At 62.3% G+C, this 54958-nt stretch carries 56 protein-coding genes and 1 other RNA gene (1 of these 57 cut by a window edge); 28 read left to right on the forward strand and 29 right to left on the reverse strand.

Going from position 1 to position 54958, the window contains the following annotated elements; genetic code table 11:
* The first annotated feature begins 417 nt into the window (after positions 1-417).
* On the forward strand, positions 418-1083 hold the full coding sequence (locus tag OLZ32_RS28940) for an OmpA family lipoprotein (RefSeq protein ID WP_003541337.1): 666 nt from the start codon (positions 418-420) through the stop codon (positions 1081-1083).
* Between the two features lie 49 nt (positions 1084-1132).
* Here the strand turns inward: OLZ32_RS28940 and OLZ32_RS28945 are convergent, their stop codons facing one another.
* Entirely contained in the window at positions 1133-1540 is a 408-nt protein-coding gene (locus tag OLZ32_RS28945) for a DUF2000 family protein (RefSeq protein ID WP_003541335.1), read from the reverse strand.
* A 45-nt stretch (positions 1541-1585) separates the two neighbouring features.
* Here OLZ32_RS28945 and OLZ32_RS28950 point away from each other — a divergent pair, with 45 nt between their 5' ends.
* A complete protein-coding gene (locus tag OLZ32_RS28950) occupies positions 1586-2497 on the forward strand; it encodes an AraC family transcriptional regulator (protein WP_264399909.1) in 912 nt (303 codons plus the stop codon).
* Here OLZ32_RS28950 and OLZ32_RS28955 read toward each other — a convergent pair.
* Positions 2457-3551: an AbrB family transcriptional regulator gene (locus OLZ32_RS28955; RefSeq protein ID WP_264399910.1), complete on the reverse strand. Its 1095-nt coding sequence runs from the start codon at positions 3549-3551 to the stop codon at positions 2457-2459. The genes OLZ32_RS28950 and OLZ32_RS28955 overlap by 41 nt on opposite strands.
* Positions 3552-3807: 256 nt before the next feature.
* Positions 3808-4710, reverse strand: coding sequence for a LysR family transcriptional regulator (locus OLZ32_RS28960; protein WP_264399911.1), 903 nt, complete (start codon positions 4708-4710; stop codon positions 3808-3810).
* Between the two features lie 92 nt (positions 4711-4802).
* Between OLZ32_RS28960 and OLZ32_RS28965 the strand changes: the two genes are divergently transcribed.
* The 3 genes from OLZ32_RS28965 (at position 4803) to OLZ32_RS28975 (ending at position 11435) form a co-directional block, all read left to right on the forward strand.
* On the forward strand, positions 4803-5837 hold the full coding sequence (locus OLZ32_RS28965; protein ID WP_264399912.1) for an aldo/keto reductase: 1035 nt from the start codon (positions 4803-4805) through the stop codon (positions 5835-5837).
* Between the two features lie 266 nt (positions 5838-6103).
* Positions 6104-7516 (forward strand): FAD-binding oxidoreductase, encoded by a 1413-nt coding sequence (locus OLZ32_RS28970; protein WP_017988926.1) that lies wholly within the window; start codon positions 6104-6106, stop codon positions 7514-7516.
* Positions 7517-7718: 202 nt separating this feature from the next.
* Positions 7719-11435: an AsmA family protein gene (locus OLZ32_RS28975; RefSeq protein ID WP_264399913.1), complete on the forward strand. Its 3717-nt coding sequence runs from the start codon at positions 7719-7721 to the stop codon at positions 11433-11435.
* A 92-nt stretch (positions 11436-11527) separates the two neighbouring features.
* On the opposite strand, the gene OLZ32_RS28980 is transcribed toward OLZ32_RS28975, so the two are convergent.
* The 4 genes from OLZ32_RS28980 to ssrA form a co-directional block, all read right to left on the reverse strand.
* Entirely contained in the window at positions 11528-11752 is a 225-nt protein-coding gene (locus tag OLZ32_RS28980) for a ribbon-helix-helix domain-containing protein (RefSeq protein WP_003541322.1), read from the reverse strand.
* Positions 11753-11906: 154 nt separating this feature from the next.
* Positions 11907-12101, reverse strand: a complete 195-nt coding sequence (locus tag OLZ32_RS28985) for a DUF4169 family protein (RefSeq protein WP_264399914.1) — start codon at positions 12099-12101, stop codon at positions 11907-11909.
* Positions 12102-12150: 49 nt separating this feature from the next.
* Positions 12151-12666, reverse strand: coding sequence for an SspB family protein (locus tag OLZ32_RS28990; RefSeq protein WP_003541317.1), 516 nt, complete (start codon positions 12664-12666; stop codon positions 12151-12153).
* A gap of 127 nt (positions 12667-12793) precedes the next feature.
* Positions 12794-13156, reverse strand: a transfer-messenger RNA (tmRNA) gene (gene ssrA / locus OLZ32_RS28995).
* A gap of 111 nt (positions 13157-13267) precedes the next feature.
* On the opposite strand from ssrA, the gene OLZ32_RS29000 reads away from it, so the two are divergent.
* The 5 genes from OLZ32_RS29000 to OLZ32_RS29020 all read left to right on the forward strand — a co-directional run bounded on the left by OLZ32_RS29000 (position 13268) and on the right by OLZ32_RS29020 (position 18814).
* Complete coding sequence (locus OLZ32_RS29000; protein ID WP_026159957.1) at positions 13268-14062, forward strand: thymidylate synthase; 795 nt, start codon at positions 13268-13270, stop codon at positions 14060-14062.
* Between the two features lie 13 nt (positions 14063-14075).
* Positions 14076-14600, forward strand: a complete 525-nt coding sequence (locus OLZ32_RS29005) for a dihydrofolate reductase (RefSeq protein WP_003541313.1) — start codon at positions 14076-14078, stop codon at positions 14598-14600.
* 143 nt (positions 14601-14743) lie between these two features.
* A complete protein-coding gene (gene hflK, locus OLZ32_RS29010; RefSeq protein WP_003541310.1) occupies positions 14744-15838 on the forward strand; it encodes an FtsH protease activity modulator HflK in 1095 nt (364 codons plus the stop codon).
* Between the two features lie 2 nt (positions 15839-15840).
* Entirely contained in the window at positions 15841-16782 is a 942-nt protein-coding gene (gene hflC, locus OLZ32_RS29015; RefSeq protein ID WP_003541308.1) for a protease modulator HflC, read from the forward strand.
* Positions 16783-17074: 292 nt separating this feature from the next.
* Positions 17075-18814: a Do family serine endopeptidase gene (locus OLZ32_RS29020; RefSeq protein WP_264424188.1), complete on the forward strand. Its 1740-nt coding sequence runs from the start codon at positions 17075-17077 to the stop codon at positions 18812-18814.
* Positions 18815-19133: 319 nt separating this feature from the next.
* On the opposite strand, the gene serB is transcribed toward OLZ32_RS29020, so the two are convergent.
* Positions 19134-20024, reverse strand: a complete 891-nt coding sequence (serB, locus tag OLZ32_RS29025; RefSeq protein WP_264398797.1) for a phosphoserine phosphatase SerB — start codon at positions 20022-20024, stop codon at positions 19134-19136.
* On the opposite strand from serB, the gene miaA reads away from it, so the two are divergent.
* Entirely contained in the window at positions 20023-20919 is an 897-nt protein-coding gene (miaA, locus tag OLZ32_RS29030) for a tRNA (adenosine(37)-N6)-dimethylallyltransferase MiaA (RefSeq protein ID WP_264398799.1), read from the forward strand. The genes serB and miaA overlap by 2 nt on opposite strands.
* Here the strand turns inward: miaA and pdxR are convergent.
* A complete protein-coding gene (gene pdxR, locus OLZ32_RS29035; RefSeq protein ID WP_264398800.1) occupies positions 20916-22424 on the reverse strand; it encodes a MocR-like pyridoxine biosynthesis transcription factor PdxR in 1509 nt (502 codons plus the stop codon). The two genes, miaA and pdxR, sit on opposite strands and share 4 nt — an antisense overlap.
* Positions 22425-22569: 145 nt before the next feature.
* Between pdxR and OLZ32_RS29040 the strand changes: the two genes are divergently transcribed.
* Positions 22570-23184, forward strand: coding sequence for a LysE family translocator (locus OLZ32_RS29040; RefSeq protein ID WP_003541296.1), 615 nt, complete (start codon positions 22570-22572; stop codon positions 23182-23184).
* 21 nt (positions 23185-23205) lie between these two features.
* The gene (locus OLZ32_RS29045; protein ID WP_264398803.1) at positions 23206-24132 is read left to right on the forward strand and encodes a dihydrodipicolinate synthase family protein; all 927 of its coding nucleotides are present in this window, start codon (positions 23206-23208) and stop codon (positions 24130-24132) included.
* Here OLZ32_RS29045 and OLZ32_RS29050 read toward each other — a convergent pair.
* The gene (locus OLZ32_RS29050) at positions 24117-26156 is read right to left on the reverse strand and encodes an ATP-binding protein (protein ID WP_003541292.1); all 2040 of its coding nucleotides are present in this window, start codon (positions 26154-26156) and stop codon (positions 24117-24119) included. The genes OLZ32_RS29045 and OLZ32_RS29050 overlap by 16 nt on opposite strands.
* Positions 26157-26479: 323 nt before the next feature.
* On the opposite strand from OLZ32_RS29050, the gene OLZ32_RS29055 reads away from it, so the two are divergent.
* Positions 26480-28270 (forward strand): acetolactate synthase 3 large subunit, encoded by a 1791-nt coding sequence (locus OLZ32_RS29055; protein ID WP_264424191.1) that lies wholly within the window; start codon positions 26480-26482, stop codon positions 28268-28270.
* Positions 28271-28292: 22 nt separating this feature from the next.
* Complete coding sequence (gene ilvN, locus OLZ32_RS29060) at positions 28293-28865, forward strand: acetolactate synthase small subunit (protein ID WP_003541288.1); 573 nt, start codon at positions 28293-28295, stop codon at positions 28863-28865.
* Positions 28866-28901: 36 nt separating this feature from the next.
* On the opposite strand, the gene OLZ32_RS29065 is transcribed toward ilvN, so the two are convergent.
* Positions 28902-29750: an aldo/keto reductase gene (locus OLZ32_RS29065; protein ID WP_264424193.1), complete on the reverse strand. Its 849-nt coding sequence runs from the start codon at positions 29748-29750 to the stop codon at positions 28902-28904.
* A gap of 151 nt (positions 29751-29901) precedes the next feature.
* On the opposite strand from OLZ32_RS29065, the gene OLZ32_RS29070 reads away from it, so the two are divergent.
* On the forward strand, positions 29902-30495 hold the full coding sequence (locus OLZ32_RS29070; protein ID WP_003541284.1) for a LysE family translocator: 594 nt from the start codon (positions 29902-29904) through the stop codon (positions 30493-30495).
* Here the strand turns inward: OLZ32_RS29070 and OLZ32_RS29075 are convergent.
* Both OLZ32_RS29075 and OLZ32_RS29080 read right to left on the reverse strand, forming a co-directional pair.
* Entirely contained in the window at positions 30487-30963 is a 477-nt protein-coding gene (locus tag OLZ32_RS29075; protein ID WP_264398822.1) for a DUF2269 family protein, read from the reverse strand. The genes OLZ32_RS29070 and OLZ32_RS29075 overlap by 9 nt on opposite strands.
* Positions 30963-32237 carry an SDR family oxidoreductase gene (locus OLZ32_RS29080; RefSeq protein WP_264398823.1) on the reverse strand — a complete coding sequence of 425 codons (1275 nt, stop codon included), beginning with the start codon at positions 32235-32237 and terminating at the stop codon, positions 30963-30965. The genes OLZ32_RS29075 and OLZ32_RS29080 overlap by 1 nt, the downstream gene beginning before the upstream one ends.
* Before the next feature lie 97 nt (positions 32238-32334).
* Here OLZ32_RS29080 and nthA point away from each other — a divergent pair, with 97 nt between their 5' ends.
* From nthA to OLZ32_RS29095, 3 genes are read left to right on the forward strand one after another with little or no spacing between them, the layout of a single operon-like run.
* Positions 32335-32970, forward strand: coding sequence for a nitrile hydratase subunit alpha (nthA, locus tag OLZ32_RS29085; protein WP_017988912.1), 636 nt, complete (start codon positions 32335-32337; stop codon positions 32968-32970).
* Positions 32967-33626 carry a nitrile hydratase subunit beta gene (gene nthB / locus OLZ32_RS29090; RefSeq protein WP_017988911.1) on the forward strand — a complete coding sequence of 220 codons (660 nt, stop codon included), beginning with the start codon at positions 32967-32969 and terminating at the stop codon, positions 33624-33626. The genes nthA and nthB overlap by 4 nt, the downstream gene beginning before the upstream one ends.
* The gene (locus OLZ32_RS29095) at positions 33613-33981 is read left to right on the forward strand and encodes a nitrile hydratase accessory protein (RefSeq protein WP_264398826.1); all 369 of its coding nucleotides are present in this window, start codon (positions 33613-33615) and stop codon (positions 33979-33981) included. Before nthB ends, OLZ32_RS29095 begins: the two co-directional genes overlap by 14 nt.
* Before the next feature lie 3 nt (positions 33982-33984).
* Here the strand turns inward: OLZ32_RS29095 and OLZ32_RS29100 are convergent, their stop codons facing one another.
* The 5 genes from OLZ32_RS29100 to OLZ32_RS29120 form a co-directional block, all read right to left on the reverse strand.
* Positions 33985-34767 carry an anti-sigma factor family protein gene (locus OLZ32_RS29100; RefSeq protein ID WP_264398828.1) on the reverse strand — a complete coding sequence of 261 codons (783 nt, stop codon included), beginning with the start codon at positions 34765-34767 and terminating at the stop codon, positions 33985-33987.
* Complete coding sequence (locus tag OLZ32_RS29105) at positions 34764-35279, reverse strand: RNA polymerase sigma factor (RefSeq protein ID WP_264398829.1); 516 nt, start codon at positions 35277-35279, stop codon at positions 34764-34766. The genes OLZ32_RS29100 and OLZ32_RS29105 overlap by 4 nt, the downstream gene beginning before the upstream one ends.
* 31 nt (positions 35280-35310) lie before the next feature.
* Positions 35311-35691, reverse strand: coding sequence for a COG4315 family predicted lipoprotein (locus tag OLZ32_RS29110; protein ID WP_003541268.1), 381 nt, complete (start codon positions 35689-35691; stop codon positions 35311-35313).
* Positions 35692-35847: 156 nt separating this feature from the next.
* Entirely contained in the window at positions 35848-36264 is a 417-nt protein-coding gene (locus OLZ32_RS29115) for a VOC family protein (protein ID WP_003541266.1), read from the reverse strand.
* A 50-nt stretch (positions 36265-36314) separates the two neighbouring features.
* Positions 36315-36650 (reverse strand): cupin domain-containing protein, encoded by a 336-nt coding sequence (locus OLZ32_RS29120; RefSeq protein WP_003541265.1) that lies wholly within the window; start codon positions 36648-36650, stop codon positions 36315-36317.
* A gap of 143 nt (positions 36651-36793) precedes the next feature.
* Here OLZ32_RS29120 and OLZ32_RS29125 point away from each other — a divergent pair, with 143 nt between their 5' ends.
* Positions 36794-37369 carry a MarR family winged helix-turn-helix transcriptional regulator gene (locus OLZ32_RS29125; RefSeq protein ID WP_264398832.1) on the forward strand — a complete coding sequence of 192 codons (576 nt, stop codon included), beginning with the start codon at positions 36794-36796 and terminating at the stop codon, positions 37367-37369.
* A 134-nt stretch (positions 37370-37503) separates the two neighbouring features.
* Positions 37504-37992 carry an RrF2 family transcriptional regulator gene (locus tag OLZ32_RS29130; RefSeq protein WP_017988907.1) on the forward strand — a complete coding sequence of 163 codons (489 nt, stop codon included), beginning with the start codon at positions 37504-37506 and terminating at the stop codon, positions 37990-37992.
* Positions 37993-38007: 15 nt separating this feature from the next.
* Here OLZ32_RS29130 and OLZ32_RS29135 read toward each other — a convergent pair whose 3' ends face one another.
* The 4 genes from OLZ32_RS29135 to OLZ32_RS29150 form a co-directional block, all read right to left on the reverse strand.
* Positions 38008-39489, reverse strand: a complete 1482-nt coding sequence (locus tag OLZ32_RS29135) for a mechanosensitive ion channel family protein (RefSeq protein WP_264398834.1) — start codon at positions 39487-39489, stop codon at positions 38008-38010.
* 90 nt (positions 39490-39579) lie between these two features.
* Positions 39580-39996, reverse strand: coding sequence for a cupin domain-containing protein (locus OLZ32_RS29140; RefSeq protein ID WP_029870331.1), 417 nt, complete (start codon positions 39994-39996; stop codon positions 39580-39582).
* Between the two features lie 68 nt (positions 39997-40064).
* Positions 40065-40820 (reverse strand): SDR family oxidoreductase, encoded by a 756-nt coding sequence (locus OLZ32_RS29145; RefSeq protein ID WP_003541255.1) that lies wholly within the window; start codon positions 40818-40820, stop codon positions 40065-40067.
* Positions 40821-40888: 68 nt separating this feature from the next.
* On the reverse strand, positions 40889-41368 hold the full coding sequence (locus OLZ32_RS29150) for a carboxymuconolactone decarboxylase family protein (protein WP_003541253.1): 480 nt from the start codon (positions 41366-41368) through the stop codon (positions 40889-40891).
* 131 nt (positions 41369-41499) lie between these two features.
* On the opposite strand from OLZ32_RS29150, the gene OLZ32_RS29155 reads away from it, so the two are divergent.
* Together OLZ32_RS29155 and OLZ32_RS29160 are read left to right on the forward strand one after the other, a co-directional pair.
* Positions 41500-42423 (forward strand): LysR family transcriptional regulator, encoded by a 924-nt coding sequence (locus OLZ32_RS29155; protein WP_003541251.1) that lies wholly within the window; start codon positions 41500-41502, stop codon positions 42421-42423.
* Positions 42424-42496: 73 nt separating this feature from the next.
* On the forward strand, positions 42497-43624 hold the full coding sequence (locus OLZ32_RS29160) for an ATP-dependent DNA helicase (RefSeq protein ID WP_003541249.1): 1128 nt from the start codon (positions 42497-42499) through the stop codon (positions 43622-43624).
* 83 nt (positions 43625-43707) lie between these two features.
* Here the strand turns inward: OLZ32_RS29160 and OLZ32_RS29165 are convergent, their stop codons facing one another.
* Complete coding sequence (locus OLZ32_RS29165; RefSeq protein ID WP_003541247.1) at positions 43708-44400, reverse strand: MerR family transcriptional regulator; 693 nt, start codon at positions 44398-44400, stop codon at positions 43708-43710.
* 450 nt (positions 44401-44850) lie between these two features.
* On the opposite strand from OLZ32_RS29165, the gene OLZ32_RS29170 reads away from it, so the two are divergent.
* On the forward strand, positions 44851-45603 hold the full coding sequence (locus tag OLZ32_RS29170; protein ID WP_264398842.1) for a pyridoxine 5'-phosphate synthase: 753 nt from the start codon (positions 44851-44853) through the stop codon (positions 45601-45603).
* 62 nt (positions 45604-45665) lie between these two features.
* Here OLZ32_RS29170 and OLZ32_RS29175 read toward each other — a convergent pair whose 3' ends face one another.
* The gene (locus OLZ32_RS29175; RefSeq protein ID WP_017988904.1) at positions 45666-46553 is read right to left on the reverse strand and encodes an SDR family oxidoreductase; all 888 of its coding nucleotides are present in this window, start codon (positions 46551-46553) and stop codon (positions 45666-45668) included.
* 124 nt (positions 46554-46677) lie between these two features.
* Here OLZ32_RS29175 and OLZ32_RS29180 point away from each other — a divergent pair, with 124 nt between their 5' ends.
* Complete coding sequence (locus OLZ32_RS29180; RefSeq protein WP_003541241.1) at positions 46678-47094, forward strand: winged helix-turn-helix transcriptional regulator; 417 nt, start codon at positions 46678-46680, stop codon at positions 47092-47094.
* 28 nt (positions 47095-47122) lie between these two features.
* Here the strand turns inward: OLZ32_RS29180 and OLZ32_RS29185 are convergent, their stop codons facing one another.
* The 5 genes from OLZ32_RS29185 to OLZ32_RS29205 form a co-directional block, all read right to left on the reverse strand.
* Positions 47123-47353: a DUF6429 family protein gene (locus tag OLZ32_RS29185; protein ID WP_003541239.1), complete on the reverse strand. Its 231-nt coding sequence runs from the start codon at positions 47351-47353 to the stop codon at positions 47123-47125.
* A gap of 131 nt (positions 47354-47484) precedes the next feature.
* Positions 47485-48693, reverse strand: a complete 1209-nt coding sequence (locus OLZ32_RS29190; protein WP_264398843.1) for an MFS transporter — start codon at positions 48691-48693, stop codon at positions 47485-47487.
* A 111-nt stretch (positions 48694-48804) separates the two neighbouring features.
* Positions 48805-49428 (reverse strand): TetR/AcrR family transcriptional regulator, encoded by a 624-nt coding sequence (locus OLZ32_RS29195; RefSeq protein WP_003541236.1) that lies wholly within the window; start codon positions 49426-49428, stop codon positions 48805-48807.
* Positions 49429-49489: 61 nt separating this feature from the next.
* The gene (locus tag OLZ32_RS29200; RefSeq protein WP_264398844.1) at positions 49490-50407 is read right to left on the reverse strand and encodes a bifunctional helix-turn-helix transcriptional regulator/GNAT family N-acetyltransferase; all 918 of its coding nucleotides are present in this window, start codon (positions 50405-50407) and stop codon (positions 49490-49492) included.
* A 226-nt stretch (positions 50408-50633) separates the two neighbouring features.
* Entirely contained in the window at positions 50634-51353 is a 720-nt protein-coding gene (locus OLZ32_RS29205; RefSeq protein WP_264398845.1) for an aspartate/glutamate racemase family protein, read from the reverse strand.
* 156 nt (positions 51354-51509) lie between these two features.
* Between OLZ32_RS29205 and OLZ32_RS29210 the strand changes: the two genes are divergently transcribed.
* From OLZ32_RS29210 to OLZ32_RS29220, 3 genes are all read left to right on the forward strand, one after another.
* The gene (locus tag OLZ32_RS29210; RefSeq protein ID WP_003541227.1) at positions 51510-51974 is read left to right on the forward strand and encodes an Lrp/AsnC family transcriptional regulator; all 465 of its coding nucleotides are present in this window, start codon (positions 51510-51512) and stop codon (positions 51972-51974) included.
* A 110-nt stretch (positions 51975-52084) separates the two neighbouring features.
* A complete protein-coding gene (locus tag OLZ32_RS29215) occupies positions 52085-53350 on the forward strand; it encodes an NAD(P)/FAD-dependent oxidoreductase (RefSeq protein WP_264398846.1) in 1266 nt (421 codons plus the stop codon).
* Positions 53351-53561: 211 nt separating this feature from the next.
* Positions 53562-54958 carry the 5' portion of an elongation factor G gene (locus OLZ32_RS29220; RefSeq protein ID WP_264398847.1) on the forward strand. The gene runs 559 nt beyond the window's last position, so 1397 of the gene's 1956 nt are visible here — the first part of the coding sequence; it begins with the start codon at positions 53562-53564; its stop codon lies off the right edge, out of view.

Raw genomic sequence — 54958 nt, forward strand, 5'->3', positions numbered from 1 at the left:
AAGAGTGCGATTGGAAATCAGGCGCGATCCCTGGATCGCTGAGTGCCGCATGCCTCTCTCCAGTCACATTCTGAGGTGCCCCGTAGGAGCCTCGAAGGGCGAGGCTGGCCACCGGCGCTCCATCCGATGATCTCGGCATGTAGCCCCATCCACCCGGCCACCCGCCCTCGTGGTTCGAGACGGCCCTTCGCGCCTCCTCACCATGAGCGCGGATCGTTGTACCTTGCCGCGAAGCCTGTCGGTGTGCCTTGCCGGCCGCGCAGGGGCGGTCATCGGCTAAAACTGGTGATATCAGCGCATTCCCGCAACATGGCTGTGTTTCGACGTCCGAATTTGCCCTATCAGGAGAACATCTTCATTTTCTTGCCGCAATCCTTGCCATTTGCTCGCATCAGTCGAACGGAGACCGTCCTGTCCATGATCAAAAAATTCATACTTCTCGCTATTGCCGCAAGCTATCTCAGCGCCTGCACGACGACCGATCCCTATACCGGTGAACAGAAGGTTTCCAACACAGCCGGCGGCGCGGCGCTTGGCGCCCTCGGTGGTGCTCTCGTCGGCGTGGCTGTCGGCGGCGGCGGCCACGGCAAGCGTAATGCGGCGTTGATCGGCGCAGGCGTCGGCGCTCTCGCAGGCGGCGCGATCGGCAATTACATGGACCAGCAGGAATCCGAGCTTCGCGCCCAGCTCGAAGGCACCGGCATTTCGGTGACCCGCAACGGCGACAACATCATCCTCAACATGCCGTCGAACATCACCTTCGACGTCGATCAGGACGCGGTGAAGCCGGGCTTCTATCCGACGCTGAATTCGGTGGCGATCGTACTGCGCAAGTTCAACCGCACGCTGATCGACGTCAACGGCCATACAGATTCGACCGGCAGCCTGCAGCACAATCAGGACCTGTCGCAGCGCCGCGCACTTTCGGTTGCCGATTATCTCGGCGGCCAGGGCATCGACCAGCGCCGCGTCTCCGCCGTCGGCTTCGGTCCGTCGCAACCCGTTGCCTCCAATGCGAGTGAGGCCGGCCGAGCGCAGAACCGCCGCGTCGAGATCCAGATCGCGCCGATCACGCAGGGCTGAACCGAATTTACTGCCTTTGAAACGGCCGGGCTCAGCCCGGCCGTTTCTGTTAGTGCTGCATCGTTGCGCCCTTGGTGATCTTGTCGACGATCTTCTTTTCGGCGCGCAGCGCGATGCCGACCACCTTGGCGTCTTCGGGCGCAAATTCTGCGAAGACGGCGCGGTTGGCCGCGTCGTGGCCGGTCGCAAACATCTCCTCGATGAACAGCGAGCTGGTGATATCGCGCTCCAGCGCGCGGCGGTGAACGGCTGATATGGTCGCCTCGTCGGCGGAGAGCACGATGATCGGCTGGATCGATAGGGGATTGTAGAGATTGCCGGCGCGGTCCCTGTAGGCTTCGCCGATGATCTCGGGATGCCGGCCGGCGATGCCCGTCATCAGGAAGGCGGTGACGTTCAGCTTCTGCCAGCCGGAAAGATTGTTTCGCAGGACGACGGCAATTTTGGTATCAAACATCGGACGGTCTTTCACCTATCTACGGGTTATGGAGTATCGGGCGCGTTGAACCAGGATTTACATCCGCAGGTCTTCGAAGGTCTTGAACGTTTGTGCGCGGGACCATCCGGCAACGCCATCCTGGCTGCGCCGGCTTTTCCCGGCATCGAGCGCATCGAGGCGCAGTTCTCAGGCAACGCTTTCGAGCCGCACAGGCACGACACCTATGCGCTCGGCGTGACTCTGAAGGGGGTTCAGACTTTCCGCTATCGCGGCGAGCGGCGCTTCAGCCTGCCGGGACAGGTGATCGTGCTGCACCCCGATGAGGAGCATGATGGCGGGGCGGGGACGGAGGATGGGCTGCAGTACCGCATGCTCTATCTGGAGCCATCGCTGCTTCTTGAATGCCTGAAGGCGGATGGCGTCGGCCTGCCTTTTGTCTATGAACCCGTGATCGGCGATCCCGCGCTGGCGGGTGTGCTGCTGGCAGCACTCGGTGAACTCGACCGGGAACTGGATCCGCTTTTCGTCGACGATTTCGTATCGCGGGTGACGGGCGGGCTGTCACGGCATGCGCGCATGCCGAGCCGGCCGCTCGGCCTCGTTGCCTGGCGGCAGGCGCGAGTGGCACGGGATTATCTCGAGGCGCATGCGACCCGGGCAGTGAATTCCGGCGAGCTTGAGGCGGTGACGGGTCTCGATCGTTTCGCGCTGGCGCGGCATTTCCGGGCGGCCTTTGCCACCAGCCCGCATCGCTACCTCCTGATGCGGCGGCTGCAGCAGGCCCGGGCGATGATCGGCGCGGGCGAGGGGATTTCCGATGTGGCGGCGGCGACCGGCTTTGCCGACCAGAGCCATCTCAACCGCCATTTCAAGAAGGCCTATGGCATGACGCCCGGCCAATGGGCAGCGCTCGCACATAACTCCACGCCGCGCTCTATAACGGATTTTCCGCAAGGCCGGAACGGCGGGCGATGAAACGGGCGAGCATCGGTCCGATCATCAGGATCACCAGGAAACGGCCGGTCTGCATTGCCATCACGAAGGGCACGTCGACATCGCTGGAGGCGGCGATGATGGCGACGGAATCGGCGCCGCCGGGGCTGGTGGCGAGATAGGCGGTCAGCGGATCGATGCCGGCGAAGACGTGAAGCGCCACCGCCATGCAGCCGCAGAGCGCCATCAGCAGCACGATGCAGGCCGATACCCTCGGCAGGGCGCGCGCCACGTGCTTGAGGATCGAGCGGGTGAAACGCAGGCCGATGCTCCAGCCGACCAGTGCATAGGCGATGGCGAGCAGCCACATCGGTAATTCAATTTTCAGGAGGCCCATGCCCTGCAGCAAGGCGCCGAGAAAGAGCGGCACGATGATCGTGCCGCCCTGGAGGCGCAGGCGCCGGACGCCATAGGCACAAAAGGCAGCAAAAGCCATCGTCGCCGCAAAGGCCGGCCAGTCGATCTCGGGAAAGAGGACGAGCGGCGGCGGCTCGGCGCCGTCGGCTGCAACCCACAGTCGCGAGACCACAGAGGCGCCGACGGCGACGAAGACCACGCGCAGATACTGCATGAAGGCGACGAGACGGGCATCGGCGCCATAGGCTTCCGACATGATGACCATGGCGGAGGCGCCGCCCGGCGAGGAACCCCAGACCGCGGTCGTCCCCGGCAGCACCTGCCAGCGCGTTAAGAGCCAGCCGAGGCCGGTGGCGATGGCGATGACCGAGAAGATGAACAGCAGAAAGAGCGGTGCGTCTTTCGCCATGGTGCCGAGAATGTCAGGGGTGATGGTGCGCGCCATCATCAGGCCGACCAGGACCTGGCCGAACTGCAGCGGCCAGAAGGGCACGCGAAGCTTTCCCTTGCCGACGGTCAACGCCAGTGCGATTGCCGCGACCATCGGTCCGATCAGCAGCGAGGCCGGTAGAGCGAAGAGTTCGAGGAAGACGACGAGAGCGGTCGAAAGTGCCAGCAGCAGCGCCCATTTCGGCAGGCCGGCATCCCGCAGCAGGCGGCTCGCGTCGCTGAATGACATGATCCCCGTGTCTTTCCTGGCCGGCGCCAAGCCCTGAGGCTGAAGATGGGAGGGCTCCGGCATGACAAAGAAATGCCGGCTACAAGAGCCGGCTGGCGCGGGTCCGGTATAGGCGGGTGGAAGACGAGCGGTCAATTGCGAAATTTGGCTTCTCGGCGTCTTGGAGCGCAAAACTGATTCATCCAACCGCTTCAAGTCGTTGTTTTTATGCATTTCGTCTTTCCAAAGCCGCTACACGGTTTTGGGCGGGGTGCCGTCAGAAACGCACCTGGCTGGCGAGAAAATCAAGCAGGGCGCGTACACGCGCCGGCAGCGGGCCGCCCTGGCCCATATAGACGGCGTAGAACTCCTCGAGATCGCCGGGATTGGCCTCTTCGAGCACCGGCACCAGGCGGCCGGCATCGATATCGGCGCGCAGGGTGAAGGCGGCGAGTCGGGCAAGGCCGGCGCCTGACAAAGCGAGGTGGCGCATCGCTTCGCCGTCTCCCACCTGCAGGCCCGGGGTGATCGGGATCGTTACCGTTTCGCTACCTTCGCGCAGCGGCCAGCCCTCTATGGCGCGGGCGTAAGAAAAGCCGATGCGGCAATGGCGGCGGAGATCGGCGATCGTGCGTGGTTTGCCATGACGCGAGAGATAATCCGGCGATGCGACGATGATCTTGCCGGTGGCGCCAAGCTTGCGGGCGATCAGGCTGGAATTCTTCAAGGGGCCGGCGCGGATTGCGACATCGGCGCGCTCCTCCATCAGGTCGACTATCCTGTCGGTATGGGAAATATCCAGCGTCACGGCCGGATGAAGCGCCATGAAGGCCGGCACGAGCGGCGCCAGCACATGGTTGCCGAAAGAGCCGCTGGTGTTGATACGGATGCGGCCTAAGGCCTGTTCACCTGTCGAGGCCTGACGTTCAGCCTCGGCGATATCGGCAAGAATGGTGATGCAGCGCTCGTAGAAGGCACAGCCTTCCGGCGTTAGTTGCAGCCTGCGGGTCGAACGGTTGACCAGGCGGGCGCCGAGGCGCGTCTCCAGCCGGGCGAGGAGCTTGCTGACAGCCGACGGCGTCATGCGCCGGGCCGTGGCGGCGGCGGAAAAGCCACCGCGCTCGACGACGCTGACGAAGACTTCCATTTCGCCGGAGCGGTTGATGTCCTGACGGCTCATGATGAATTCAAGTCACAGATGATTTGCTGATAGGCAATCTATATCATCGAATGCTTGAGGTCTATCTCATAGGAAATACAGGAGACAAATCCATGGATTACAGAAATCTCGGTGCCTCCGGCCTCAGAGTGCCGGTCCTGAGCTTCGGCGCGGGCACATTTGGCGGCAGCGGGCCGCTGTTCGGCGCCTGGGGCAATACCGATGCCGAGGAAGCGCGGCGGCTCGTCGACATCTGCCTGGAAGCCGGCGTCAATCTCTTCGACACGGCCGACGTCTATTCGGCCGGCGCGTCCGAGGAGGTACTCGGCCAGGCGATCCGCGGCCGGCGCGACGCTGTGCTGATCTCGACGAAGACGGCGCTGCCGATGGGCGAGGGGCCGCAGGACTGGGGAACATCGCGGGCGCGGTTGATCCGCGCCACCGAGGATGCGCTGCGCCGGCTCGGGACCGACTATATCGACCTCTTGCAGCTTCACGCCTTCGATGCCTCGACGCCGATCGAGGAGGTGCTGTCGACGCTCGACGGCCTCGTCGCGGCAGGCAAGATCCGTTATGTCGGCGTTTCCAATTTTGCCGGCTGGGAACTGATGAAATCGCTTTCGGCCGCCGAGCGCCACGGCTATCCGCGTTATGTCGCCCATCAGGTCTATTATTCGCTGGCGGGGCGCGATTACGAATGGGAGTTGATGCCGCTTGGCGCCGACCAGGGTGTGGGAGCTCTCGTCTGGAGCCCGCTTGCCTGGGGCCGGCTGACCGGCAAGATCCGCCGCGGCCAGCCGCTGCCCAAGGCAAGCCGGCTGCACGAGACGGCGCAATACGGCCCGCCTGTCGACGACGAGAAGCTGTTCGACATCGTCGAGGTTCTGGAAGCCATCGCATTAGAAACCGGCCGGACGGTGCCGCAGATCGCCATCAACTGGCTGCTTAACCGGCCGACGGTATCGAGTGTCATCATCGGTGCCCGCAACGAGGAGCAGCTCAGGCAGAACCTCGGCGCGGTCGGCTGGAGCCTGTCGAAGGAGCAGATCGAAAGGCTCGACGCCGTCAGCACGGTCACGGCGCCCTATCCCTATTTTCCCTATCGCAGGCAGGAGGGTTTTGCGCGGCTCAATCCGCCGATTGTCTGAGGTGCGAGGGCGGCGGACTTGGCTATAGCAACCGGCCTATAACAAAAGGGGAATGAAATCTTCTGCCAATCTTAACTGGACAGCCGCTTTGACTTGCCGCATACCCAGCCTGCAGCATAATTCCTTAAATCGGAATCGATTTAAGGATGAAATTATGCAGCAATTTTAGAGTTCTACAGCGTCCTTTGCTCGTCTGAAAAGACGCGCGGCGCTGTAGCCTGCGGAACACGATATGGTTTCTGCGGAATGGCAGGGAGATCAAAGGGATGGCGCTGAAGGACGCGAAGGCGGGCACACGCAACGAGGCTGGAATTGCCGCGGTGCTTGGTATTCTCAAGCAGAGCTTCGGCGAGCGTTTCCAGACCGGCCAGTCCTTCCGCGAACAGCATGCTCATACGACCACTTACATCCCGCCGCAGCTACCGGACGGTGTGCTCTTCGCCGAGAGCGCCGAGGACGTGAAGGTGGCGGTCAGGGCCTGTGCGACCCACAAGGTGCCGGTGATCGGCTTCGGTGTCGGCACCTCGCTGGAGGGTCAGGTCAATGCCGCCAATGGCGGTATTTCGATCGATTTCAGCCGCATGAACCGGGTGCTTGAGGTCAATCCCGAAGATCTCGACTGTACCGTCGAACCGGGGGTGACACGCGAGGCGCTGAACATCTACCTGCGCGATACCGGCCTGTTCTTCCCGATCGATCCCGGCGCCAACGCCTCGATTGGCGGCATGGCCTCGACGCGGGCCTCCGGCACCAATGCCGTGCGCTACGGAACGATGAAGGACAATGTGCTTGCCGTCACCGCCGTCACTGCCAATGGCGAGGAGATCCGCACGGCCCGGCGCGCCCGTAAATCCTCGGCGGGCTACGATCTGACGCGGCTCTTCGTCGGCGCCGAGGGCACGCTCGGCATTCTGACCTCGGTGACGCTGCGCTTGCAGGCGATCCCGCAGAAGATTGCCGGAGGGGCCTGTGCCTTTCCGAGCATCAAGGCCGCCTGCGATGCCGTCATCATGACGATCCAGATGGGCATTCCGGTGGCGCGCATAGAACTGCTCGACACGGTGCAGATGCGGGCCTGCAACGCCTATTCCAAGCTTTCCTATGCCGAAAGCCCAACGCTGTTCCTCGAATTCCACGGCACCGACGAGACGGTGCCGCTGCAATCGGCAGCCTTTGCCGAGATCGCGGCGGAATGCGGCGGCGGCGAATTCCTGTGGACCGCCAATGCCGAGGAGCGGACGAAGCTCTGGAAGGCGCGCCACGACGCCTATTGGGCTGCAAGGGCGCTGGCGCCCGGGCTTGCCGCACTTTCGACCGATGTTTGTGTTCCGATATCGAGGCTTGCCGATTGTGTTTCCGAAACGCAGGCGGATATCGAGGAGCATGGGCTGCTGGGGCCGATCGTCGGCCATGCCGGCGACGGGAACTTCCATGTGCTGCTGTTGTTTGATGACAGGAGCACTGAAGGCGTCGCCGTGGCCGAGGCTTTCGTGCAACGGCTCAACCGGCGGGCGCTCGAAATGGACGGAACATGCACCGGCGAACACGGGGTCGGGCAAGGCAAGATGGCGTTTCTGGAACAGGAGCTCGGCGGCGCGGTGGATCTGATGCGACAGGTGAAACAGGCGCTCGATCCGGACGATATCTTCAATCCCGGCAAGATTTTCCACCATGGCTGAAAACGGAACATTCTCATGAAGTTGGGTCTTGCCCCCGGCATGAATAGCGCTAGAACAAGATGAAGTCAGGCCGGCTCGCCCTGAAATCTGAATCCTGTTCTCAATTAAAGAGTTAGAGCATGATGTCGTCCGAAAACCGCTCACACTTTTCGGCATCATGCTCTAGTGTCGGCAACAGAATCCCGAATGGAGACGCTTTGCATTGGTAGGCCGGTTCCTCGTCTTTCTGGGGGGAGTGATCGTCGTAGTGCTGTTTGTGGCACTGCTTGCGCCGCTGTTCATCGACTGGACGGATTTCCGCAAGAATTTCGAGGATCAGGCCAGCCGCATCATCGGCAAGAAGGTCACCGTCTACGGCACGGTGGATGCGCGCCTGCTGCCGTTCCCGTCGGTGACGCTGCATGACGTGCGCGTCGGCCAGGAAGCGGACGGCACGCCGATCGTCAAGGTCGAGCAGTTCTCCATGGATGCGGAGCTTGCACCTTTCCTGTCGGGCGAAGCGCTGATCTTCGACATGCGCGTCGTCAATCCGAAGGTGCGATTGAGATTGCTCAAGGACGGCACGCTCGACTGGATGCGCGGCAGCCGCGCGGAAATACCGGCAAGGACCGTCGTTCTCGAAAACGTGCATGTCAGCGGCGGCGAGGTCGAATTCATCGACGATCAGTCGGGTCGCTCGCGTCGTATCACCGGTCTCAACGCTGAAATGTCGGCAAAGTCGCTGGCCGGCCCCTGGCGCATCGAGGGCGACGCTGCGCTCGACGGCGAGCACGGCGGCTTCTCGATCTCGAGCAGTCAGCCGGACGAGAAGGGCGTGCTGCGCATGCGCACGAGGCTTTCGCCGGACAAGCACCCTGTCAGCGTCGATCTCGACGGCGAGCTGAAACTCGTCGACAGCAAGCCGAACTATCAGGGCCAGCTTTCGGCCGCGATCGAAATCCGCAACAGCGCCAAGCCCGCCAACAAGAAAGAGCAGCCGCCGCGCGTCAAGGGCCGCTTCGAGCTCACCAACGAACGCATCCGCATCCCCGAATACCGGATGGAGATCGGCCCGACGGACGATCCCTATGTCATAACCGGCGAGGCGACGCTCGATACCGGCAATGCGCCGGAATTCCTGTTGACCGCCGACGGGCAGCAGATCGACGTCAACCGGATCGGCAATCAGGGGGCGTCCGGCAAGACGATGCGGGATCCCGCTGTTTCGGCGCGCCAGCGGCTGAATTCGCTGATCGATATCGTCGCGCAGGTGCCAATCCCGCAGGTGCCGGGCAAGGCGAGCGTCAAGCTGCCGGCGATCGTCGCCGGCGATACGACGCTGCGCGACGTGCAGCTGGAGCTCGAACCGGCCGGCACCGGCTGGATGATCGACAGCGCCACCGGCACGCTGCCGGGGCGCACGCAGGTGGAAGGCAAGGGCAAGCTCCTGCTTCAGGGCGAACCTTCGTTCAACGGCCAGATCGTGGTGGCCTCCAGCCAGCCGTCGGGGCTCGCCTCGTGGCTTGCCGGCTCGGTCGATCCGGCTATCCGGCAATTACGGCAGGCGGGCTTTTCCGCCAATGTCAGCCTGACGCATGAATTGCAGCGTTTTGAAAATCTCGAGATTGCCATCGGACCTGCGACGCTGAAGGGTCGGCTGGAGCGCCAGGCGATCTCCGGCCAGACGCCGACGCTATCGGTAGCGCTGAACGGCGATACGCTCGATCTCGACGCGCTGCAGGCGCTGAGCGGGCTGATGACCGGCCAGGATGCCGGCGACAACGTGCTCGACCACAAGATCGCCGCCCAGCTCAAGGCCGACAAGTTCACAGCCTTCGGTGTCAGTGCCGAGAATGTCGAGACCACGTTTACGATCGCTGATGGGGCGCTTGCCGTCGACCGGCTGTCGATTAAGAATATCGCCGGCGCCGAGCTGACGGCGACGGGCAGGGCGGAAGGATCGCTGCTCGATTACAAGGGTGCCGGCGAAATCACCTTCAAATCGGCCGATCCCGGCGGCTTTTTCACCATGCTGCGCGAGCACCTGCCGCATCACCCGGTGCTCGACCGGCTGGTGCGCAACGCCGGCTGGTACGGCAATACGGCATTGCGCGGCGCACTGACGCTCGGCGGCGACGAGGGCAATGCGCTGACGGTGACGCTTGCCGGCGTGGCGAACGGCAGCCGCGTCAATCTCGATTACCGCATGTCCGATCTCCTGGCGCTGACCGGCAACGGTACGACGAGCCTCGAGGCGACGCTCGAAAACGCCGTGCCATCAGTCCTGTTCGGCCAAGCCGGGCTCGACCCGCTGCCGGTCGATGTCGGCGCCAATGGCCGGCTGACGCTGAAGGTGAAGGCATCGGGCAGCGATCCCGCCGACGCGGCGCTGACCTTTGCGACCGACCGGACCTCGTTCATGGCCAACGGCAAGGTCGACGTCCGGCCGGAGACCTTCATGAACGGCCAGATCGCGCTTTCGCTCGACAGCGCCGATATCGACCCCTATCTCATCATGAACGGCATCGCCCTGCCACAGACCGGAACCGGGCTGCCGTTCGGCCTGCAGGTCAATGCCGCCGTCGACAGCGACAAGATCGTCTTTTCCGATCTCAAGGGGCATGCGGCCGACAACGAATTTTCCGGTGCGCTGAGCTTCGACCGGAAGGCTGCGAAGACGACCGCGAGCGGCGGGCTGACACTGTCCAAGGCCGATGCAGGCTGGCTCGGCGAGGCGGTGTTCGGCCAGATCGTCGATCCCGCCAATGGTCAGCTGACGACGGCGCCGCTGGGGCTGCCCATCTTCAAGGATCTCGACGTCAACGTGAAGCTGGCGGCCAAGGAGTTCTGGCCCGGCCTGCCGGAAACGGCGGTGTCGGACTTTACCAGCAACGTTGCCTATAAGGGCGACGAGCTGCAGCTCAACGACATGGCCGGGAACTGGGACGGCGGAAAGCTCTCCGGCAATCTGCTGTTCACCAATGCCAGCGGCACAGGTTTCTTGCAGACGAAGCTTGCGCTTGCCGACTCCGATCTTTCCGGCGTCGTCTGGCTGCGCGACGGCGCGCCGATTGCCAACGGCAAGTTCGGATTGTCGCTGTCGATGGAGGCCTCGGGCAAGACGATCGGTGAGATCGCCAGCTCGCTCAATGGTTCGGGCGAACTGAGGCTCGGCGATACCAGCATACGCGGGTTGAACCTTGCCATCTTGCCGCCGCTGCTAGCCGCGACCGATACGATGCAGGAGCAGATCAATGCCGGCAAGGTGCATCCGATCATCGAGACGCTGCTCAGCAACGGCGAGGCGAAGCTGCCGCCACTCGGCGTCCCCTTCAACATCGCCGACGGGACGCTGAGGGTGCAGAATGTCACCGTCGCCAACGATCTGGCCCGTATTACCGCCGATGCGCAGATCACGCTGCCGGAAGAGCGGATCAGCGCGACGCTGGGTGTCGGGTTCAATCCTGGCACGGAAGCGCTTTCCGGCGCCGAGCCGGCACTCCGGCTGAATTTTTCCGGCATGCTGCCGTCGCCCGGCAAGACGATGGATGTGACCGATATCACCAGCTATCTGTCGCTGCGCGCCTTCGAGCGCGAGCGCCGGCGTGTCGAGCGGCTGCAGGCGGTCGTGCTCGAAAAACAGCGGCTGCGCCGCGAGGTGGCGCTCTACCGGTTCAACGACGCCGAGCGCATCAAGGCGGCCGAGATCGAGCAGCAACGGCAGGCGGAGGAAGAGCGGCTGCGCGCGCTGGCGCAGAAAGCAGCCGCCGAGAAGGCTGCTGCCGAGGCGGAGGCCGCACGCGCGGCGGAAGCCAAAGCGAAGGCGGACGCGGATGCGCAGGCGAGGGCCGCTGCCGAGGCCGAAGCAGCACGGCGCAGCGGGCAAGCGCAGCCCGGTCCGCTTAATTTCGATCAGTTGCCGGGCGTTCAGGCGCAGTGAAAGCGCATAGAATTTGATTCATGCAAGACGCTTCAGGTCTTTGTTTTCATTGATGTCGTGCCAAATCGCTATGCAATTTTGAGCGGCATGCATCAAGGCTGGTGGCCGCCGCCGGCCTTCAGCCAAGAAAGCACATGCAAGCGCAGCGCCGAGGACAGGTTGCTATCCGGTGGGCGGTGGTCGTCGATTTCGGAGATCAGGGCGGCGAGCGATATCGAACGGGCTGCGGCAATCGTCTTCAGCTCGGTCCAGAACTCATCCTCCAGCGAGAAACTGGTGCGATGGCCGTGCAATGTCGCCGAATGCTTGCGGATCATGGAGCCTTCACATCCCGGACGGAGCACAGCGCGTCCGAGACGCGTTCCGGACCCTCTATCAAATTAAGCGTGGGTTGGCAGATCGATTCAAGGAAAGGGCGCAAGTGGCTGATCGCAGAATCCATTCCAGCTTTTCACGCTTTGCGTGAAAGCGTCACGCGCCGTCGTCATCCGTCTCGATCCGGCCGTCGCGATGGGCTTTGTCGGCCTTGTCGTTCAGGCTGCGGGTCAGTTGCTTTTCGGTCTTGGTGCGGCCGAAGGAGATGCGGTTCTGCTCGGCCTGCTTCTCCTTTTCGGAGCGAGCCTGCTTTTTGCGGAACTGGCGCAGATTGATGAATTCGGCGCTCATGCGGTTGACTGAACCCTCACGAAAAAGGGAGGCTTGGCCTCCCTTCAAATCACTGCTTCTTGCGGAAGGAGTCGAGCGAGACGACGGAGCCCGGTTTCTTCTCCTCGCCGTCGGCGGGTTTTGCGCCTGCGGCGTCATCGGGCTTTCCTGCCGCATCCACCGGATAGGCGGTGATTTCTCCGGACGGCAATTCTTCGCCATCGGCGAGCGGCACGTCGAATTCGAGCTCGAAGTTGACGGAGGGATCGTAGAAGCCGCGGATCGCATTGAATGGGATGACCAGCTTTTCCGGAACGTCTGAGAAGGAAAGACCGATCTCGAAATGAGTCTCGGTGATCTTCATGTCCCAGAATTGGTGCTGGATGACGATGGTCATCTGCTCGGGGTATTTCGACTTTAGGTGCTGGGAGATCCGCACGCCAGTGGCGCCCGTGAGGAAGGTGATGAAGAAGTGATGATCACCGGGCAGGCGGCCCGTGGCTGCGACTTCCGCCAATACCTTGCGGATGACGCCGCGAAGTGCATCCTGTGCCAGAATGTCGTAGCGGATATGATCCTGCCCCATGCTTTTCCTGTCTTTCGTCGGTTCGGAGTCTTTTCACAAGGTTGTATGCCACGTCCGGGCGCCTTGGGAAAGACCGGAGCCGAGTCACGTTTTTAAGCAACATACATGATTTCGGCGGCAGGGAGAAGGTGAAGGCTTCTGTTGCCAGGTGCCTTCGGACCCCGCCTAGAGGTGCGAACCACTAGGACTTTGATTGAAGTGTCACACCGCGATTAAGCAGCGAGACGAGCTTCCGCATAGTTGTCGTTTGCAACTACAATTTTAGCCCGATAACGGCGGTACAATGCCGAGCAAAAAGACGATCTTTACACCCTTGTCGATCCTGTTTCGCCCCCATCAAAAGCCGGCCTTTAAGGCCGCCGGTTTTTGGTGGAGGCGCCGGGTACCGCCCCCGGGTCCAATAGGTTTATTACACCGCTCATTTATCGCCATAGCCGACCCGAAAGCCGGCAAGGCTGATATAGTGGTTTCCTCAGCCCAAGGAAAGGGCAAACGTCATAAAAGCGTTATGCGACCCATCAGAAACATTGGGAAAATGCCCGCCGGTGATTGGTTTCCCGGTTCCGAAGGCTTAAATTGGCCGAAACGGAATCAGCGCGACATGAAGCAATATCTCGATCTCTTGAATCATGTGATGGAAAAGGGCTCCGACCGGGGCGACCGCACCGGCACCGGCACGCGCTCGGTCTTCGGTTACCAGATGCGCTTCGACCTCGAAGAGGGCTTTCCCGTCCTTACCACGAAGAAGTTGCATCTGCGCTCGATCATCCACGAGCTTCTCTGGTTCCTGAAGGGCGAAACGAATATCCGCTATCTCAAGGAGAACGGCGTTTCGATCTGGGACGAATGGGCCGATGAAAACGGCGATCTCGGGCCGGTCTACGGCGCCCAGTGGCGCTCCTGGCCAGCGCCCGACGGCGGCCATATCGACCAGATCGCCAATCTCGTCAAAGGTATCGTCGGCAACCCGAATTCGCGCCGCCATATCGTCTCGGCCTGGAATCCGGCCGAAGTGGACGAAATGGCGCTGCCGCCCTGCCATTGCCTGTTCCAGTTCTATGTGGCTGACGGCAAGCTTTCCTGCCAGCTCTACCAGCGCTCGGCCGATATTTTCCTCGGCGTGCCGTTCAACATCGCCTCGTATGCGCTGCTGACGATAATGGTGGCTCAGGTGACCGGGCTGAAGCCTGGCGATTTCGTCCACACGCTCGGCGACGCCCATCTCTATCACAACCATTTCGACCAGGCGAAGCTGCAGCTGGCGCGCCGGCCGAAGCCGCTGCCTTTCATGCGCATCAATCCTGATGTGAAAGACATTTTCGGCTTCACCTTCGATGATTTCGAGCTGATCGGCTATGAGGCCGATGCCAGCATCAAGGCGCCGATCGCCGTCTGATCCGGGACATTCCATGGCCATCATCCGCAGAACCATCTTCGTCGCCGTGGCGCGCAACGGCATCATCGGTCGCGACGGCGACATGCCGTGGCGGCTTTCGAGCGATCTCAAGCGCTTCAAGGCGCTGACATTGGGAAAGCCTGTCGTGATGGGCCGCAAGACCTATGATTCGATCGGCAAGCCGTTGCCGGGACGGCCGAACGTCGTGATCTCTCGACAGGCTGTGATCGACCATGCTGACGTCCGGATGGCGCATTCGCTGCCGGAAGCGATAGAGATTGCCGAAGGGCTGGCGATTGAGACCGGCGTCGACGAGATCTGCGTCCTCGGTGGCGGGCAGGTCTATGCCCAGGCGATCGATCTGGCCGACCGGATGTGCATCACCCATGTCGAGGCCGATATCGAGGGCGACGCGTCGTTTCCTGCAATCGACCCTGAAATCTGGCAGGCGGGGGGGGCGGTCGCGATTCCGGCCGGCGAGAAGGACAGCTATCCCACGCGTTTCGTCGTCTACGAACGCCGCCACGCCCGAAAATGAACTATTTTCCAATTAAATTGACCAAGTTTCTCACGCTGCGTTGAAAGCCGATGCGGCGATACCTATAACGGTCACCAACGCACCTGCCGGTCAGCCCCCACGGTTCCAGGTGCGTGGGAGACTTAACGAACAACGAGGTTTTGATGCCCTGGAGCAATCAGAATGGCGGCGGCGGCCCTTGGGGCGGCGGCGGCGGTAATAATAATCAGGGACCATGGGGACAGGGGCCGAACCGGCCGCGTGGCGGTGGCGGTGGCAAGGGCGGCCCGCCCGATCTGGAAGACATCATCCGGCGCGGCCAGGATCAGCTGCGCAATATCATTCCCGGCGGTTTCAACGGTGGCGTATCTGTGATCGTCGTGGCGATCGTCGCGGTCTTCTGGCTGATCCAGTGCGTCTATACCGTCCAGCCGGATGAGCGCGGCGTCGAACTGCGCTTCGGCAAACCGCGTGAAGCGGTGTCGATGCCGGGCCTGCATTTCCATCTCTGGCCGATGGACTCGGTCGAGATCGTCAAGGTCACCGAGCAGCAGCAGAATATCGGCGGTCGCAACAATACCAATTCGACGGCCGGGCTGATGCTTTCCGGCGACCAGAACATCGTGAATGTGCAGTTCTCCGTGCTCTATACGGTGAACGATCCGAAATCCTATCTCTTCCGTCTCGAAAATCCGGCTGAAACGCTGCAGCAGGTTTCCGAAAGCGCGATGCGCGAAATCGTCGGCCGCAGGCCGGCGCAGGATGCCTTCCGCGACAATCGCGGGCCAATCGAGACCGAGGTGCGCAACATCATCCAGGACACGATGGATCGCTATGGCGCGGGCATCGCGATCAACCGCGTGACGATCGAGGATGTCGCTCCGCCGCGTGAAGTGGCCGATGCCTTCGAAGAAGTGCAGCGCGCCGACCAGGACAAGCAGCGTCTCGTGGAAGAAGCCAACCAGTACGCCAATCAGAAGCTCGGCCAGGCACGCGGTGACGCGGCCCGCATCCGGGAAGATGCTGCGGCCTACAAGGACCGGATCGTCAAGGAGGCCGAAGGTGAAGCGCAGCGCTTCATTTCGATCTACGACGAATATTCCAAGGCGCCTGACGTGACGCGCCAGAGGCTGTTCCTGGAAACAATGGAACAGGTGCTGAAGGGTTCCAAGAAAGTGATCATCGACGACAAGCAGGGCGTCGTGCCCTATCTGCCTCTCAACGAGATCGGCAGACCGACGCAGAAGCAGGGAGGCTGATCATGATGTCGAACAGACTTCCCGTCATTCTCATCATTCTTGCGGTCGTGCTGGCCGGGATCTATTCCTCGGTCTTCGTGGTCAATGCCCGCGAGCAGGCAATCGTCGTTCGCTTCGGCGAGATCCAATCGGTGAAGACCGATCCGGGCATCTATTTCAAGCTGCCCTTCTCCTTTGCCGATGCCGATCGCGTCCAATACGTCCAGAAGCAGGAATTGCGCTTCAACCTCGACAATATCCGCGTCCAGGTTTCGGGCGGCGCCTTCTACGAGGTGAATGCCTTCATCATCTACCGCATCAATGATGCGCGCCGGTTCCGCGAAACGGTGTCGGGCGACAGGGAGGCGGCGGAAGCGCGGCTTCGCACCCGTCTTGATTCCTCGCTGCGCCGGGTCTATGGCGTGCGCAGCATCGAAGCAGCACTCTCTAGGGAGCGCGTGGCGATGATGCTAGAGGTGCGCAACGAGCTGCAGGCCGATGCGGAAACGCTTGGCATCACGCTCGACGACGTGCGCATCAGCCGCACCGATCTGACGCAGGACGTTTCCGAACGCACCTTCAACCGCATGCGGGCCGAGCGTCTGGCGGAAGCCGAATTGCTGCGGGCACAGGGCAATGAAGAGGGCCAGCGTCGCCGCGCAATCGCCGACCGCCAGGTCGTCGAGCTGACTGCGGATGCACAGCGCGAGTCCGAAATCCTGCAGGGTCAGGGCGATGCGGAACGCAACCGCATCTTCGCCGAATCCTTCTCGCGCGATCCTGCTTTCTTCGAGTTTTATCGCTCGATGGCGGCGTATTCCTCGGCGCTCTCGTCGCAGGATACGACTTTGGTGCTTTCGCCGGACTCGCAGTTCTTCCGCTATTTCAACAACTCCGCAGGTACTCCGGCAGCGCCCGCTCCGGCTTTGCCGGCGCCGGGCGCACCGGCCCAGCCGGGGAACTGACAATCTGTTGAATACAGGACTCCTCGGGTCCGCATTCTTTCGCATCATCGAGGGGCTGGTCTCGCACCGGCCCCTCGCTTTTTAAAGATAGCGAGGCTGCCGCCCTCCGTTTCCAAGCGGCGATCGCGGGTCTTCCGACCGGCAGCGGTGGTGCCTGAGGTCGAGTATATCCGGCTTTTGCGAGGCCACGTCACATTGCACGGGGATTTCGCGAAAAGGTGATTTCACCCTCCATCATTCCGCCTTATGCTGATGCTCAATGTGTGCATTGCACCCCTTATGAGGAAGCTTGATGGCCCCCACGATTCGCTCGCCCTTCAGACGAACGCTCGCGCTTATGGCCAGCGCCGCAATCCTGGCGCAAGCCGGCGTGAGCGGGATTGCCTATGCGCAAACCGCGCCTGAGACGACCGCACCCGGGGTTACGGCACCCGCTCCGGCTACTCCTACTCCTACTCCTACTCCTACTCCTACTCCTACTCCTCCCGCACCCGCCGCACCGCAGCAGACCGCTCCGATCCAGGCCGCCGTGCCCAACACCGGCCCGGCTTCCGTCGCCGATCTCGCCGAGGGGCTGCTCGACGCCGTGGTCAACATCTCGACCTCGCAGAAGGTGAAGGACGATGAGGGTGCGGGTCCGGCGCCCCGCGCCCCCGACGGCTCGCCTTTCCAGGAATTCTTCAATGACTTCTTCAACAAGCAGCAGGGTAACAAGGGCGGCAACCACAATGTCAGCTCGCTTGGCTCCGGTTTCGTCATCGATCCGGCCGGTTATATCGTCACCAACAATCACGTGATCGAGGGCGCCGACGATATCGAGATCAATTTCGCCAATGGTTCGAAGCTCAAGGCGAAGCTGATCGGCACCGATACGAAGACCGATCTTTCGGTGCTGAAGGTCGAGCCGAAGACGCCGCTGAAATCCGTGAAATTCGGCGATTCCAGCACGATGCGCATCGGTGATTGGGTGATGGCGATCGGCAATCCGTTCGGCTTCGGTGGTTCAGTGACGGTGGGCATCATTTCCGGGCGTGGCCGCAACATCAATGCCGGTCCCTACGACAACTTCATCCAGACGGATGCGGCGATCAACAAGGGCAATTCCGGCGGCCCGCTCTTCAATATGAAGGGTGAAGTGATCGGCATCAATACGGCGATCATTTCACCGAGCGGCGGCTCGATCGGTATCGGCTTCTCGGTGCCGTCGGAGCTTGCTTCCGGCGTCGTCGATCAGCTGCGCGAATATGGCGAGACCCGGCGCGGCTGGCTCGGTGTGCGTATCCAGCCGGTGACAGACGATATCGCCGACAGCCTCGGGCTCGACACCGCAAAAGGTGCGCTGGTCGCCGGCGTCATCAAGGGCGGCCCCGTCGACGACGGTTCGATCAAGGCGGGTGACGTCATCTTGAAATTCGACGGCAAGACCGTCAGCGAAATGCGCGACCTGCCGCGCGTCGTGGCGGAAAGCACGGTCGGCAAGGAAGTCGATGTCGTGGTGCTGCGCGACGGCAAGGAGCAGACCGTCAAGGTGAAGCTCGGCCGGCTCGAGGACAGCGATCAGGCGGCTGCATCCGGCGATGCAGTACCCGATGGCTCGCAGGACGACGGCGTGATCACTCCGGATCCCGGCGAGAACAATGACATGGACCAGCCTGACACCGGCGATCAGGCCAAGCCTGCACCTGATACACCCGACCAGCATAAGGGCCAGGTGTCGCCGGATGCGGCCACGCCGAAGAACGTGCTCGGGCTGTCGCTGTCGCTGTTGAGCGCCGAAACGCGCAAGGCCTTCGGCATCGCCGAGAGCGTCGATGGCGTCGTCGTGACGGAAGTGACGCCCGGCTCCGCTTCCGCCGAAAAGGGGCTGAAGCCCGGCGACGTGATCGTCGAGGTGGCGCAGGAGTTCATGAAGTCGCCGGATGCTATCGCCGCCAAGGTGCAGGCGCTGAAACAGGAAGGCCGCCGCAACGCTCAGCTGATGATCGCATCGGCGAATGGCGATCTGCGGTTCGTGGCGGTGCCGATGGAATAAGGGAGCTACGGCGGCAGTGAATTAGCCGCCGTGGTCTCCAACTCTCCCTCATTCCTGTGATTGTCACAGGAATGAGGTGCGCGCAGAAGAATCTTCTCCCCTGACGTAAGTCACTCACCGCGCAGACGCGCGGTGGCTGGATTCCTGTGACGAGCACAGGAATGAGGGCGGAGAGGGTGCGCCGGGCGGCCTTTCGAAACGGGACCGTTGGCGTAAAGGTCCGGAGGTGACAGGCTATTTAGCGGGTTTACGGAGGTTGCCCTTCCGTACGAGCCACCAGCAATCGGCCCCGATTTCGAGAATGTCGCTGGTATCGCCTTCATGCCGTTACGAAGTCCGTCTTCCGGTAGCCCTGGATGTAGAGCAGTGCGGTCAGGTCGCCGTGGTTGATGCGCATCTGCGCTTCGGCGGCAACAGCGGGCTTGGCGTGGAGGGCGACGCCGGAGCCGGCAAGGTGCAGCATGCCGAGATCGTTGGCGCCGTCGCCGACGGCGATCGCTTCTTCCGGCGAAATGCCGAGGCTTGCCGCAATTTCGTTCAGCGCATCGACTTTTGCCTGTTTGCCGAGGATCGGTTCGGCGACGAAACCGGAGAGGATGCCGCCGTCTTCGAGCAGCGTGTTGGCGCGGTTCTCGTCGAAGCCGAGGGTGGCGGCGATGCGGCTGGTGAAGACGGTGAAGCCGCCGGAGACAAGCGCGGTGTAATGGCCTTTCGACTTCATGGTGGCAAGCAGTTCCGGACCGCCCGGGGTGAGCGTGATGCGCTTGGCGATGACCTCGTCGACGACCGATATCGGCAGCCCCTTCAGCAGGGCGACACGCTCACGCAGGGCAGGCTCGAAAGCGATCTCGCCGTTCATGGCCCGGGCAGTGATGGTCGCGACCTTCTCCTTCAGGCCGACTTCGGCGGCGAGCTCGTCGATGCATTCCTGGCCGATCATCGTCGAATCCATATCGGCGATCAGCAGCTTCTTGCGGCGGGTCTCCTGCTCCTGGATAACGAGGTCGATGGGCGCGCCTGATATGACGGCAAGGATATTGGCCTCGGCCGCTTGCGCATCGGTGCCGTCGCGCAGTGCGATGTCGCAGGCAACGCCATCGGCCAGCCAGTAGAGACCGGAAGCGTTCACGGCCTCGGCCGCCTGTTCGGCGATTTCGGGTGTCAATACGGGATTTGACGGATTGGCAACAAGCGTGGCAACGAGGGCCATGATGGAAAACCTTCTGAGCACAGTGAACGCGATCCTGATAACCGGGCCAACCGCCAGCGGCAAGTCCGCGCTCGCCGTCGAATTGGCCAAGCGTCATGACGGCGCGGTTGTCAACGCCGACAGCATGCAGGTCTACGACACGCTGCGCGTGCTGACCGCGCGCCCATCGGAAGAGGAGATGCAGGGTGTGCCGCATCATCTTTACGGCCACGTGCCGGCAGGTGCGGCCTATTCCACAGGCGCCTGGCTGCGGGATGTCGCGACACTCCTACCGGGGCTGAGGGACGCAGGACGGCTGCCGGTCTTCGTCGGCGGCACTGGGCTTTATTTCAAGGCGCTGACCGGCGGTCTCTCGGATATGCCGGAGATACCGGAGGTGCTGCGGCAGAAACTCAGGACGCGGCTGCTGGAGGAGGGGCCGGACGGGCTCCATGCCGAACTTGCCGAGGCCGACCCCGCCATGGCGGCAAGCCTCCACCGCCAGGACGGGCAGCGCATCGTCCGGGCGCTCGAAGTGATGAAGGCGACGGGACGGTCGATCGCCGATTTCCAGGGCCGGTCGGGACCGGTGGTGATCGACGCCGATGAGGCCCGCAAGATCGTCGTGCTGCCGGACAGAGCAGTGCTGCATCAGCGCATCAACGGCCGTTTCGAAAAGATGCTGCAGCAAGGCGCGGAAGACGAGGTGAGGGCGCTGCTTGCGCTCGATCTGCCGGCCGAGGCGCCTGTGATGAAAGCAATCGGCGTGTCGCAGATTGCGGCGATGCTCGCGGGCGAGATGACGCGCGGCGAGGTGCTGGAGAAGGGGGCTGCGGCGACGCGGCAATATGCCAAGCGGCAAATGACATGGTTCCGCAACCAGATGGACGATAGCTGGGAGCGGCTGACGATTTAGGCTTCAGCTTGTTGCGGCCCTCCTGCTTGAGACATCTGCCGGCTCAGCAGCTTGACGAGTTCGGCGACCGCCACCTGCAGCTGGTCCGGCAGAAATCCGCCGAAACCCAGCATCAGGCCGGGGCGGGCCGGCCGTGTGGCATACATCGGGGAGATCGCCCGCACGGCGAGGCCGGCCGCGAGGGCGCGGGCTGAGAGTTGCACGTCGTCAACCTCCTCGGGCAGCCACAGAAGAATATGCATGCCCTGGTCGCTCTGCTGGATGCGGCAGCCCTCAGGCAAGGCCTGATCGAGCGCCGAGAGCAGAACAGCGCGGCGCTCGGCATAGAGGCCACGGATGCGCCGGATATGCGCTTCGAAAGAGCCTTCGCGCATATAGGCCGCCAAAACGTGCTGTTCGGCGGTCGGCGAATGCCGGTCGAGAATGGCACGGGCGCCGGCAAAGGCTTCTGCGAGCGGAGGAGGGGCGATCACGTAGCCGAGGCGTAGGGAAGGAAAGAGCACTTTGCTGAACGTGCCGAGATAGATGACGCGTGACGGACGCAATCCCTGCATTGAGGGAAACGGGTGTCCGGAATAACGCAGCTCGCTGTCGTAGTCGTCCTCGACGATCCAGGCGCGATTTTGGTCGGCCCAGGCGATCAAGGAATTGCGTCGGGCCATGCTGAGCGGCATCCCGATCGGATATTGGTGCGAAGGGGTCACGAATGCGGCGCGCGCCTGTGGACATAGCTCGAGGCCGCGTTCCACGTTCATTCCCTGTGCATCGACCGGCAGGCGGTGCGTCCGTACGCCGAGATCGTCGAGCACGGCCGTCAGGCCGGGATAGGCCGGGTCCTCGGCCCATACCGGATCGTCACGCGAGAGAAGGACCCGGCCCGCCATATAGAGGCCTTGCTGGGTGCCTGACGTGACGATGACCTGTTCCGGCTCGCAATGAACGGCCCGCGCGCGGCGGACGTGGTCGGCAATGGCTAGCCTGAGTTCGAGCAAGCCCATGGGGTCGTGGTAACCCGAAGGTGCGGCCTGTCGCGACGCGCGCACGCGGTTGCCGAGCCGGCGCCAGTTGTCGTCGGGCGCAATACCGCAAGCCGGGACGGCGATGGCGAAGGGAACGGGCGGGTGAGGGGTGAGCGCACGGGCGATGGCGATCAGCCGGGCAGCCTGGGAAGGCAGGTCGACAGCATCTGCGCTCGACGGCGCTACCGGCTGAGGCGCGAGCGCTGGCGTTACGTCGATCAGATCAGCGGCAACACGGGTTCCGGCTCCGACCCGCGCTTCGAGATAACCTTCGGCGGTCAACTGATCGAACACTTCGACGACGGTGCCGCGCGCGATCTTCAGCGAAGCCGCAAGGCTGCGCGTCGACGGAAGGCGTTCGCCTGGCCTCAGCTCGCCGCAGGCGATCGCGTTCCGCAGGGCCTGGGCAAGCTGGCGGCCGACGTTGGCCGTTCGCTCGATCGCTTCGAGGGAAGGTATTTCGATGGTGCTACGCCGTTTGGACATCGCAAAATGGTCCATAGAAATTATTCAAAATGGAGCTTCATGGTGGACCAATTTTCAAAGAAAAGGAAGCGGATTGGCGTTTCCCCGAAGGCGCATTCTTCGTCTTCGTGGGGCGTGCGGGCGCAAACTTCTGGAAAAAATGCAAATGCAGGATCTTCTCGTCGTCTACATCGCCTACGCAATCGCTGCAGGCAGTCCCGGACCAAGCAATATGGCCATCATGAATGTGGCGATGCGGCAAGGGCGTCGACCGGCGCTCGCCCTTGCCGCCGGGGTTATAACGATGTCGACATGCTGGGGGCTGGTTGCTGTTACCGGCATCTCGACACTGCTGGTCCGCTATGCCCATGCCCTGCTGTTTCTCAAGATCGCAGGCGGATTGTACCTCCTCTGGCTCGCCTGGAGGGCGGCCCGCTCGGCGGTCGCCCCGGATAGGCCGGCAAGCGAGGCCGTGCGGCCTGCCGCGCAACTCGGCGCGCTCTATCGTCGCGGCGTTCTGATGCATCTCGGCAATCCGAAGGCGGTTCTGGCCTGGGTCGCGATCATGTCGCTCGGCCTCAAGCCGGGCGCTTCGCCGGAGATGGCCGTCACGGCTTTCGGCGGCTGCGTGCTGTTGGGGATCTCGATATTTACCGGCTATGCCGTGCTGTTCTCGACGGCGCCGATGGTGCGCGGCTACGCCCGCGCGCGGCGATGGATCGAGGGCAGTCTCGCCGTCTTCTTCGCGGGCGCCGGATCGCGCCTTCTGTTCTCACATTGACCGGATTTTCAGGATCGCATCATGTCTGTCGCTTCTCCGTTTCATGGTCTTTCGGCCTTTCCGCCCACGCCCGCCGATAGGGATGGCCGGGTCGACACCGAAGCCCTCGGCCACCTGCTGGAACGCCTGTGTGATGCAGGCGTGGCTTCGATAGGCCTTCTCGGCAGCACCGGGATCTACGCCTTTCTCACACGCGAGGAGCGACGGCGAGCCGTCGAGGCTGCGGTCGAGTGCGTTCGCGGTCGTATTCCCCTCGTCGTCGGCGTCGGTGCTCTGAGGACAGACCATGCCCGGAGCCTGGCGAGGGATGCCGAGGCCGCTGGTGCAGATGCGCTTCTGCTTGCGCCGGTATCCTACACGCCGCTCTCTCAGGAAGAGGTCTATCAGCATTTCCTGGCGGTCACCGAGGCGGCGAAGCTGCCGCTTTGTATCTACAACAATCCCGGCACGACCCACTTCACCTTCAGCCGGGATCTTCTGCAGCGCCTGTCCGATATCGAGACGATCAGGGCCGTGAAGATGCCTCTGCCTGCTGACGGCGATTTCGCAGGCGAGCTGGCGGCATTGCGAGAGAAGACCAGGCTTGCGATCGGCTACAGCGGCGACTGGGGCGCGGCCGAAGCGCTGCTTTCAGGTGCCGACGCCTGGTACAGCGTCATCGGCGGCGTGTTTCCGCGCGTCGCCCTTGCCCTGACCAGGGCCGCGATTGCAGGCGAAGACGGTGAAGTGCGTCGGCTCGATGGTCTTCTCGATCCGCTGTGGCAAACGTTCAAGGCGTTCGGAAGCCTTCGCGTGGTCTACACGCTGGTCGACCTCCTCTCACTCGCCAGGGCAGAGCTTCCACGCCCTCTTTTGCCACTCGGGCCGATGGACCGGCAGCGGGTGCTCGACGCCGTCGAGCCTCTGATCGCATTGGAGAACGAGGTGAAGCCTCAATCCTTGTTGTAGAGGCTGCTCAGCGGTTTTTTCAGGATGCTTTCGCGCAGCGATGTGCCGGGCTCCCGGCGGGAGACGGCGGGCTGGTCCGCCGGCGGTGCCGGCCGGGGAAAGACCGGCTCGTCGCGACGCATCTCGCGGCGGAGCGCATCCAGCCGGGGATCGATCGCGGGTGACGTAGCCGGGTCCAGCCGCGGTGTCTGCGGCAGCAGTTCGCGGCGGTAGGATTCGAGCGGTGCGGAGGCGGGCGGCGCGGCGGCAGAGGCGGGCGGCGCGTAGGGCCTCGCGTCGAGATCTTCGTCGGCTGGATCAGCCTCGTCGAAGTCTGCCACGGACGCGGCATAGCTCTGCTGGAAATTCGAAATGTCGGGTCCGACGGTCACCGCCCGCATGCGGGTGACGATCTTGCGCAGATCGACCGTATCCGGATCTTCTTCGCTGTTCTTGCTGTTGGCGCTGCTCGCCTTCGGCAGGAGCTTTTCGTCGACGCGGGAAAAACGCATGCGCATCGGCACGCTGATCGCCTCGCCGAAGGCGATCGCTTCGCCATTGCCGATCGAGGAGATGAAGCTCGTCGTCGAGATCGACGAGTTCGGAATGGCCGAGCGGATGATTTCCTGGTCTCGGTCGTTGGCAAGGCGCATGGCAAAGAGTGTCGAACATTGCGACAGGATCGTCTGGTCGAGCTCGCCCGGTCGCTGGGTGATGATGCCGAGCGAGACGCCGTATTTGCGGCCCTCCTTGGCGATGCGGGCGATCGCCTGGCGCGTCGGCACGAAGCCGAGGCTCGGATCGGAGGGGATATAACGGTGAGCTTCCTCGCAGACGACGAGCATGTGGATGGCGCCGTCGCTCCACAGCGCCACCTCGAAGGCCATGCGGCAGAGTACGGAGGCGACAGAATTGACGACCTCGGAGGGAATGCCGGCAAGCTGGAAGGTGCAGATCGGCCGGTTCTCGCCGGGGATTCGAAAGATCTGCGCGATGGTTTCGGTGATCGTGTCGCTGATCGTGTTGTTGGAGAACATGAAGTGATAGCGCGGATCGTTGATCGCAGCGATGAGGCGCATCTTCAGCGACCGCAGGAAGGGCTTTTCCGAGCGGCCTTCCAGGCGGCCGATGCGCTCGTCGATCAGCGCCAGCAGATCGGCCATGCGGTAGGGAACCGGCGTGTCGGCGGTAATCGAGCTTTTTTCCGTCGTGCGGCGCACCAGCGAATTGTCGCTGCCGCGGAAGGCGCGCTTGGCTTCCGGCAGGATATCGCGCAACATGTCGAGTTCTTCGGGCACCGGCGGGCGGCCGCGAAAGACGACTTCGGCGAACTCCTCCAGCCGCATTAGCCAGAAGGGCAGGTCGAGCGTATCGGTATCGATGGTGACGGCGTGCTGAGGAAATGCGGCGGCGAATTCGTTATGCGGATCGAGGATCAGGACGCGCAGCTTCGGATCCGCCGCGATCGCCTTGTGCAGCAGCAGCGACACGGCCGTCGACTTGCCGACACCGGTGGAGCCGACGACGGCGAAATGCTTGGAGAGCATCGAGGGGATGTGGATCGCCGCATCGATGCTTTCGTCCTGCGTCAGCTTGCCGATGACGGCGGTCGTACCTTCGCCGGCATCGTAGATGCGCATCAGGTCGGCGGATCGGATGCGGTGGGCGATGGCGCCGAGATAGGGATAACGCGAGATGCCGGTCGAGAATTCCTCGCGCCCGTCCTCGTCGACACGGACTTCGCCAAGCAGCTCGGTCTCGATCCTGAACGTATTGTCTTCGCCTTCGCCCCAGGCATGACTGCCGGTGTTCATCTGATAGACGAGCGCGACGACGCGGTTGCGGCCGACGCTGATCGAAATCAGCCGGCCCACGGACCACAGTTCCGTAAGATCGGTGCCGCCCTGTTCGGCGACGGCGGCGATGGTCGCCCGCGACCCGCTGCATGCAACGACGCGGCCGAGAAAGCGGTTCCCCGGTGTATGGCCATCGCGGCGATCCTGTTCACCCGCCTTACCAGACGCGTGCAAGTCGTTGTTAAGCAAAGGGCCTACTCCTGCAATGGGAAGAGAGAATATAGCCCTTCCTTTAACAAATCCTTCCGCCCATGGATTTCCCGGTCTGGGGGAGGCTGGCAGTTTTTTATTGCGGCATGCGTTGACGCTGCGAAATTTTCTGTCTATCACTTCCGACCATGAAAATCGCAACGGCTCTTATCGTGGTGGGAAAGCGCATGGGCAGGATGGTGTAGCCATCCGGCGATAGCCACCCATGCGCTAGATGACAGGCTCCTCAGGGGCCTTTTTTTATGCCCGAAATTCGGGCTTCCGGCCACAAACGCAATCCCAGCATCAAACGGAACAGACAGATGAGCACGGACAATCAGGCGGCAGGCAATCGGATGACGGGAGCGGAGATCGTTCTCAAGGCGCTGAAGGACAACGGTGTCGAACATATCTTCGGCTATCCCGGCGGCGCCGTCCTGCCGATCTATGACGAGATCTTCCAGCAGGAGGATGTCAAGCACATCCTCGTCCGCCACGAGCAGGGGGCAGGCCATGCGGCCGAAGGTTATGCCCGCTCCACCGGCAAGGTCGGCGTCATGCTGGTGACTTCGGGCCCGGGCGCCACCAATGCGGTCACGCCGCTGCAGGACGCGCTGATGGATTCGATCCCGCTCGTCTGCCTGACCGGCCAGGTTCCGACCTCGCTGATCGGCTCCGACGCCTTCCAGGAATGCGACACGGTCGGCATTACCCGGCCCTGCACCAAGCACAACTGGCTGGTCAAGGACGTCAACGAACTCGCCGCCGTCATTCACGAGGCCTTCCGCATCGCCCAGTCCGGCCGTCCGGGCCCTGTCGTCGTCGATATTCCGAAGGACGTGCAGTTTGCGACCGGCACCTACACGCCGCCGGCGGATTACTCGATCCAGAAGAGCTATCAGCCGAAGGTGCAGGGCGACCTCAACCAGATCCATGCAGCGATCGAGCTGATGGCGAATGCGCGCCGTCCCGTCATCTATTCCGGCGGCGGCGTCGTCAATTCCGGCCTCGAGGCTTCCAAGCTGCTGCGCGAGCTGGTCGAACTCACCGATTTCCCGATCACCTCGACGCTGATGGGCCTCGGCGCCTATCCCGCTTCGGGCAAGAACTGGCTGAAGATGCTCGGCATGCACGGCTCCTACGAGGCCAACATGGCGATGCACGACTGCGACGTCATGGTCTGCATCGGCGCCCGTTTCGACGACCGCATCACCGGCCGTCTCAATGCCTTTTCGCCGAACTCGAAGAAGATCCATATCGACATCGATCCGTCCTCGATCAACAAGAACGTCCGTGTCGATATCGGCATCCGCGGCGATGTTGGCCATGTCCTCGAAGATATGGTCCGCCTGTGGCGGGCGCTGCCGAAGAAGCCGGAAAAGGGCCGCCTCGATGACTGGTGGACCGATATCGCCCGCTGGCGGGCACGCAACTCCTTCGCCTATACGAAGAGCAATGACGTCATCATGCCGCAATATGCGCTGGAGCGGCTCTTCGCTCATACCAAGGACCGCGATACCTACATCACCACCGAGGTTGGCCAGCACCAGATGTGGGCGGCGCAGTTTTTCGGTTTCGAGCAGCCGAACCGCTGGATGACCTCGGGCGGCCTCGGCACGATGGGCTACGGCCTGCCGGCCGCGCTCGGCGTGCAGATCGCCCATCCAGACAGCCTCGTCATCGACATTGCCGGCGACGCCTCGATCCAAATGTGTATCCAGGAAATGTCGGCAGCAATCCAGCACGATGCGCCGATCAAGATCTTCATCATGAACAACCAGTATATGGGCATGGTGCGCCAGTGGCAGCAGTTGCTGCACGGCAACCGCCTGTCGAACTCCTATACCGAAGCGATGCCCGACTTCGTCAAGCTGGCGGAAGCCTATGGCGCCGTCGGCCTGCGCTGCGAAAAGCCGGATGCGCTTGATGATACCATTCTGGAGATGATCGAGGTCAGAAAGCCTGTCATCTTCGATTGCCGCGTCGCCAATCTCGCCAATTGCTTCCCGATGATTCCCTCGGGCAAGGCCCATAACGAAATGCTGCTGCCGGACGAAGCCACCGACGAAGCGGTCGCCAATGCGATCGACGCCAAGGGCCGCGCGCTCGTCTAAAAAGGGAAGAGGAACCAGGATAATGAACGCTCACCTACAGCCCACGGGCTCCGCTTACTTCATTTCGCCGGAGACGGCGGCCGTCGAAAGCCACACGCTTTCGGTTCTCGTCGACAACGAACCGGGCGTTCTTGCCCGGGTCATCGGTCTGTTCTCCGGCCGCGGCTACAATATCGAGAGCCTGACGGTCTCCGAGACCGAGCATCAGGCGCATCTTTCCCGCATCACGGTCGTCACACGCGGCACGCCGCAGGTGCTGGAGCAGATCAAGGCGCAGCTCGAGCGCATCGTGCCGGTGCATCGCGTCGTCGACCTGACAGTGCGCGCCCGCGAACTCGGCCAGGATCGCCCGATCGAGCGCGAAGTGGCGCTGATCAAGGTGATCGGCGAGGGGGAGATGCGCGCCGAGACCCTGCGTCTTGCCGATGCCTTTCATGCCAAGGTAGTGGATGCGACCGTCGGTCACTTCATTCTGGAGATCACCGGCAAATCGTCGAAGATCGATCAGTTCGTGGCGATCATGAAGCCGCTCGGCCTCATCGAGGTGTGCCGTACCGGCATTGCGGCGATGAATCGCGGCGTGCAGGGGATGTAAACCCGGCACCGCAACGGTGTTGAAAGCCGCTGGAGATCAGAGCATTTCCAGCGGCTTTTTCTTTGTCGGCGGCGGAAAGGCGGCGTCCAGCGCCTGCCAGTCGTCGTCGGTGATGTCGAGCGAGACGCAGTCGCGGTTTTCGGTTGCGCGTTCGGCATTCGAGGTCTTCGGAATGACGATGACGCCGTCGCGTTCCAGCAGGAAGGCGAGCGCCAGTTGGGCCGGTGTCGCCTGATAGGCCTTGGCGATGCGGATCAGTTCGGGATTGTGCAGGATGTGGCCCTGTTCGATCGGCGAATAGGCCATGACGGGGATCTTGCGGCTCTGGCACCGGGGCAGCAGGTCGAATTCGATGCCGCGGCGGGAGAGATTGTAGAGTACCTGATTGGCTGCGACATTGGCGCCATCGGGTACCTTGAGCAGTTCTTCCATGTCGTCGGTGTCGAAGTTGGAGACGCCCCAGGCGCCGATCTTGCCGGATGCCTTCAGTGTTTCGAAGGCGGCGACGGTTTCCGCGAGCGGATAATTGCCGCGCCGGTGCAGCAGATAGAGATCGATGCGGTCGGCGCGGAGCCGTTGGAGACTGCGCTCGCAGGCCTCGATCGTGCCTTTCAGGCTGGCATTCCAGGGATAGACCTTGCTGACGATGAAGACCTCGTCGCGCCGGCCGCTGATCGCCTGGCCGACGATCTCTTCGGCGCCACCGTCGCCGTACATTTCGGCGGTGTCGATCAGCGTCATGCCGAGATCGATGCCGGCCTTGAGGCTTTCGATCTCGGCCTTGGCATGGCCGGCATCCTCGCCCATGGCCCAGGTGCCCTGGCCGAGCGCCGGCACCTCAGTGCCATTAGGGAATCTGATTGATGGAATCGCGTCGTCCTGCATGGTTTCTATCCCTTCGACAGGAGATTGGGCCGGGTCGCCATCTTTCAAGCAATCCTGTCACCATGACAATGATGTAATGGCAGCGGCGGTTTAGGACAGTTATACTGACCTAAATAAACAGGCCGCAGAAAAGCTGGCTTCGGGAGGTCGCATGCCGCTGGATACATTTCTCGCCCTCGTTCTCTTCGCCTTCACGACCTCGATCACGCCGGGGCCGAACAATATGATGCTCTTTGCATCGGGCGTGAATTTCGGCTTCCGCAGGACGATCCCGCATATGTTCGGCATCGGCGTGGGTTTCTTCTCGCTGCTGATCGGCGTCGGCCTGGGGCTAGGCGCGCTGCTGCACACGGTGCCCGTGGTCTATACGGCGCTGAAATTTGCGGGCGGCGCCTATCTCGTCTGGATCGCCTGGAAGATCGGCTCGTCGCGCTCGCTCAACGAAGGCAGGAGCGGCGTCGAGCCGATGTCCTTTTTCGCGGCGGCGGCCTTCCAGTGGGTCAACCCGAAAGCCTGGGTGATGGCGGTCACCGCGATGGCGACCTATACCAATCCGCAACTCTACCTGGTGAGCGTGCTGATCGTCGGTCTCGCTTTTGCGGCAGTCAATGTGCCCAGCGTTTCGACCTGGGCCGGCTTCGGCTCGGCGCTGAGGGAATGGCTTTCCGATCCGGTGCGGCTGAAATGGTTCAATATCAGCATGGCGGTGCTGTTGGTGCTAAGCCTCTGGCCGATGCTAAAATAGAGTGATTGCCGGCTTCATAAGCATTAGCCAGAGAATGCCGATGACGGCGAAGAAGGCCGGAAAACCGCAGGCGAACCAGATGCGATAAAGGCTGAAATAGGCCGGCGGCAGGGCTTTTCCCGCCGATGCTGCGGCGCGGGCGAGATCGCGTAGCCGGATCTGGATCCAGACGACTGGCAGCCAGAACAGGCCGGTCACGACATAAAGCAGCAGCGACAGCGCAATCCATCCCTCCGACAGTTCCCAACCGATCGACCGGGCCAGCAGATAGCCAGTCACCGGCTGGAGAATAGCAGCGGTGGCGGTGAAGAGGGTGTCGGCGATGACAACCGTGCCGGCGACATGGGCAATCAGCTTGGGATCGCGTGTCCGGTGCGCCATCACCATGAAGAAGGCGATGCCGGCGCCGGTGCCGAAGAGCACGGTCGCACCGATGACATGGGCAAGCAGCAGCCATTCCTCAAGCATCAACGTTCATCCAGGATGGCAAGGGCGACGAGCGTCAGCAGGATCGATGGCAGCACCTTGACGAGGGGACCGAGCGGATCGAGCCAGAGCGCGGGTTCGAGCAGGCTGGCACCGGCAAGATAGGCGAACGACACGGCCAGCATGCCGAGAAGGGCACGTTTTGCCAGCGGGCGAAGGAGGACGGCGGCCCCGAGAGCGATGTCGGTCAGGCAGGTTGCAAGCGTCAGTGCCGTTGCTGCGGCCTCAGGCATGAACGGCAGGAAGTGAGCGGACGTCTTCTCCAGCGCCAGCAGCGGGATCAAACCTGAGAGCAGCCAGAAAACGGATAGGCCCGATATGGCTAGCGGCTTCAGGAGATAGAGCCTGGCAAACCAGAGATCCTGTACGCCGGACGGATTGGCCGAGAGCGTCGCTGCCGCGGGTGTCGTAGCAAGACCGCTCCCTGTTTTCGAGCTCCGCACGCCTTCGGACATGACAGTCATCGCCGTCGAGCGCAGCGGCGAACGCCAGCCGAGCAGTCCTGATAGATCGGCCAGCCACGTCACCGGGCCGGCAAGCCAGCCGGGAAGAGAGAACACACGGGCGGGCGGCAGGCCGAGCCATTGGCGGTGAAGGCGGACGAGATCGGCGAGCGTCAGAACTTCGTTGGCGGCAAGATCGATATCGCCGGAGATGCCGCCGGAGACCGCCCGCGACACGGCTTCCGCCACATCGTCCACCGAAAGTGTTTCGACCGGACTTTTGGCATGGACCAGCGGCAATATGCAGGGAAAGGCGGCAAGCGTCCGCAGCAGCGCCGAACCGCCATGGGCATTGCGGCCGAGAACGAGGGCAGGGCGCAGGATGAGGTAAGGTAGGCCGCTTGCCGCCAGCGCCTCATCGGCCCGCCGCTTGGTGGCGAGGAAGGGAAGATCGCCAGCGGCTCCCGCCGTCCTTGCCGATATCTGCACGATCAGCGGGCGCGACGAACGTTTTGCTGCGGAATAGAGCGCCAGCATCGCCTCTGCCTGGGTAGCCGACAGATCATCCGACAGGCCGTCCTGCAGGGCGCCGGCGCAATTGACGACGACATGCAGGTCCTTGAGGATCTCGTCCCAATCCGCTGGTTTTGTCATGCGCGAGAGATCCGCGCGCTGCCAGTCGATCGCCTGATGTTTCAGGCGTGCATGCGTGGGATTACGGCCGAGCCCAGTCACGGCGTGGCCGTCGGCGACCAGCCGGGCCGCGACGACGGAGCCTATGAAGCCGGTTGCGCCGAGAATCAGAATGTTCATGGCAGGAGATTAGCGGAAAAGCGCATGAGACATAGAAGGGCTTGGCGAGCCTGCGGCATATGTTAGAAATAGCGGGCAGTTTCGGGAGGGCTTCGCCTTGCACGACCATGACGACGACCATGCTCACGGGCACGATCATGACAATCATTATTCCGACATGCAGGCGCGCGTGAAGGCGCTGGAAACGCTGCTGACGGAGAAGGGGCTGATCGATCCGGCGGCGATCGACGCGATCGTCGAGACCTATGAGACGAAGGTGGGACCGAGAAACGGCGCGCATGTCGTCGCCAAGGCCTGGAGCGATGCCGATTTTGCCGACTGGCTAAAGCGCGACGCGACGGCGGCCATCGCCAGCCTCGGTTACACCGGCCGGCAGGGCGAGCACATGCGCGCCGTCTTCAACACGGCCGAGACCCATAACCTTGTCGTCTGCACGCTCTGCTCTTGTTATCCCTGGTCGGTGCTCGGCCTGCCGCCGGTCTGGTACAAGGCGCCGGCCTATCGCTCGCGCGCCGTCATCGATCCGCGCGGCGTGCTGGCCGAATTTGAGCTGACGCTGCCGGAGGACAAGAAGATCCGCGTGTGGGATTCAACGGCGGAGCTGCGCTACCTCGTCATTCCCGAGCGGCCCGAAGGCACGGAAGGAATGGACGAGCAGTCGCTTGCGGATCTCGTGAGCCGCGATGCGATGATCGGCACGGCGGTTGCCCGCAGGCCGGAGAGCGCCACATGAACGGACCGCATGATCTCGGTGGGCAGATGGGCCTCGGACCTGTCGCGCCCGAACAGAACGAGCCCTATTTCCATGCCGAATGGGAAAAGCGGGCGCTCGGCATCACACTTTCCTGCGGCGCTTTCGGCGCATGGACGATCGACGAAAGTCGGCATGCGCGCGAGAATATTCCGCCGGCCGATTATCTCGCTGCCAGCTACTACGAAATCTGGATCCGCGGCATCGACATGCTGCTTGAACGGCACGGCTTTGCGACGCGCGCGGAATTGATGTCCGGCCATGCGCAGCAGGCGGGAGCGGTTCCAAAACGCGTGCTGAAAGCGGAGATGGTATCCGGCGTTCTGGCGAAAGGTGGCCCTTGCGATCGTCCTGTCGGGACAGCACCACTCTTCGTGGTCGGTGAGACGGTGAAGACGAAGAATTTCAATCCGGTCACACATACGCGCCTGCCGCGGTATGCCCGCGCCAGGACCGGAATGGTCGAGGCGGTGCAGGGTTCGTTCGTCTTTCCCGACGACAATGCCCATGGCAACGGCGAGAACCCGCAATGGCTCTATACGGTCGTTTTCGATGGCGCGGAGATTTGGGGCGGAGATGCAGATCCCACGCTGACCGTGTCGATCGATGCCTGGGAGAGCTATCTTGAGCCGGCATGAAATGTCGCCGTTGACGCAATCGCCCAACCTGCCGAGGTCACCGGAGGGCGAGCCGGTTTTTCCCGAGCCATGGGCGGCCGAAGCTTTCGCCATGACCGTGCACCTGCACGCAAAAGGCCTGTTCAGCTGGAGCCAATGGGCTGAAACGCTTTCCGCGCAATTGCACAAGCCTGGCCGGGCCGAAGATGGCAGCGACTATTTCGACTGCTGGGTGGCGGCACTCTCCGACCTCATCGTCGACAACGGAATCGCCGATGCGGAAACGATCCTGGTATTGCAGCAGAGCTGGCAGCGGGCGGCGGAAGCGACGCCGCACGGACGGCCGATCGAGCTTGGCAACGATCCCTTGCGCTGATTCTCACGACGGGAATTGTCGGTAGCACTCCTCAGCTACCTCCCGCAGCGTCTCGCGGGAGATTTCGCCAGTGACGGCGTAACCGAGTTCGCCGTCGATCCAGTAGAAGGTTTCGAGATTGCCTGATGAGGCGAAGCGGAAGCTCGTCGTGCGGTTCTCCGTGTTGCGGCCGACCATGACGGTTAGGCGCTCGCCGGCCTGGTTTTCATACATGAACATGGCGCCCGGCCTGCCGTCGACCGGCAGCAGGCGGCCGCCGACCAGCTTGAAGCCGAGCGGCTGCAGGTTCGGGATCTTGAGGTTCTGGATTGCCAGGCGCTTGCCGAGCCAGGTGGCGAGGTGGACCTCCTCGTTTGCGAAGACCTCGACGGGATGGCGAACCTCGGCGGCATAGACCGTGAAGGCGGTCTGGGCCTGTTTCGGCAGGGTTTCGGAGCCGGCAAGCTGCAGCTCCGGTTTTTCCAGAAGGGCCGGACCATAATGGCCGCTGACGGCGCCGAGCGCGAAGACGAGGAGGGCGGCTGCGGCGATCGCCGCACGTTTCCGCCCGGAAGAGATGCCGCGCGGCGGCGAAACCAGGAGAGCGTCGGTTTCCTTTGTTTTTTCATAGCCTGCAAACAGCGATCGGATGCCTGTATTCTGCGCCTGCCATTCGGCGACCATCGCCGCCTCGTCGGGATTGTCTGCCAGGAAGGCATCGATGCGGGCGCGTGCCGTTTCCGGCAGTTGGCCGTCGGCATAGGCGTGAAGGTCGGCTTCGGTGACGCTCGGATTGGTCTCGTTCATTTCGGTCTCCGAAGCGTAATGATATTGTCGGCTTTCAGCCGCTCGGCGACACGCTGGCGGGCGCGTGACAGGCGGGACATGACGGTGCCGATGGGGATATCGAGCGCGGCTGCGACCTCGCTGTAGGTGTATCCCTCAATAACGACAAGCATCAGCACGGCGCGGTATTCCTCCGAAAGGCTGTTCAGCGCATCGTCCAGCCGCGCGCGCTCCTGCGGATCGGCCGGCACTTCAGGCGCGGCCAGGTCAACTGCGGCGTCGAGTTCGACGAGGCTGTCGCGCGTCTTGCCGCGCCGGCCGTTGCGGTAGAGATTGGTCATGATGGTCAGGACCCAGCCGCGCAGGTTGAGGCCGCGCCATTGGCCGCGGCGCGTGAGAACCTTTTCGACACAATCCTGGAGCAGGTCCTCGCCATCGGCATCCGAGCGCGTCAGGCTGCGCGAATAGCGCCTGAGCGAGGGCAGGAGGGCCAGGATCTGGCCCTCGAAGGTTTCGGGTGCGGGTGTTTTCACGCCGGCTCTCTTGTCATCAGGGCCCCTGCAATCAAGGTTTGGCGAGATCCCAGTTGCCGCCGACGCCATCGCCGGTAATGTCGCCCATCTTCGTGTCCTTGACCCAGAAATAGAGCGGCATGCCGTCCTTGGCCCATTGCTTCGTGCCATCTTTGCGATCGATGATCGAATATGCACCATCGGCCTTGGCATCGCCAGCGGCCATCAGCGGCGGCCAGTTCTTGGCGCAATCGTCGTTGCAATTGGAAACGCCCTTGACGTCTTTCTTGAAGGTGTAGAGCGTCATGCCGTTTTCGCCGGCAAGAACCTTGCCCTTGGCGGATTCGACTTCCTTGACGGGAGCAGCGGCGAAAGCAGCGGTCGCGGCAAGGGCGGCGGCCGCCACGACGGACAGGAATTTCACGGTTTTCATGATGTCTCTCCTCAGATTGGGCACGCAATCTTGCGCTACCTGAGATGAGACACGAGGCGCGGTGGTTTTATTCCAGGCGCAGCAAAAGTTTTCGTGGCGGGCGAGGAGGGCCGAAGCCCGTTTCGCCCGCGCACTTCGTGTCGGGCGCCTTACCGGCTATGTTCCGGTGGCAGTCGCCGCCGCCATATCGACCCAGACCGCTTCGAATATATGGCCATCGGGATCTTCGAAGGCACGGTTGTAGAGCCAACCCATGTCCGTCAGCGGGCGCGGATCGGCTTTGCCCCCGGCGGCTGCGGCTGCCTCGACGATAGCGTCCACCTCTTCACGGCTGTCCATCGTCAGGGCGATCAGCATTTCGCTCGCCTTCTGCGCTTCGGCAACGGGCTTCGGCGTGAAGGTCGCGAAGAAATCGCGCGTCAGCAGGTGGAAGAAGATGGCGTCGGACCAAACCATGTTCGACGCCTGGTGATCGCTGAACTGTTCGTTCTTGCTGCAACCGATCGCTTCATAGAAGCGGGTCGCAGCGGCAAGGTCTTTCACCGGCAGGTTCACGAAGATCATCTTGGGCATTGCAGTTCTCCTCTTTGTCTTCCGAGCTTTGCCTTCCCGGCGGCTTTGCCTCACACAAACTCCTGTACGATCGTGTCACTGGCATGAATGCAGACGACTTCGAGCCGTCCGGTGCCGACATTCTCGAAGCGGTGGGGAATGTTGGCGGCCACGACGACGATATCGCCGGGAAAGGCGCGGGTCTTGGCGTCGCCCATCGTGAATTCGGCTTCGCCTTTCCTGACGGCCCACGTTTCGGAATAGGGGTGGACATGCAGGTCAGGCCCTTGGCCAGGCTCATTGTCGACCAGGAAAAGCGATATCTCGCCGCCATGGTCGCGGCCTTCGAAGCGGACCGTGCGGCTCTGATCGGGTCGCGGTTCCTGGTGGCGAAGAATCCTGAACATCACGTGCCTCCTGCTGGTGCCATCTGTGAACTTAAAACTATCTTCGCGAGAAGATATATTCCCAAAACTATCTTCCTGTCAAGATATCTTCCGTGACTCGGATAGAAGGTGTATGTCTCGCTTGTGGTGATATGAGGCAGAGAATGATGAATGGAACTAAAGGGGACGGTGACCGCCTCGGGGACGAGGACCGCCCCGGCGAGGACCACGTCGACCGGCTGCGCCGGCAATGGGCGCTGGAACTGCCCGACCTCGACACCGAGCCGATGGCGATCCTGGGGCGGGCCTTCCGGCTGTCGAACTTGGTGCGTCCCAGCATTGAGGCGACATTTGCCGATTTTGGCATCGACCGCGGCGAGTTCGACGTCATCGCAACGCTTCGCCGTTCCGGAGCGCCTTACCTGATGACCCCGACGGAGATGTATTCGGCGCTGATGATTTCCTCGGGAGGCCTGACCCACCGGCTCGACCGGCTGGAGAAGGCGGGCCTGATCCGCCGGGAGAAATCGCCACGTGACGGGCGCAGTGTGCTGGTGGCATTGAGCGAGGCGGGTGCGGCACTCGCCGAAAAGGCCTTCCGCACCGACATGGCGAGCGAAGCTTCTTTTCTGCAGGCTCTTGACGGAAAGGAGCGCGAGGCGCTCGCGGTGCTGCTGCGCAAGCTGATCGCCGGAATTGAAAATGAGCAGGCGCGAGGAGAGGACGAGAAAGCGGACTGAAGGGAGATCGGAGTCCCGCATCGCCGTTGAGGCAGCAACACGCTGCTTTTGCAGCGCATTTACATCGCGTCGGTTTTCGGATATGATATGTCCTTAATTCCATTGGCAGAGCCAGCCATCAGACGAGTTGCTGAATGATCCTGAAAAGCCAGGTCGAGTGGGCGCTTCACTGCTGCGCCATTCTCGCGGGCCTGCCAGAGGGCAGGTATCTTTCCACCAAGGCGCTCGCCGAGCTTCATGGTCTGCCGAAGGAATATCTCTCCAAGGCGCTCCAGAGCCTTTCGCAGGCATCGCTGGTCGAGACCACGCTCGGTCCAAGTGGCGGCTACAGGCTTGCCAAGACCCCCTCGGATATCAACTTTCTCGAGATCGTCGAGGCGGTCGAGGGGAAGGCCCGCAGCTTCACCTGTACGAACATCCGGGCGAACAATCCCTGCCGGCCGGAAGGATATTGCGACAGCAAGCCATGCGCAGTCGCGCGCGTCATGTGGGAGGCCGACGAGGCCTGGCGGGATACGCTGAGGCGCGTCCGGCTTTCCGATCTGGTCGGCACCTTGTCCGAGGAAGTGCCGGCCGACATTTGGCGGAGCACATTCGAATGGGTGCTCAAGCGCGCCGGCTGAGCGGGGTGCCGATCTCTATGCCTTGAAGATGGTTCTGATGGTCTTCAGGATGACATGGGCGCTGCGGGCATGTTCCGGGGCCAGGGAGGCGCCGTTGCGGAAACGCTCGGCCCGGCTGGCGAGGTGGTCGGCTATTTCTTCCGCCAGCGCCGGGCGTTCGCTTAAGAGCGGCGCGAAGGCCTCTTGATCGATCTCATAGGCGGTCACGGGGGTCAGAGCTTCCAGGGTGCAGACTTCCTGCATGCCGGCGAGCAGTCCGGTCTCTCCAAAAAAGTCGCCCGGCGCGAGCCGTCCGCGTTCCTCGCCTGCGTTCCGCGCCGCGATGATGCCGGCGCGCACCATCATCAGTGAGGGGAGCATTTCGTCCTCCCGCACGATCACATCGCCTTTGCGGAACTCCCGGACAGTCGTGGTTTCGGCGAGCCTGCGCTTTTCATCTGATGTCAGCGTCGTAAAGACCGGAATGGCCTCGATCAGGGCAAGCGGCGTTACGCTCGGCGGCTTTGCGCTTTCTTCCGTCGGCAGATCGGCGGTCAGCACCGTCGCCGACGGCGGAATGGCCAGCAGCAGGCCGGCGGATTTGCAATGGCGATAGACGAGATCGAGCACCTCGTTCCGCGCCGGCACCCGCTGGCTCGGGCTCGTCACCCGAAACTGCAGCTCGACCTCAAGCGCCGTGGCATCCAGCCCCTTGAGTGCCACGACCGGCGGCGGCTCGCGCACGATCGAATTGCAGCTCGTAAGAGCCGTTGCCATAACGTGGCGGACCGATGCCGGCATGCGCGTCGGGGCGATGCGGATGGTGAGGATCAGGAGATGGCTCTCGTCCGGCCGGCTGACATTGGTCAGGCCGAGCTTTGCCAGAAAACTGTTCGGCAGAACGACGACATTGTTGGCACTGGTTAGGATGTGTGTCGCGCGCCAATTGCTTTCGACGACGCGCCCCTCCGTGCCGTCGCTGAGAAGGATCCAGTCGCCGATGATGTATGGCCGTCCGAGTGTCAGGGCGATGCCGGAGAAGACGTCAGCGAGCGTGTTCTGCAGCGCCAAGCCGAGAATGATGGCGACCACGCCCGAGGTGGCAACGAGGGTTCCGATCGGCACGCCGAAGACGAAGGCCAGAACCGACAGGGCCATGCCGATATAGACGACGCCGATGACCAGATCCTGGAGCAGGCGGGCCTCTCGCGGACTGCCCTCCAGCACCAGATAGAGCCTGATGAAACCGATGACGGCCCATGCCAGATGGATCCACCAGAGGGTTTTCGCGACGATGACGAGCAGGGCCTGCGGATCCTCGGACTCATATCCTTGAAACCGGTGGGGTTCGATGCCGCTGCCGACGAGGATCAGCGTCATTACCGCAAAGAAGAGGATCTGCACCACCAGCCGCGTCGTCGGCCGATGGCGGGAGAGAAGGTGCCAGACGATGATCCCGGCGAATCCGACTGTTATCAGGGATATCAGAGGCTTGCCGAAGAGGGCGTCGTTAATCATCTCTCTGTCTCCGGGTGCGGGCCGCGTATGATTCAGCATCTCGGCCGCCCGCGCAAGCATGAGGCCCGGGCGGGCAGCATAGGTCGATCGTCACTTCTTGAGCGGGTAGGTCAGCTCTTTCTGGTTGGTGTCGACGACGAAGACGGCGAGCAGGCGGGCGGGCTTGGTCTCGCTGTCGTTGGCACTGACGCCATGACGGTCACCCGGCATCTCGGAGAAGCTCTCTCCGGCATGATAGACCTTGACCGGGCCGTCATTGACCTGGCTGCGGATCGCTCCTTCAAGCACGGTGGCGTAGATGAAGGCCGTGTCGGGATGAGTGTGGCCTTCGGAGAAGCCGCCCGGGCCGTATTCGACCAGCACGCCCTTGATGCTCTTGCCCGGCACGTTCGGAAGCTCGTGCTCATAGACGAGTGTCACTTTCGCAGACTCGCTGCTGTCATGGGCGCTGACGCCGGTGGCAGCCGGAAAGGCGAGGGCGGCGGCGAGGAAAAATGTTCTGATCATCGGAATCTCCATGGTTGCTGGGTCGGGGGAAGACGCGCCCGAGCGGCCGCGTCTTGAGGGCACGTCAATCATGTCGGCTGGGCGGACTTTGCGAACCACTGCTCGAAGGTGATCGAACCAAGCCGCGGATTGTCGTCGGAAACGAGCGATTGGTCGTTCAGTCTTGCGCCGAAATATCTCGCCTCGACATCAGCCTCGGTGGTGCGCGGGTCTTTCATGGCCTTCAGATAGCGGGCGACGAGCTCGCTGAGGCGCGCCCTTTCCGGACCAGCGATCTCGAGCGTCGCGTTGGCGGGAGCAGAGAGGGCCACGTCCGCCATGGCGTCCGCCACGTCGTCGGAAGCAATCGGCTGCACGTAGGCCGGCGACAGGTGGACCGTCTGGCCGACCGTTCCCGATTGAGCGATGCCACCGAGGAATTCCATGAACTGCGTCGAATGGACGATGGTGTAGGGAATTCCCGATGCCTTGATCAGTTTTTCCTGGGCAAGCTTGCCGCGGAAATAGCCGCTTTCCTGCAGACGCTCGGTGCCGACGACGGAGAGGGCGATATGGTGCTTGACGCCGGCGAGTTTTTCGGCGGCGAGAAGATTGCGGCCCGAGGTCTCGAAAAATTCGAGCACGGCCTTATCCTCGAAGGACGGCGAGTTGGCGAGGTCGAGCACGACTTCGGCGCCCGAGAGCGCCTCCGCCAGTCCTTCTCCCGTGATCGTGTTGACGCCTGAGTTCGGCGAGGCGGCGATCACTTCATGGCCGCGTTTGCGCAGGCGTTCGACAGTCTTCGAACCGATAAGGCCGGTTCCGCCGATGACAACGATTTTCATAATGGATCTCCGTTCGCTGCCGTGGTGCGGCGGCGTCAAAGGTGAATCTTCTCAATGAATTGCGCGGTTTAGTTCAGGCCAGCCTTATCGAGGCCGTAGGCCTTGTCGGCCGTGCCGGGCACGGTCTTGAAGCCGACATTGACGCGGTTCCAGGCGTTGATCGCCATGACGACGAAAGTCAGATCCGAGATCTCCTTCTCGGAAAGCTGGCCGCGCACCCGTTCGTAAATCTCGTCGGGAACGCCGCCCTCGGGAAGCTTCGTCAGTGCTTCGGTCCAGGCAAGGGCTGCGCGCTCCCGGGGGATGAACAGGTTCGATTCCCGCCAGATGGCGACGTGGTAGAGCCGCAGTTCCGTCTCGCCGAGGATCTTGGCCTGCTTCACATGCATATCCAGGCAAAAGCCGCATCCATTGATCTGCGAAGCGCGGACCTCGACGAGGGCCTGCAGCTTCTCGTCGATCACGCTGCTCTTCAGCGCCATGCTGAATTCCATGAATTTCTTGAAAAGCTCGGGGGACTGTTGGGCGTAGTTCAGTCGCTGGGTCATGTGTCTCTCCTTTAATTAAGGATATTAGATATCCTTATGGATAAAAGATATCCTTAATTGCTGGACTGTAAAGCCATTCTCGCTTAGTCTGGCTGCATAAGGCCTATGCGCAAAAGTATGAGGGGAAGGGGATGGATATCGTTTCGGCATTGCGGACCTTTCAGCGCGTCGTGGAGACGGGTTCGTTTTCGGCGGCGGCGCATGATCTCGACGTGACGCAGCCGGCGGTCTCGCGACAGGTCGCCGCCCTCGAAGGCCACTTCAACACCCGCCTCCTGCATCGCACGACGAGCGGCCTGTCGCTGACGGTAGAGGGGGAGCGGATGCTGCCGATGGCGCTGCGGATTCTCGAAGCGGTTGAGGAGCTCGGCGATGCGGCCGGCTCGGACGGAGCCATGGCCTCGGGAAAGGTCAGGCTCAGCGTTCCAGCACCACTCGGCCTCTATCTCAGCGAGCGGCTCGGCGATCTTCTCGCCGCCCATCCAAAGCTCTCCGTTGAACTCATCTTCAGGGAGCAGGGCTCGGATATGATCGAGGAGCGCCTGGATCTCGAAGTGCGCTTGGGCCAGGTCGCCGACAGCAGCCTCGTCTGCCGGCGGATCGGCTGGACGACCGCCTTCCTCGTTGCATCTCCCGCCTATCTCGCGCGCAGGGCGGCTCCCCGCGCACCGAAGGAGATCAAGGACCATGAATGCCTGTGCTATAATAGGGGAGGTGAGGCCAGTAGCTGGTCCTTCTCGAACGGTTCGGAAGACATATCGGTGCGGATCTCACCGCGGCTGACCGCCTGCAATGCCGTCGCCATTCACCGGGCAGCCCTTGCTGGAGCGGGTCTTGCGGTGCTTTCGCACATCATCGCGATGCCCGATATCGCCGCCGGTCGGCTGGTCCCCGTGATGAAGGATTTCCAGCCGAGCCGGCTGCCGGTGACCGTCGTCTATCCCTCGCGACGCAACATGCCGCTGCGCGTCAAGACGGTTCTGGATTTTCTCACCGAGGCTATGGGGCGGGACCCGTCGATGTGCGCCGGCGGCGCGGACCGACAGTGGAACTGATGATCGTCCGGCCGGGCGATTTGCCGTTTTCCGCCTTGCCTAAATCCCGCGAATCCTGCCAAGTCCTGCGATCATGCAATTTGCGCCGCAACAAGATGAAGCCCTGAAGGCTGTTTCGAAATGGCTGAAGGAAGGGCGCTCGCCGCTCTTTCGCCTGTTCGGCTATGCCGGAACGGGAAAGACGACGCTTGCCAAGCATTTTGCCGAAAATGTCGATGGCGACGTGCTGTTTGCCGCCTTCACCGGCAAGGCGGCGCAGGTGCTGCGCTCGCGCGGCGCCTCCAACGCCCGGACGATCCACTCGCTGATCTACCGGCCGCGCGGCGAGGAGGCGGTGGAAGACGAGGAAACAGGCAAGACCTCGATCGCACCGATGTTTTCGATCAACCGGCAAAGCCCGGTCGCGAAGGCAGCACTGATCATCGTGGACGAATGCTCGATGGTGGACGAGGCTCTCGGCAAGGATCTGATGAGCTTCGGCACGCCGATCCTGGTGCTCGGCGATCCCGGCCAGCTGCCGCCGGTCACAGGCGGCGGCTACTTCACCAATCAGGATCCGGACTACCTGCTCACCGATATCCACCGGCAGGCGCGCGACAATCCGATCATCAAGCTCGCCATGCAGGTGCGCGAAGGCAATGAGGTGATGTACGGCGATTACGGCACGGCCAAGGTGATCTCGAAGAACGAGGTGACGCAGCAGTTGGTGCTCGATGCCGATCAGGTGCTCGTCGGCACCAATCGCACGCGGCGGCGCTACAATCAGCGCCTGCGCGAGTTGAAAGGCTTCAATGCCGATTATCCGCAGACCGGCGACAAGCTCGTCTGCCTCAGGAACGATCCGGCCAAGGGCCTGCTCAACGGCTCGCTCTGGCAGGTGATGACCTCGTCTAAGGAAACGACGAAGCCCGGCATCAATCTGCTCGTCCGGCCAGAGGATGACGACATGGACCGGGGAGCAGCCAAGATCAAGCTGCTGAAGCAGGCCTTCGAGGATGTCGAGGGCGAGATCCCCTGGAACACCCGCAAACGCTACGACGAGTTCGACTATGGCTATGCGCTGACCGTTCACAAGGCGCAGGGTTCGCAATGGAATGATGTCGTGCTGTTCGACGAGAGCTGGGCATTTCGCGATACGCGGGAACGCTGGCTCTATACCGCGATCACGCGCGCGGCGGAGACGCTGACAATCGTCCGCTGATCCCAGTCGCACTCGCGAGCAGCTCGCTTCTGCTGATCGGACTAAAGAAAGAGGAGACGGTGGCGGCCGTCAGGGGGCGTGATTCAGGCCTGCACGATGCCGAGCAGAACTGCCTTGGCGATGGCCTGGAAGCGGTTGTTGGCGCGGAATTTCAGGATAATTCCTGCCTCCAGGTCGCGGGTTTCGTCATGCTTCAGGTCGAGCGCCCGGGCGATGCGCTGGGTGGAATAACCCTCGGCCATCAGTTCCAGGCAACGCCGCTCCTGCGGGGTCAGGCTTGCACTGTCCTGATTGTCGTTTAACGGCGGCTCCTCCATGCTGCCGTCGTAGTCCAGGAGGTCGCCGACCTGCTGGAGTTGGCGGTGCAGGGTCGACATCTCAGCCGTCAGTTCGCGCTTGCGCACCTGCAAGGCCTCGCGGAACATCGCCTCGGCCGTTTCCTGCGAATCGGCGTTGCGGAGTTCGTCCATCAGTTCCTGGATGACGGCAATCGGCATGCCGGTTTCGCGGCAGACTGTAATGACGGCCATGCGCATCACGTCGTCCTGGCCGTAGACCCGCATCAGGCCGATGCGGTTGGCTGAAATCAACCCTTTCTCTTCATAGAAATGCAGTGTCCTGTGCGTGACGCCGAATGCGTTTGCCATGTCGGCAATGGGCACCGGACCGTCTGGTAGATCCGGCGGTAGCGCGGCCGAAGGCAGGAACCGGTATTTCGACCGGGCCTCCGAAGCGATACCGGCGGTGGCAAACAGGCGTTTGGAACCGTCTGGCATGAACCCTCCTGGGGCATGTTGTTGCACCTCATGCGGTTTTGCCAGTTGCTTCCCATGCGCGGCGAGTGGGGTTTCCTCTAGGCGTTCTTCTCATTGGGAAAGAAGCAGTACGCGGCGTACACTACGCGATACGATCTCCACGTTATGCGTGAACGATCTTTTTTATAAGTGCTAAAAATAATCTCTTTTAAATGGGATAGCAACTTTACCGGCATATTTTGCCGGGTTCTTGGGTGTGTTGCACAAAAACATCTGCTGCACTGCGGGATCTCGCGGTCCTCTTCAAAGGTGATGGGATTTACTATCTGCGGTACGCGTGCGGCAAATGCTCAGCGTAATTTCGGCGCCCATCAGCGATTGGCATCGCATCCATTTGTGAATCTCGTTGGCCATCGCGGAGCACTTGGCTTAAAAGCAGGCCTCCCATTTCCGTGACCGATGGATCTCGCCATGCCCGCCAAGCTCTCCGTGAACCTCAACGCCGTCGCCATGCTGCGCAACCGGCGCGACCTGCCCTGGCCGAGCGTCGAAGCGCTCGGGCGTATCGCGCTGAAATCCGGTGCGAGCGGGCTGACGGTGCATCCGCGCCCAGACCAGCGGCACATCCGCTTTTCCGACCTGCCTGTCATCCGAAACCTGATCGATGACGAATTTCCCAAGGCCGAGTTCAATATCGAGGGTTATCCGACCGAAGAATTTTTCGAGCTTTGCGCCGGGGCGGCACCCGAGCAGGTGACGCTGGTGCCCGACGATCCCGCGCAGGCGACCTCCGATCACGGCTGGGATTTCCGCAAGCACCAAGCGTTCCTGACCGATGCCGTCGCGCGGCTGAAGACGATGGGATGCCGGGTGTCGCTGTTTGCCGATGGTGACGGGGACGCACAGGCGGTTGAGATCGCCAAGGCGGTTGGCGCCGATCGGATCGAACTCTATACCGGCCCCTATGGCGACTGCTACGACGCGCCGGAACGGGCGCCCCCGATCCTCGAAGCGCTCGGACGGACGGCGGATGCGGCCCTTGCGATCGGTGTCGCCGTCAATGCCGGCCATGACCTGACGGTCGAAAATCTGCCGGCGCTGGTCAGGCGCATTCCCCAGCTTGCCGAGGTCTCGATCGGCCACGGCCTGACCGCCGATGCGCTGGAATATGGCATGGCGGAAACGGTGCGGCGCTTCTGCCGGGCCTGTGGGCAGACGATCTGATCATTGAAGAAAGCCCGCCCCGTGATGTGCGAGGCGAGCTTTCCAGACGACCTTATGCTGCCTCAGGCGGTCAGGGCCGCCTTGTGTTCGAGGAAGAAATCTTTCAGCGGCTGCGGCTGTTTGCCGGTCAGCTTGGTGAAGTCTTCGGTGACGATGTCGAACTTGCCGGCGCGGGTGTTGGCGTCGGCAGAAACCAGCATATCGGCGACGAAACCGGGAAGTCCGGCGCCGCGCATGCCCTGGCCGAGCTGTTCGTCGGTGACGTCGATCACTTCGAGCGGCTTGCCGGCGACGTCGGAAACGATGGCGGCAATCTGCCGGCTGTTCAGCGAATTGGTGCCAGTCACCGTATAGGTGGCGCTCTCGGATGTGCCGGAGGCAAGGGCTGCGGCGATCGCCAGGGCGCAGTCGTCACGCGAGATGGTCGAGATCTTGCCGTCGCCCGTGGCGCTGTACCATTTGCCGCCCTGCAGATTGTGCGGCATGCCGTGCAGGTAATTGTCGTGATACCAGGCATCGCGGATGATCGTATGGGCGATGCCGCTTGCCTTGATGGCGTTTTCGCTGCCGAGATGATCGGGCGCGAAGGTGACGAGCGAATTGTCCGGCGCCGGCATCGAGGTATAGGCGATGTGCTTGACACCTGATTTGACCGCCGCCGCGACGGCGCCCTTGTGCTGGGCGAGGCGTTTGCCGGGAGTATCCAGCGCATCGGTGCTGATGATCAACAACCGGTCGACGCCGGCGAAAGCCTTCTCCAGGCCTGCCGCGTCATCGAAATCGGCCTTGCGGGTGACGACGCCTTTCTTTTCGAGTTCGGAGAGCTTTTCGGGGCTGCGCGTCGCCGCGACGATGTTGCCGGGGGCGACCTTGTAGGTCTCGATGAGGTGATGGATGACACGCTGGCCGAGTTGCCCGGCAGCGCCGGTGACCAGGATGATTTCGCTCATACGTCGTTTCCTTCTGTGTTTGTGCAGGTGGTCTCGAAAAGAGAGTAACGCTAGAATAGGAATTGACTTGGCGGTGTAAAGGAGGCAGTTTTTCAGCTCTACGTTACCAAAAGGGAACCAGCCGATGAGTGGCGCGGTCGTCAGTCTGAAGAACAGGATGCCGGGGGCGCGGCGCGAGATCGATCTCGCCGGCCTGGATTTCGGCAATTGCCCGGTCAGGGACATGATGCAGCAGATCGGCGGCAAATGGTCGACGCTGCTGCTTGAGGTGCTGGCGGATCGGCCTTATCGCTTCGGCGAACTGCGGCGGATGATCCCCGATATTTCGCAGCGCATGCTGACGCAGACGCTGCGCGACCTGCAAAGGGATGGTTATATCGACCGCGAGGTCTTCCCGACCAAGCCGCCGAGCGTCGAATATTCGATGACCGAACTTGGACGTTCGCTCTACCAGCCGCTGTCGCAGCTTCTGAACTGGGCAGAAGCGAACCATGATGCCGTTCGCGCCGCCCGTTCTCAGTTCGATTCTCACAACAGCTAGTGCCGCTGATAAATCGGAGGAGCGACCATCACGTCGATCGCATAAACAGAGCGCGGAACAGTTCCTCCGATCGTCTCAAACCTTCGTCGCTCAGAACGACAGACTTGGCCTTGCCTGCGGGATTTGCAATCAGACCCTTCTGATGCAAACGGTCCATCACGCTCCAGTCAAAACCCTTCCAGGCACGGTCTCCGTCATGCAGCGTCAGCCATAACAAAGCGAGCACAGCATCGTCGATTTTCTCTTCGTCTATCTCCATGTCGGAATCCCGTGCAAAAAGGCGAAACTTCTGCAACTCTCAAAAGGATGCATACGCTGCTTCCTGAATGTGGGCATCTATAAGTTGGCTCAGTCAAGGTTTTAGACGTTTGATCCTGGATTGATGGCGCCTTACTTGCCGCGTCCTTCCGTCAGGAACAGCAGGAAGGCCAGCGCCGGGAAGCAGAAACCGATCCAGGCCGTCATCGTCCAGCCGCCGGTCGCATAGGCCCAGCCGCCGAGTGCTGAGCCCAGCGCGCCGCCGGCAAAGAAGGTCGCCATGAACAGGCCGTTGAGCCGGCTGCGGTGTTCCGGGTTCAGCGCATAGATGGCGCGCTGGCCGCAGACGAGATTGGTCGTCACGCCGAAATCGAGAAGGATCGCCGCTGCCGTCAAGAGCAGCAACGCGCTAAGCGAGCCGTCGCCGGCGAAATGGCTGATCAGGAAGGCGGCCATGCCGAGCAGCATGGCAAGCGTCGAGGCGATCTTCGTCATCCCGCGATCGGCAAGCCGGCCGGCGATCGGCGAGGCGATGGCGCCAGCTGCACCGGCAAGCGCGAAGAGGGCGATGCCGTTCTGTGTCAGACCGAAGGCGGGACTCGCGAGCAGCAGCGGCGTCGTCGTCCAGAACAGGCTGAAGGCGCCGAACATGCCGGCCTGATAGAGCGCCCGGCGCTGCAGCACCCGCGAGGTCAGTGCCAGGTGGCCCATGGAGGCGAGCAGTTCGCCGTAGCGTAGCCTGGTCGTCGGCCGGCGGACCGGCAGGTTAGCGCGGAGCACGACGGCGAGCACGAGCATGACGCCAGCAGTGACGTAGTAGACCACATGCCAGGAAGAGGCCTCGGCGACGAAGCTTGCGAAGGGGCGGGCGAGCATGATGCCGCAGAGCAGGCCGCTCATGACGTTGCCGACGACCTGGCCACGGGTGGCATCAGGCGCCATGTGGGCGGCAAAGGGAACCAGGACCTGAACTGCGACCGATGAAAGACCGATAGAGAGCGAGGCGACGAGGAAGGTTGTGGGCGTCGAAGACAGCGCCGCGCCGATGAGCGCAACGGCGGAGACAGCGATAAGCATCAGCACCAGACGGCGGTTTTCGGTGAGGTCGCCGAGCGGCACGATCAGCAGCAGGCCGAGGCCGTAGCCGATCTGTGTCAGCGTGACGATCAGGCCGGTGGCGGCAGGCGTGAAGCCGAGATCGGCGCTGATCGGGCCGGCGAGCGGCTGGCCGTAATAGAGATTGGCGGCCACCAGCCCGCAGGCGGCGGCGAAAAGGAAGGTGAGCCAGGGGGATAGCGCCCGGGGAATGGCCTCATCCGGCGTGGTGGCTGAAATGCTCATCAGAAGCTCCGGTATTCAAAGATTGAAAGAATTGAATGTAAAAAATGCTGGCAGCGGCCACCCGATCCTTGACCGAATGCCGGTATTTCTCTCGTCCATGGTGCGGACTTTTCAGGTCACGAGCTTCATCGCGGCCTCGGCCGCGGACAGCATCTCTTCCCTGCTGCGTCCTGTTTTGCCGATGACGCGCAGGCCCTTGGTAAAGCAGAGGAAGGCGAGGGCGGCGGCATCCGGGTCTACCGTCTTCGGAATGGTGCCGTCTGCCTGGCCGATGCGGATGAGATCGGCCATCAGCTTTTCGTCCGCGGCAAAGGCGGTCACGACGTGGGCCGCGGCTTCCTCGTCAAGCAGGGCGAAGTCGTTAGCGCCGCCAACGACGAGACAGCCTTTGCGGCCGGCCTCGCCATAGGAGAGCTCGGTATAATACATCACCATCTCGAAGACCTTCTCGCGACCCGTCTTTGCAGACGCGATCATCGCTTCCAGGCGCCGTCGGCCGAGTTTTCGATAATGGGCAAAAGCAGCGAGAAAGATACCGCGCTTATCCTTGAATGCCTTATAGATGCTCCCCGAAGCAAGGCCCATTGCTTCGGTCAATTCGCTGATGGCGGCGGCGTGGTAGCCGCGTTCGGAAAAGACGCGCAGCGCCGCATCCAGTGCTACGTCCATGTCGAACTCGCGTGGACGGCCGCGGCTGCGGGTCTTTGCTTCGGATGTGAGGATGGCGTCGGTCATGGCGCCTTAATTAGGGAATGACCGTTTCCAAATCAAGTGAAATTTCTGCGACGCAACAAATTCAGAGATCGAGCACCCAGTTCTGGCCGTTCGCCTCGGGGCCGAACATGCGATGTCTCTCCTCGGAGACAAGGTGGAATCCTGTCTTGACGTAGATGGCGCGGGCGGTCTCCAGCATGTCGTTGGTCCAGAGCGAGAGTTCGCGGTAGCCTTTCTGCCTGGAGAAGCGGATGCATTCGTCGACCAGCAGTTTGCCGAGCCCGAGGCCGCGGGCTGATTTGTCGACATAGAGCAGGCGGAGCTTGGCGATGCCGTCGCCACCATTGGTGACGAGGACGGAGCCGACATTGACGCCGCCGCGTTCGGCGATCCAGCAATATTCCTTGGCCGGATCGAAATTGGCGAGGAATTTTCCGGCGACGTCGGCCACCAGCGCCTCGAAGCGCAGGTCCCAGCCATATTCCTCGGCATAGAAGCGGCCCTGACTCTGAACGATCCAGCCGATATCGCCGGCGCGGTGGGCGCGGATGATGGCCGGTGCGGGCTTTGCCGCCGGGTCGAGCAGGGCGCGGATCGTGCACATGGCGGAGACGGCCGCCTCCGGCTCGCCGCTCGCCAGGCGGTCGAAACGGGCGGCGATCTGCGCATTGGAGCGCCGGCCGAGTTCCTCGAACGTCTCGCGTCCCTGGTTAGAGACAATGATGACCTGGCTGCGAAGATCGGCCGGATCGGGGCTGGTCTCGATCAACCCCTCGGCGCGGAAACGCTTGAGGATGCGGCTGAGATAGGCCGGGTCGAGCTGCAGGTCGCGGACAAGGGCGGCGGCGCTGACGCCATCATGCGAGCCGACCTCGAAGAGGATGCGGGCATCGGTCAGCGTGAAGGGGGTGTCGAGATAGGCCTTGTTCAAGAGGCCGAGGAAATTCGTATAAAAGCGGTTGAAATCGCGAGCGGTTTCGATGAGCGATAGGTTAGACATGATGATCTCCGAATGGAGATCCTGGTCAGACTGCTGACGAACCGTGCTCTTCACTCGGCGTCATTCTCGGCCTTGTGCCGAGATCTGCTGCGCCCGTTGCAGATGCTCGGGACAAGCCCGAGCATGACGAAAGAGGAGTTGGCCGACTTTGTCAGCGGTCCGGCAAAGATCTCCAGATGAAGATCTTGTCTGACATTTATTGGACTTAGTCAACTAATTGACGATATCAGGCTGCTTCTTCTTCTGCCGCTTCGTCTGCGCCGAGCGCGAAATCGACCGCCGCCCGCGCGTGGATCGCCGTGGTGTCGAAGCCTGGCAGCGGCAGGTGGTGGGGGTCGAGGATCAGGCAAATCTCGGTGCAGCCGAGGATGATGCTGTCCGCGCCGTTGTCGACCGCGCGAGCGATGACATCGAACAGTTTTTGACGCGAACTGTCGAGCACCTTGCCGGCGCAGAGTTCGTTGAAGATGATATCGTGCACCGTCGTGCGGTCGCTCGCATCAGGCACCATGATATCGAGGCCAAGGCTCTTCATGCGGTCGCTGTAGAAGCCGTGCTCCATCGTGTAGCGGGTAGCAAGCAGCAGCGGGCGCTTGCGGCCGGCCGCATGCAGCGATTTCGCCGTCTCGTCGATGATGTGGATCAGCGGCACGGAGATCTTCTCCGCGACCTTGTCGGCGATCAGATGCATGGTGTTGGTGCAGATCAGGATGCAGCCGGCGCCGGCGATCTGCAGGCGCAGAGCCACGTCGGCGAGGCGCGAGGCGGCCATATCCCAGTCGCCGGCCTTCTGAAGCGCGACGATCTCCTCAAAATTGACAGAATGCAGGATGAGTTCGGCCGAGGCGAGGCCACCCTTGCGGTCACGCACCATCTCGTTGACGGCACGGTAATAGACCGCCGAACTTTCGAAACTCATGCCGCCGATAAGGCCGATCGTTTCCATCTCTATGCTCTCCATGCTTCTGAACTTTCGAAAATGATGCCGCAATTCCGACGCGATGTGTTTGCTTTGTTTGTTCCTCGCATCAGATATGTGATATGGTTTTGCGTCATTTTATGAAATCCTGCAAAAAAGACGCGAGAGGTATATGTTCGACACATGCTTGATGATCGCGACAGACGCATTCTGGACATGCTGCAGAAGGATGCGGGCATATCCGTGACCGATCTTGCCGAGCGCGTGGCACTTTCGATATCGGCCTGCTCGCGGCGCATCCAACGGCTGGAGGAGAGCGGCCATATCGCCCGGCGCATCGTCGTGCTCGACCGGGAAAAAATGGGCGTGCCGACGACGGTCTTCGCGCTGGTCAAGACGGCGCACCATTCCGACGAATGGACGGAGACCTTCCGCCGGATCATCAGCGACATTCCCGAGATCGTCGAAGCGCACCGACTGACCGGCAATCACGACTACATCCTGAAGATCGTGCTGCCGCGCGTCGAGCATTACGATGTGATCTACAAGCAGATCGTGCGCAAGATCGAGCTCTTCGACGTCTCGGCCTCGATCTCGATGGAGCTTCTGAAGGGCGGCACGGCAATTCCCGTTGGGTATGCCGATTGAGCCAGCTCCACCGGACCGGGATGCAGGGGAGCTATGCCGAAACGGCAGTTGCAACCATCGCGGCGAAGGCCACATTGGCTTTGAGCGAAATGGCGCAAAAGGGGTAGGTCATGAGCGATCATCATGTCGTCGTTGTCGGCGGCGGTTTTGGCGGGCTGCAACTCGTCAACGGCTTGAAAGGCGCCGGTGTCAGGATCACGCTGGTCGATCGGCGCAATCACCATCTCTTCCAGCCGCTGCTCTATCAGGTGGCGACCACCATTCTTTCCACCTCGGAGATCGCCTGGCCGATCCGCCGCCTCTATGCCGACCGGCCTGACGTGACGGTGCTGCTCGGCGAGGTCACCGGCGTCGACAGCGGTGCCAAGACGGTTTCCTTACGCAACGGCATGACTCTTGCTTACGATACGCTGGTGCTGGCGACCGGGGCGACGCATGCCTATTTCGGCCATGACGAATGGGAGCCGGTGGCGCCCGGCCTGAAGACGCTGGAGGACGCGACGACGATCCGCCGGCGCCTGCTGCTTGCCTTCGAGAAGGCGGAGATGGAGCCCGATCCTGCCGTACGCGATGCGCTGTTGACCTTCACCATCGTCGGGGCAGGGCCGACCGGTGTCGAGTTGGCCGGCATCATTGCCGAGCTCGCGCATTTCACGCTGCCCAAGGAATTCCGCAACATCGACACGCGCAAGACCCGCGTCGTGCTGGTTGAGGCCGGCCCGAGGGTGCTGCCGACCTTTGCCGAGGAGCTTTCGGCCTATGCGCAGAAGGCGCTGGAGAAGCTCGGGGTCGAGATCCATCTCGGCAAGCCGGTGACCGAATGCAACGCCGACGGCGTGAAGATCGGCGAGACCTTCGTTGCCAGCCGGACGATCGTTTGGGCAGCCGGCGTCACCGCCTCGCCGGCGGCGCGGTGGCTCGACGTTGCGTCCGACCGGGCGGGCCGCGTCGTGGTCGAGAAGGATCTGAGCGCGCCGGGGCTGCCTAACGTCTTCGTCGTCGGCGATACCGCCTCCGTCATGCGCGAGGACGGCAAGCCAGTGCCGGGCATTGCGCCCGCCGCCAAGCAGCAGGGCGGTTACGTCGCCAAGGTGATCCGCGCCCGCATATCCGGCAAACCGGCGCCGGCGCCTTTCCGTTACTGGCATCAGGGAAGCCTGGCGACGATCGGCAAGAGTGCTGCGATCATCGATTTCGGCCGGATCAAGCTGAAGGGCTGGCTCGCCTGGTGGATCTGGGGACTTGCCCATATCTACTTCCTGATCGGCACCCGCTCGCGCTTCTCCGTCGCCTGGAGCTGGCTGTGGATCTATCTGAGCGGCCAGCACAGCGCCCGGCTGATCACCCAGCGGGAGACGATGCGGGAGGAGGGGTAACTCTTCTCCCGTCCTCCAGAGGCTAAGCCTCGAAGCCGCGATGTAGCCAAGCTTGACATATCTTCGGATCCGCCCTTAGGGTTTGCGCCGTGCCTTCCGGATGCCACCCGGGGGTTACGTATCCAGCCGTAGCTGCAGCGAGTAGAGGTTCCAATGCGCCGATTCACTTCTCACGAAAATCACATTCGAAATTCTGAGAAGTTGGTGGTTCATGCGCACTTTGAATCTGGGCATCCTCGCCCATGTGGACGCAGGCAAGACTAGCCTTACCGAAAGACTGCTTTTTGACGCCGGCGTCATCGACAAGCTCGGCAGCGTCGATACCGGCAATACACAGACGGACACTCTCGAGCTCGAACGGCAACGCGGCATCACGATCAGGGCCGCGGTGGTGTCGTTCACCATCGGCGACAGGATCGTCAATCTCATCGACACGCCCGGTCACCCGGATTTCATCGCCGAGGTCGAGCGGGTGCTCGGATTGCTGGATGCCGCAATCGTCGTCGTTTCGGCGGTCGAAGGCGTGCAGGCCCAGACGCGGGTGCTGGTGCGGGCGCTGCGGCGGCTTGGCGTTCCCTTCGTCTTCTTCGTCAACAAGGTCGATCGTCTCGGCGCGCAATATGAGGACGTGCTGAAGGCTCTTGCCAGCCAATTGCTCGTTCGCCCCATCGCCATGTCTTCCGTCGTCGATGCCGGCAGCAGGCTTGCTCGGGTGGAGGCGTTGGCTCCCGGATGCGAACCGCTTTTCACGCCGCTCTGCGAAGCACTCGCGGAGAATGACGAGGCGCTGCTGGACGACTACGTCTTGGCGCCCGATCGCCTGACGGCGGACAGGCTTGGACGCTGCCTGACCCATCAGGTCGCGAGTGGTCTGGTGCATCCGGTCTTCGCAGGTGCGGCAACGACCGGCGTCGGCGTGCCGGCCCTGACATCGGCCATCGCGACGATATTGCCCGGCCGACGCCTCGATCCGGACGGGCCGATTGCCGGAAAAATCTTCAAGATCGAACGTGGCTGGGGCGGTGAAAAGCTGACCTATATCTATCTGACATCAGGCACGGTCCGGCTGCGGCAACATCTGGATTTGCCCAAAGGCCCGGAAAGAGTGACCGCGATCGAGGTTTTCGAGGCCGGCCGGGTTCATGGCGCCGCAAGCTTCCGCGCCGGGCAGATCGCGCGCATCAGCGGCCTTGCCGGCGCCCGCATCGGGGATGCGGTGGGCGGCGACCTGCTCGCGGGTGGGCGGCCGCAGTTTGCCCCGCCCAGCCTCGAAACCCGCGTCCTTGCCCGGCGGCCCTCCGACAAGGCGGCCCTCTGGCTGGCCTTGAACCAGATGGCGGAGCAGGATCCGTTGATCAATCTGCGCCGGAACGATGATGCCGACGACATCTTCGTATCGCTCTATGGCGAGGTGCAGAAGGAAGTCGTCCAATCGACCCTGCTGACGGATTTCGGTCTCGAGGCTGGGTTCGAGGAAAGCACGGTCATCTTAGTGGAAAGGCTTGTGGGAACCGGGGAAGGCCTGCAGATCCTCTTCAAGGAGCCCAATCCGTTTCTCGCCACCGTCGGTTTGCGCGTCGAGCCGCGTCCGGAAGGAGCGGGCAACAG

It is taken from the genome of Rhizobium acaciae, from assembly GCF_025941625.1.
Taxonomy (GTDB): Bacteria; Pseudomonadota; Alphaproteobacteria; order Rhizobiales; family Rhizobiaceae; genus Rhizobium; species Rhizobium acaciae.

What these genes read in the sequence shown, in the direction of transcription:
- OLZ32_RS28940 (WP_003541337.1), top strand. Translation starts at nt 418, where the DNA reads ATGATCAAAAAATTCATACTTCTCGCTATTGCCGCAAGCTATCTCAGC.
- OLZ32_RS28945 (WP_003541335.1), bottom strand. Translation starts at nt 1,540, where the DNA reads ATGTTTGATACCAAAATTGCCGTCGTCCTGCGAAACAATCTTTCCGGC.
- OLZ32_RS28955 (WP_264399910.1), bottom strand. Translation starts at nt 3,551, where the DNA reads ATGTCATTCAGCGACGCGAGCCGCCTGCTGCGGGATGCCGGCCTGCCG.
- OLZ32_RS28960 (WP_264399911.1), bottom strand. Translation starts at nt 4,710, where the DNA reads ATGAGCCGTCAGGACATCAACCGCTCCGGCGAAATGGAAGTCTTCGTC.
- OLZ32_RS28965 (WP_264399912.1), top strand. Translation starts at nt 4,803, where the DNA reads ATGGATTACAGAAATCTCGGTGCCTCCGGCCTCAGAGTGCCGGTCCTG.
- OLZ32_RS28970 (WP_017988926.1), top strand. Translation starts at nt 6,104, where the DNA reads ATGGCGCTGAAGGACGCGAAGGCGGGCACACGCAACGAGGCTGGAATT.
- OLZ32_RS28980 (WP_003541322.1), bottom strand. Translation starts at nt 11,752, where the DNA reads ATGATCCGCAAGCATTCGGCGACATTGCACGGCCATCGCACCAGTTTC.
- OLZ32_RS28985 (WP_264399914.1), bottom strand. Translation starts at nt 12,101, where the DNA reads ATGAGCGCCGAATTCATCAATCTGCGCCAGTTCCGCAAAAAGCAGGCT.
- OLZ32_RS28990 (WP_003541317.1), bottom strand. Translation starts at nt 12,666, where the DNA reads ATGGGGCAGGATCATATCCGCTACGACATTCTGGCACAGGATGCACTT.
- OLZ32_RS29000 (WP_026159957.1), top strand. Translation starts at nt 13,268, where the DNA reads ATGAAGCAATATCTCGATCTCTTGAATCATGTGATGGAAAAGGGCTCC.
- OLZ32_RS29005 (WP_003541313.1), top strand. Translation starts at nt 14,076, where the DNA reads ATGGCCATCATCCGCAGAACCATCTTCGTCGCCGTGGCGCGCAACGGC.
- hflK (WP_003541310.1), top strand. Translation starts at nt 14,744, where the DNA reads ATGCCCTGGAGCAATCAGAATGGCGGCGGCGGCCCTTGGGGCGGCGGC.
- hflC (WP_003541308.1), top strand. Translation starts at nt 15,841, where the DNA reads ATGATGTCGAACAGACTTCCCGTCATTCTCATCATTCTTGCGGTCGTG.
- OLZ32_RS29020 (WP_264424188.1), top strand. Translation starts at nt 17,075, where the DNA reads ATGGCCCCCACGATTCGCTCGCCCTTCAGACGAACGCTCGCGCTTATG.
- miaA (WP_264398799.1), top strand. Translation starts at nt 20,023, where the DNA reads ATGATGGAAAACCTTCTGAGCACAGTGAACGCGATCCTGATAACCGGG.
- serB (WP_264398797.1), bottom strand. Translation starts at nt 20,024, where the DNA reads ATGGCCCTCGTTGCCACGCTTGTTGCCAATCCGTCAAATCCCGTATTG.
- pdxR (WP_264398800.1), bottom strand. Translation starts at nt 22,424, where the DNA reads ATGTCCAAACGGCGTAGCACCATCGAAATACCTTCCCTCGAAGCGATC.
- OLZ32_RS29040 (WP_003541296.1), top strand. Translation starts at nt 22,570, where the DNA reads ATGCAGGATCTTCTCGTCGTCTACATCGCCTACGCAATCGCTGCAGGC.
- OLZ32_RS29045 (WP_264398803.1), top strand. Translation starts at nt 23,206, where the DNA reads ATGTCTGTCGCTTCTCCGTTTCATGGTCTTTCGGCCTTTCCGCCCACG.
- OLZ32_RS29055 (WP_264424191.1), top strand. Translation starts at nt 26,480, where the DNA reads ATGAGCACGGACAATCAGGCGGCAGGCAATCGGATGACGGGAGCGGAG.
- ilvN (WP_003541288.1), top strand. Translation starts at nt 28,293, where the DNA reads ATGAACGCTCACCTACAGCCCACGGGCTCCGCTTACTTCATTTCGCCG.
- OLZ32_RS29065 (WP_264424193.1), bottom strand. Translation starts at nt 29,750, where the DNA reads ATGCAGGACGACGCGATTCCATCAATCAGATTCCCTAATGGCACTGAG.
- OLZ32_RS29070 (WP_003541284.1), top strand. Translation starts at nt 29,902, where the DNA reads ATGCCGCTGGATACATTTCTCGCCCTCGTTCTCTTCGCCTTCACGACC.
- OLZ32_RS29075 (WP_264398822.1), bottom strand. Translation starts at nt 30,963, where the DNA reads ATGCTTGAGGAATGGCTGCTGCTTGCCCATGTCATCGGTGCGACCGTG.
- OLZ32_RS29080 (WP_264398823.1), bottom strand. Translation starts at nt 32,237, where the DNA reads ATGAACATTCTGATTCTCGGCGCAACCGGCTTCATAGGCTCCGTCGTC.
- nthB (WP_017988911.1), top strand. Translation starts at nt 32,967, where the DNA reads ATGAACGGACCGCATGATCTCGGTGGGCAGATGGGCCTCGGACCTGTC.
- OLZ32_RS29100 (WP_264398828.1), bottom strand. Translation starts at nt 34,767, where the DNA reads ATGAACGAGACCAATCCGAGCGTCACCGAAGCCGACCTTCACGCCTAT.
- OLZ32_RS29110 (WP_003541268.1), bottom strand. Translation starts at nt 35,691, where the DNA reads ATGAAAACCGTGAAATTCCTGTCCGTCGTGGCGGCCGCCGCCCTTGCC.
- OLZ32_RS29115 (WP_003541266.1), bottom strand. Translation starts at nt 36,264, where the DNA reads ATGCCCAAGATGATCTTCGTGAACCTGCCGGTGAAAGACCTTGCCGCT.
- OLZ32_RS29120 (WP_003541265.1), bottom strand. Translation starts at nt 36,650, where the DNA reads ATGTTCAGGATTCTTCGCCACCAGGAACCGCGACCCGATCAGAGCCGC.
- OLZ32_RS29125 (WP_264398832.1), top strand. Translation starts at nt 36,794, where the DNA reads ATGATGAATGGAACTAAAGGGGACGGTGACCGCCTCGGGGACGAGGAC.
- OLZ32_RS29130 (WP_017988907.1), top strand. Translation starts at nt 37,504, where the DNA reads ATGATCCTGAAAAGCCAGGTCGAGTGGGCGCTTCACTGCTGCGCCATT.
- OLZ32_RS29135 (WP_264398834.1), bottom strand. Translation starts at nt 39,489, where the DNA reads ATGATTAACGACGCCCTCTTCGGCAAGCCTCTGATATCCCTGATAACA.
- OLZ32_RS29140 (WP_029870331.1), bottom strand. Translation starts at nt 39,996, where the DNA reads ATGATCAGAACATTTTTCCTCGCCGCCGCCCTCGCCTTTCCGGCTGCC.
- OLZ32_RS29145 (WP_003541255.1), bottom strand. Translation starts at nt 40,820, where the DNA reads ATGAAAATCGTTGTCATCGGCGGAACCGGCCTTATCGGTTCGAAGACT.
- OLZ32_RS29150 (WP_003541253.1), bottom strand. Translation starts at nt 41,368, where the DNA reads ATGACCCAGCGACTGAACTACGCCCAACAGTCCCCCGAGCTTTTCAAG.
- OLZ32_RS29155 (WP_003541251.1), top strand. Translation starts at nt 41,500, where the DNA reads ATGGATATCGTTTCGGCATTGCGGACCTTTCAGCGCGTCGTGGAGACG.
- OLZ32_RS29160 (WP_003541249.1), top strand. Translation starts at nt 42,497, where the DNA reads ATGCAATTTGCGCCGCAACAAGATGAAGCCCTGAAGGCTGTTTCGAAA.
- OLZ32_RS29165 (WP_003541247.1), bottom strand. Translation starts at nt 44,400, where the DNA reads ATGCCAGACGGTTCCAAACGCCTGTTTGCCACCGCCGGTATCGCTTCG.
- OLZ32_RS29170 (WP_264398842.1), top strand. Translation starts at nt 44,851, where the DNA reads ATGCCCGCCAAGCTCTCCGTGAACCTCAACGCCGTCGCCATGCTGCGC.
- OLZ32_RS29175 (WP_017988904.1), bottom strand. Translation starts at nt 46,553, where the DNA reads ATGAGCGAAATCATCCTGGTCACCGGCGCTGCCGGGCAACTCGGCCAG.
- OLZ32_RS29180 (WP_003541241.1), top strand. Translation starts at nt 46,678, where the DNA reads ATGAGTGGCGCGGTCGTCAGTCTGAAGAACAGGATGCCGGGGGCGCGG.
- OLZ32_RS29185 (WP_003541239.1), bottom strand. Translation starts at nt 47,353, where the DNA reads ATGGAGATAGACGAAGAGAAAATCGACGATGCTGTGCTCGCTTTGTTA.
- OLZ32_RS29190 (WP_264398843.1), bottom strand. Translation starts at nt 48,693, where the DNA reads ATGAGCATTTCAGCCACCACGCCGGATGAGGCCATTCCCCGGGCGCTA.
- OLZ32_RS29195 (WP_003541236.1), bottom strand. Translation starts at nt 49,428, where the DNA reads ATGACCGACGCCATCCTCACATCCGAAGCAAAGACCCGCAGCCGCGGC.
- OLZ32_RS29200 (WP_264398844.1), bottom strand. Translation starts at nt 50,407, where the DNA reads ATGTCTAACCTATCGCTCATCGAAACCGCTCGCGATTTCAACCGCTTT.
- OLZ32_RS29205 (WP_264398845.1), bottom strand. Translation starts at nt 51,353, where the DNA reads ATGGAAACGATCGGCCTTATCGGCGGCATGAGTTTCGAAAGTTCGGCG.
- OLZ32_RS29210 (WP_003541227.1), top strand. Translation starts at nt 51,510, where the DNA reads ATGCTTGATGATCGCGACAGACGCATTCTGGACATGCTGCAGAAGGAT.
- OLZ32_RS29215 (WP_264398846.1), top strand. Translation starts at nt 52,085, where the DNA reads ATGAGCGATCATCATGTCGTCGTTGTCGGCGGCGGTTTTGGCGGGCTG.